This window comes from Stenotrophomonas sp. YJH_SMC_21, from assembly GCF_059369555.1.
Genome location: NZ_JCAFSU010000021.1, coordinates 1 through 54156, shown reverse-complemented (window position 1 = coordinate 54156; position 54156 = coordinate 1). Strand labels below are relative to the sequence as shown.

General features: G+C 66.1%; 52 protein-coding genes, 1 other RNA gene and 1 pseudogene. 34 read left to right on the top strand and 20 right to left on the bottom strand.

What is annotated here, in order from left to right; all coding sequences use genetic code 11:
* The first annotated feature begins 142 nt into the window (after positions 1-142).
* From AC5P67_RS19055 to AC5P67_RS19015, 9 genes are all read left to right on the top strand, one after another.
* Entirely contained in the window at positions 143-349 is a 207-nt protein-coding gene (locus AC5P67_RS19055) for a hypothetical protein (protein ID WP_241889291.1), read from the top strand.
* Positions 346-753, top strand: a complete 408-nt coding sequence (locus tag AC5P67_RS19050) for a phage tail terminator-like protein (protein ID WP_111193327.1) — start codon at positions 346-348, stop codon at positions 751-753. The genes AC5P67_RS19055 and AC5P67_RS19050 overlap by 4 nt, the downstream gene beginning before the upstream one ends.
* 38 nt (positions 754-791) lie before the next feature.
* Complete coding sequence (locus AC5P67_RS19045; protein WP_111193326.1) at positions 792-1214, top strand: hypothetical protein; 423 nt, start codon at positions 792-794, stop codon at positions 1212-1214.
* 16 nt (positions 1215-1230) lie between these two features.
* Positions 1231-1473, top strand: coding sequence for a hypothetical protein (locus tag AC5P67_RS19040; RefSeq protein ID WP_111193325.1), 243 nt, complete (start codon positions 1231-1233; stop codon positions 1471-1473).
* A gap of 482 nt (positions 1474-1955) precedes the next feature.
* Positions 1956-2426 carry an acyl-CoA synthetase family protein gene (locus AC5P67_RS19035; protein WP_111193324.1) on the top strand — a complete coding sequence of 157 codons (471 nt, stop codon included), beginning with the start codon at positions 1956-1958 and terminating at the stop codon, positions 2424-2426.
* A gap of 111 nt (positions 2427-2537) precedes the next feature.
* Positions 2538-3344, top strand: coding sequence for a hypothetical protein (locus AC5P67_RS19030; protein WP_146256485.1), 807 nt, complete (start codon positions 2538-2540; stop codon positions 3342-3344).
* A gap of 81 nt (positions 3345-3425) precedes the next feature.
* Positions 3426-3614, top strand: coding sequence for a hypothetical protein (locus tag AC5P67_RS19025; RefSeq protein ID WP_181453178.1), 189 nt, complete (start codon positions 3426-3428; stop codon positions 3612-3614).
* Positions 3541-3819 carry a phage tail tape measure C-terminal domain-containing protein gene (locus AC5P67_RS19020; RefSeq protein WP_111193322.1) on the top strand — a complete coding sequence of 93 codons (279 nt, stop codon included), beginning with the start codon at positions 3541-3543 and terminating at the stop codon, positions 3817-3819. The genes AC5P67_RS19025 and AC5P67_RS19020 overlap by 74 nt, the downstream gene beginning before the upstream one ends.
* A complete protein-coding gene (locus AC5P67_RS19015) occupies positions 3783-4415 on the top strand; it encodes an MPN domain-containing protein (protein WP_241889290.1) in 633 nt (210 codons plus the stop codon). The genes AC5P67_RS19020 and AC5P67_RS19015 overlap by 37 nt, the downstream gene beginning before the upstream one ends.
* Before the next feature lie 131 nt (positions 4416-4546).
* On the opposite strand, the gene AC5P67_RS19010 is transcribed toward AC5P67_RS19015, so the two are convergent.
* Positions 4547-5749 carry an ATP-binding protein gene (locus tag AC5P67_RS19010; RefSeq protein ID WP_111193321.1) on the bottom strand — a complete coding sequence of 401 codons (1203 nt, stop codon included), beginning with the start codon at positions 5747-5749 and terminating at the stop codon, positions 4547-4549.
* 152 nt (positions 5750-5901) lie between these two features.
* On the opposite strand from AC5P67_RS19010, the pseudogene AC5P67_RS19005 reads away from it, so the two are divergent.
* Positions 5902-6410 (top strand): annotated as a pseudogene (locus tag AC5P67_RS19005) (hypothetical protein).
* Positions 6411-6413: 3 nt separating this feature from the next.
* Here the strand turns inward: AC5P67_RS19005 and AC5P67_RS19000 are convergent.
* Both AC5P67_RS19000 and ssrA read right to left on the bottom strand, forming a co-directional pair.
* Positions 6414-7619: a tyrosine-type recombinase/integrase gene (locus AC5P67_RS19000; RefSeq protein WP_241889289.1), complete on the bottom strand. Its 1206-nt coding sequence runs from the start codon at positions 7617-7619 to the stop codon at positions 6414-6416.
* Positions 7620-7783: 164 nt separating this feature from the next.
* Positions 7784-8137: a transfer-messenger RNA gene (gene ssrA, locus AC5P67_RS18995) on the bottom strand.
* A gap of 219 nt (positions 8138-8356) precedes the next feature.
* Here ssrA and AC5P67_RS18990 point away from each other — a divergent pair.
* A complete protein-coding gene (locus AC5P67_RS18990) occupies positions 8357-8929 on the top strand; it encodes a hypothetical protein (protein WP_005409230.1) in 573 nt (190 codons plus the stop codon).
* Positions 8930-9052: 123 nt separating this feature from the next.
* Here AC5P67_RS18990 and smpB read toward each other — a convergent pair whose 3' ends face one another.
* Complete coding sequence (gene smpB / locus AC5P67_RS18985; protein WP_005409231.1) at positions 9053-9556, bottom strand: SsrA-binding protein SmpB; 504 nt, start codon at positions 9554-9556, stop codon at positions 9053-9055.
* Between the two features lie 57 nt (positions 9557-9613).
* Between smpB and AC5P67_RS18980 the strand changes: the two genes are divergently transcribed.
* Both AC5P67_RS18980 and AC5P67_RS18975 read left to right on the top strand, forming a co-directional pair.
* The gene (locus AC5P67_RS18980) at positions 9614-10039 is read left to right on the top strand and encodes a type II toxin-antitoxin system RatA family toxin (protein WP_005409232.1); all 426 of its coding nucleotides are present in this window, start codon (positions 9614-9616) and stop codon (positions 10037-10039) included.
* A gap of 3 nt (positions 10040-10042) precedes the next feature.
* Positions 10043-10300 carry an RnfH family protein gene (locus AC5P67_RS18975; protein WP_005409233.1) on the top strand — a complete coding sequence of 86 codons (258 nt, stop codon included), beginning with the start codon at positions 10043-10045 and terminating at the stop codon, positions 10298-10300.
* Positions 10301-10334: 34 nt separating this feature from the next.
* Here the strand turns inward: AC5P67_RS18975 and AC5P67_RS18970 are convergent, their stop codons facing one another.
* Positions 10335-10727: an outer membrane protein assembly factor BamE gene (locus AC5P67_RS18970; RefSeq protein ID WP_005409234.1), complete on the bottom strand. Its 393-nt coding sequence runs from the start codon at positions 10725-10727 to the stop codon at positions 10335-10337.
* A 103-nt stretch (positions 10728-10830) separates the two neighbouring features.
* On the opposite strand from AC5P67_RS18970, the gene fur reads away from it, so the two are divergent.
* Entirely contained in the window at positions 10831-11238 is a 408-nt protein-coding gene (gene fur / locus AC5P67_RS18965) for a ferric iron uptake transcriptional regulator (RefSeq protein ID WP_005409235.1), read from the top strand.
* Between the two features lie 63 nt (positions 11239-11301).
* Here fur and AC5P67_RS18960 read toward each other — a convergent pair whose 3' ends face one another.
* Positions 11302-12558 (bottom strand): SGNH/GDSL hydrolase family protein, encoded by a 1257-nt coding sequence (locus AC5P67_RS18960; RefSeq protein ID WP_495215098.1) that lies wholly within the window; start codon positions 12556-12558, stop codon positions 11302-11304.
* A gap of 97 nt (positions 12559-12655) precedes the next feature.
* Here AC5P67_RS18960 and AC5P67_RS18955 point away from each other — a divergent pair, with 97 nt between their 5' ends.
* Complete coding sequence (locus AC5P67_RS18955) at positions 12656-13573, top strand: LysR family transcriptional regulator (RefSeq protein WP_005409237.1); 918 nt, start codon at positions 12656-12658, stop codon at positions 13571-13573.
* A 109-nt stretch (positions 13574-13682) separates the two neighbouring features.
* On the opposite strand, the gene recN is transcribed toward AC5P67_RS18955, so the two are convergent.
* Positions 13683-15344 (bottom strand): DNA repair protein RecN, encoded by a 1662-nt coding sequence (gene recN / locus AC5P67_RS18950; protein ID WP_024958280.1) that lies wholly within the window; start codon positions 15342-15344, stop codon positions 13683-13685.
* Between the two features lie 115 nt (positions 15345-15459).
* Between recN and hrcA the strand changes: the two genes are divergently transcribed.
* From hrcA to dnaJ, 4 genes are all read left to right on the top strand, one after another.
* A complete protein-coding gene (gene hrcA, locus AC5P67_RS18945; RefSeq protein WP_308680466.1) occupies positions 15460-16524 on the top strand; it encodes a heat-inducible transcriptional repressor HrcA in 1065 nt (354 codons plus the stop codon).
* A 63-nt stretch (positions 16525-16587) separates the two neighbouring features.
* Positions 16588-17103, top strand: coding sequence for a nucleotide exchange factor GrpE (gene grpE / locus AC5P67_RS18940; protein ID WP_049460534.1), 516 nt, complete (start codon positions 16588-16590; stop codon positions 17101-17103).
* Positions 17104-17285: 182 nt separating this feature from the next.
* Positions 17286-19208, top strand: a complete 1923-nt coding sequence (gene dnaK, locus AC5P67_RS18935) for a molecular chaperone DnaK (protein ID WP_495215096.1) — start codon at positions 17286-17288, stop codon at positions 19206-19208.
* 154 nt (positions 19209-19362) lie between these two features.
* The gene (gene dnaJ / locus AC5P67_RS18930) at positions 19363-20487 is read left to right on the top strand and encodes a molecular chaperone DnaJ (protein WP_005409242.1); all 1125 of its coding nucleotides are present in this window, start codon (positions 19363-19365) and stop codon (positions 20485-20487) included.
* 60 nt (positions 20488-20547) lie between these two features.
* Here dnaJ and AC5P67_RS18925 read toward each other — a convergent pair whose 3' ends face one another.
* Positions 20548-21345 carry an AraC family transcriptional regulator gene (locus AC5P67_RS18925; protein WP_043035461.1) on the bottom strand — a complete coding sequence of 266 codons (798 nt, stop codon included), beginning with the start codon at positions 21343-21345 and terminating at the stop codon, positions 20548-20550.
* A 72-nt stretch (positions 21346-21417) separates the two neighbouring features.
* Here AC5P67_RS18925 and AC5P67_RS18920 point away from each other — a divergent pair, with 72 nt between their 5' ends.
* The 3 genes from AC5P67_RS18920 (at position 21418) to AC5P67_RS18910 (ending at position 25218) form a co-directional block, all read left to right on the top strand.
* Complete coding sequence (locus AC5P67_RS18920) at positions 21418-22617, top strand: MFS transporter (RefSeq protein WP_133050680.1); 1200 nt, start codon at positions 21418-21420, stop codon at positions 22615-22617.
* A gap of 571 nt (positions 22618-23188) precedes the next feature.
* Positions 23189-24097, top strand: coding sequence for a pyridoxal kinase (gene pdxY / locus AC5P67_RS18915; RefSeq protein ID WP_049430620.1), 909 nt, complete (start codon positions 23189-23191; stop codon positions 24095-24097).
* Positions 24094-25218, top strand: coding sequence for a prephenate dehydrogenase (locus AC5P67_RS18910; protein WP_099605408.1), 1125 nt, complete (start codon positions 24094-24096; stop codon positions 25216-25218). The genes pdxY and AC5P67_RS18910 overlap by 4 nt, the downstream gene beginning before the upstream one ends.
* A gap of 230 nt (positions 25219-25448) precedes the next feature.
* On the opposite strand, the gene AC5P67_RS18905 is transcribed toward AC5P67_RS18910, so the two are convergent.
* From AC5P67_RS18905 to AC5P67_RS18885, 5 genes are all read right to left on the bottom strand, one after another.
* Positions 25449-25643: a hypothetical protein gene (locus tag AC5P67_RS18905; protein ID WP_005409247.1), complete on the bottom strand. Its 195-nt coding sequence runs from the start codon at positions 25641-25643 to the stop codon at positions 25449-25451.
* A 70-nt stretch (positions 25644-25713) separates the two neighbouring features.
* Positions 25714-27486, bottom strand: a complete 1773-nt coding sequence (locus AC5P67_RS18900) for an ABC transporter transmembrane domain-containing protein (protein ID WP_005413014.1) — start codon at positions 27484-27486, stop codon at positions 25714-25716.
* On the bottom strand, positions 27479-28075 hold the full coding sequence (locus AC5P67_RS18895; protein ID WP_005409249.1) for an IMPACT family protein: 597 nt from the start codon (positions 28073-28075) through the stop codon (positions 27479-27481). The genes AC5P67_RS18900 and AC5P67_RS18895 overlap by 8 nt, the downstream gene beginning before the upstream one ends.
* A gap of 40 nt (positions 28076-28115) precedes the next feature.
* Positions 28116-29135: a hypothetical protein gene (locus AC5P67_RS18890; RefSeq protein ID WP_495215092.1), complete on the bottom strand. Its 1020-nt coding sequence runs from the start codon at positions 29133-29135 to the stop codon at positions 28116-28118.
* On the bottom strand, positions 29132-29650 hold the full coding sequence (locus AC5P67_RS18885) for an RNA polymerase sigma factor (protein ID WP_229295586.1): 519 nt from the start codon (positions 29648-29650) through the stop codon (positions 29132-29134). The genes AC5P67_RS18890 and AC5P67_RS18885 overlap by 4 nt, the downstream gene beginning before the upstream one ends.
* 292 nt (positions 29651-29942) lie before the next feature.
* Here AC5P67_RS18885 and AC5P67_RS18880 point away from each other — a divergent pair, with 292 nt between their 5' ends.
* The gene (locus AC5P67_RS18880; RefSeq protein ID WP_005413019.1) at positions 29943-32741 is read left to right on the top strand and encodes a bifunctional diguanylate cyclase/phosphodiesterase; all 2799 of its coding nucleotides are present in this window, start codon (positions 29943-29945) and stop codon (positions 32739-32741) included.
* A gap of 19 nt (positions 32742-32760) precedes the next feature.
* Here the strand turns inward: AC5P67_RS18880 and AC5P67_RS18875 are convergent, their stop codons facing one another.
* Both AC5P67_RS18875 and AC5P67_RS18870 read right to left on the bottom strand, forming a co-directional pair.
* Positions 32761-33354, bottom strand: coding sequence for an LOG family protein (locus tag AC5P67_RS18875; protein WP_005409253.1), 594 nt, complete (start codon positions 33352-33354; stop codon positions 32761-32763).
* 182 nt (positions 33355-33536) lie between these two features.
* Complete coding sequence (locus AC5P67_RS18870; RefSeq protein WP_495215090.1) at positions 33537-35033, bottom strand: aminotransferase class III-fold pyridoxal phosphate-dependent enzyme; 1497 nt, start codon at positions 35031-35033, stop codon at positions 33537-33539.
* 211 nt (positions 35034-35244) lie between these two features.
* On the opposite strand from AC5P67_RS18870, the gene queA reads away from it, so the two are divergent.
* The 6 genes from queA (at position 35245) to fabV (ending at position 42988) form a co-directional block, all read left to right on the top strand.
* Positions 35245-36312: a tRNA preQ1(34) S-adenosylmethionine ribosyltransferase-isomerase QueA gene (queA, locus tag AC5P67_RS18865; RefSeq protein WP_495215089.1), complete on the top strand. Its 1068-nt coding sequence runs from the start codon at positions 35245-35247 to the stop codon at positions 36310-36312.
* A 177-nt stretch (positions 36313-36489) separates the two neighbouring features.
* Positions 36490-37620: a tRNA guanosine(34) transglycosylase Tgt gene (tgt, locus tag AC5P67_RS18860; protein WP_005409256.1), complete on the top strand. Its 1131-nt coding sequence runs from the start codon at positions 36490-36492 to the stop codon at positions 37618-37620.
* A gap of 133 nt (positions 37621-37753) precedes the next feature.
* Positions 37754-38098 carry a preprotein translocase subunit YajC gene (yajC, locus tag AC5P67_RS18855; protein WP_005409257.1) on the top strand — a complete coding sequence of 115 codons (345 nt, stop codon included), beginning with the start codon at positions 37754-37756 and terminating at the stop codon, positions 38096-38098.
* Between the two features lie 61 nt (positions 38099-38159).
* Positions 38160-40016, top strand: a complete 1857-nt coding sequence (secD, locus tag AC5P67_RS18850) for a protein translocase subunit SecD (protein ID WP_043035689.1) — start codon at positions 38160-38162, stop codon at positions 40014-40016.
* A gap of 16 nt (positions 40017-40032) precedes the next feature.
* On the top strand, positions 40033-41013 hold the full coding sequence (gene secF / locus AC5P67_RS18845) for a protein translocase subunit SecF (protein WP_005409259.1): 981 nt from the start codon (positions 40033-40035) through the stop codon (positions 41011-41013).
* Between the two features lie 715 nt (positions 41014-41728).
* Positions 41729-42988 (top strand): enoyl-ACP reductase FabV, encoded by a 1260-nt coding sequence (gene fabV / locus AC5P67_RS18840; RefSeq protein ID WP_180872411.1) that lies wholly within the window; start codon positions 41729-41731, stop codon positions 42986-42988.
* A 107-nt stretch (positions 42989-43095) separates the two neighbouring features.
* On the opposite strand, the gene AC5P67_RS18835 is transcribed toward fabV, so the two are convergent.
* The 3 genes from AC5P67_RS18835 to AC5P67_RS18825 form a co-directional block, all read right to left on the bottom strand.
* Entirely contained in the window at positions 43096-45165 is a 2070-nt protein-coding gene (locus tag AC5P67_RS18835; RefSeq protein WP_005413024.1) for an EAL domain-containing response regulator, read from the bottom strand.
* A gap of 91 nt (positions 45166-45256) precedes the next feature.
* On the bottom strand, positions 45257-46441 hold the full coding sequence (locus AC5P67_RS18830; protein ID WP_100438413.1) for a BaiN/RdsA family NAD(P)/FAD-dependent oxidoreductase: 1185 nt from the start codon (positions 46439-46441) through the stop codon (positions 45257-45259).
* Positions 46438-46986 carry a YaeQ family protein gene (locus AC5P67_RS18825; RefSeq protein ID WP_005409263.1) on the bottom strand — a complete coding sequence of 183 codons (549 nt, stop codon included), beginning with the start codon at positions 46984-46986 and terminating at the stop codon, positions 46438-46440. Before AC5P67_RS18825 ends, AC5P67_RS18830 begins: the two co-directional genes overlap by 4 nt.
* A 125-nt stretch (positions 46987-47111) precedes the next feature.
* Between AC5P67_RS18825 and AC5P67_RS18820 the strand changes: the two genes are divergently transcribed.
* Complete coding sequence (locus AC5P67_RS18820; protein ID WP_495215085.1) at positions 47112-47990, top strand: pseudouridine synthase; 879 nt, start codon at positions 47112-47114, stop codon at positions 47988-47990.
* A 6-nt stretch (positions 47991-47996) separates the two neighbouring features.
* Here the strand turns inward: AC5P67_RS18820 and AC5P67_RS18815 are convergent, their stop codons facing one another.
* On the bottom strand, positions 47997-48485 hold the full coding sequence (locus AC5P67_RS18815) for a YaiI/YqxD family protein (RefSeq protein WP_024958678.1): 489 nt from the start codon (positions 48483-48485) through the stop codon (positions 47997-47999).
* Positions 48486-48786: 301 nt separating this feature from the next.
* Here AC5P67_RS18815 and AC5P67_RS18810 point away from each other — a divergent pair, with 301 nt between their 5' ends.
* The 4 genes from AC5P67_RS18810 to AC5P67_RS18795 all read left to right on the top strand — a co-directional run bounded on the left by AC5P67_RS18810 (position 48787) and on the right by AC5P67_RS18795 (position 52358).
* A complete protein-coding gene (locus AC5P67_RS18810) occupies positions 48787-48996 on the top strand; it encodes a cold-shock protein (RefSeq protein ID WP_004153307.1) in 210 nt (69 codons plus the stop codon).
* A gap of 183 nt (positions 48997-49179) precedes the next feature.
* Positions 49180-49869: a glutathione S-transferase family protein gene (locus AC5P67_RS18805; RefSeq protein ID WP_495215083.1), complete on the top strand. Its 690-nt coding sequence runs from the start codon at positions 49180-49182 to the stop codon at positions 49867-49869.
* 32 nt (positions 49870-49901) lie between these two features.
* Positions 49902-51467, top strand: coding sequence for a protein adenylyltransferase SelO (locus AC5P67_RS18800; RefSeq protein ID WP_227415805.1), 1566 nt, complete (start codon positions 49902-49904; stop codon positions 51465-51467).
* Positions 51468-51821: 354 nt separating this feature from the next.
* Positions 51822-52358 carry an adenine phosphoribosyltransferase gene (locus tag AC5P67_RS18795; protein ID WP_495215082.1) on the top strand — a complete coding sequence of 179 codons (537 nt, stop codon included), beginning with the start codon at positions 51822-51824 and terminating at the stop codon, positions 52356-52358.
* A gap of 175 nt (positions 52359-52533) precedes the next feature.
* On the opposite strand, the gene dbpA is transcribed toward AC5P67_RS18795, so the two are convergent.
* Positions 52534-53910 (bottom strand): ATP-dependent RNA helicase DbpA, encoded by a 1377-nt coding sequence (gene dbpA, locus AC5P67_RS18790; protein ID WP_005413029.1) that lies wholly within the window; start codon positions 53908-53910, stop codon positions 52534-52536.
* Positions 53911-54156: the final 246 nt, after the last annotated feature.

Genomic DNA, 54156 nt, shown 5'->3' with positions numbered 1-54156 from the left:
CCCCTCCGCTCGCCGTGAGGCGATTGGGGCTGGCTTCTACGCAACCGGGCGGTTTGCATCCCTGGCGCTACGGCGCGGGGAAACGCCTAGGCAGCGGTGGTGATCGGCCCTCTACGCCCGTAGTGCCCAGGCGCCGGAGGTGGTGTTCGCCACCCTGGAGCTGGGGCAGACCGTGTGGGCTGGCTGGACAGCGAAGTACGCCATGCGCATGGAGCACGGCTTCCAGGGCGAAGACAGCCTGGGTAGAACCTATGCCCAGGCCGGCAAGGGCTTTGCGCGGGCGGCGGCACAGCGCTGGGACTTCATCGTGGCGGAGGTCACCGCCGACGTGAAAGGACGGATGGGATGAGCGACACCGCGATCTATGACGCATTCGCCACGCTGGTGGGGCAGTTCGCTGCTGCCCAGAGGCTGGACTGTTCCTACCCGGGGCAGGGGTTCAAGCCGCCCACAGGCAATGGCGCTCGTTGGCTGGAGCTGCAGTGGTTCCCCAACCGGACCGAGAATTACGGCATCGAAGACGATGGACCGTCCCTGATGCAGGGGTTCGGCCAGCTGTCGGCCTGCTACCGGCCGGGGCAAGTGATCATGGTCGGTACCGCGATCACGGACCAGATCATCGCTGCCTTCGCCAAAGGCACGACCTTCGCCGGCATGCGAGTGGAGCGGAAGCCCTGGACGTCCAGCATCATCCAGGATCCGGAGCGGGTCATGCACCCGGTCACCATCCCATGGCGGGGATCCTTCAGTTAGGCTGATATGATCCGAGCGACCACAACGGGGGTGTCGACGTGAGCTTGATTGAGAGTATCTGTGACGAGCTGGATTTGATTAGCCTGGAGGGTTGTGCGCCGGCGGACTTGGGGGTGCTCCAGAGCGGGCTGAATCTCCTCGAGGCTCTAGTCAAGTATTACTCGGCTGGTGAGTACATTAGCCCGCGCGAAGCGTCGGGAGTATTCCACTTGATGAATCTTCTAAGGGCAGCTGTAAACGATTCACGTCGAAAGAACATGTTTGAGCTGGAGCGGCAGGCGTTTGCGGCTCTCGGTGAATTGGACGATGCGGCTGAGGAAGACAGTGTGGCCGTCGAGGAAATTCTGGGTCAGCTTGAGCAGGTCGTCCGCGATGCCGTATGGGCGTTCAAGGATGAGGGCAGGTTGTTCGCTGACCGCCATCAACCGTCGGACCCAACGGTCAAGGCGCTGACCGCCTAGTAGAGAAGGAACGAGCATGCGTACAAGGCAGCCCAACCTGCATCTGGTCAGCAGCAACGAGATCCCCAACGAGGGTGAGCTGCAGGCCATGCGCGATGCCATCACCCGCATGAAGCGGAACCGGCAGCTGCTGGACGAGTTCTGCGCCGAGCAGGCGCGATTCGTCCGCGCTGAGTACTTGGCCTACGTAGAGGCGGGATTCACGCGGCCGCAGGCCATGCAGCTGGTGGCGGCGAAGCTGAGCCCTGCGAAGAAGTAATCGAAATGACCCAGTACACATGGAGCGTGCTTAGTTTCTTCCTTGGTCTGATCCTTGGTCACTGGTTGGCATTGGGCCGAGACAAGCGCAAGGAGTTCAACGAGCTGAGTGCACCACTGCGCTCGTGGGTTGTTCGGCAAATCGCAAGACCAGAGGACTTTTTGCAGCGACCTCTCCCGACGACGTCAGAGATCGATGCCCTTGCACGCAGGCTGTCCAGACGCAGACGTAAGCGCCTGGTCGCGACGTGGATTGAAATGAGCGAGGCGTATCGGAGCAACTTGACGCGAGATCCGTTGGGGGGGGAGTCCTTCCGACGGTCAGATCCTGGACTTGATGCCCTTAGAAGGCTCGAAAAGATGTTGCGTCCTCGCTAACCGACATAAGTCCCTTCCAGGGCCCGCCCACCAGCGGGCCTTTCTGTTTTTCAACGACCCGCCCCGTGGCGGGTTTTTTTACGCCCATCGCGAGGAGATACGGCTATGGCCGCTGAGGCAAAAACCAATGCAGGTTCGAAGCTCTACATCTGCGCCACCCCCAAGAATGCCGACCTGACCGAAACCGAGTTCGCGGCCCTGACCTTCGTCCAGGTGGAGAAGGTCGGCAGCATCGGCGAGCGCGGCATCAACACCAACATCGTGCAGTACGACACGCTGGACACGTTGGTTGCCCTGAAGGGCAAGGGCATCACCAACGCCGGCGACCCGCAGGTGGAGGTGGCCGAGGACCTGACCGACCCCGGCCAGGTGGCCCTGCGCGCTGCGGGCGCCCCCAACGTGCCGGACGCCTATGCGTTCAAGGTGGAACGGGCCGACGGGTCGGTCGAGTACCTGCGCGGTCTGGTGACCGGTCCCAACGTGCCCGGTGGCCGCAATGAGGACTTCATCCTCAACACCTTCACGCTGGCGCTGAACCAGGCGCCGATCACGGTGTCAGGTCCTGTTGCTCCCTAGGGCAGGGTGCTTGGCAGTCTCACTAAGGAGCTTCAATGCTCCTTCTCCCACCTACTACCTGGGAGGTGTCTCAGGAACTAGAATCTCCCCCAGAGTCTATTGGGGGGATTCATGTCCAGCGAAGACAGTGGCGCAATTGCCGAACTGAAAGAACAAGTAAAGAGCGCAGTATCAACTAGGCTCAATAGTCCATTTGTAGGGGCGTTTGTATTTAGCTGGCTGGCTTGGAATCATAGAGTTCTTTTTGTTCTATTTTCAGATATGAAGGTGGGGAAGCGGTTCGAATTCATTGATTATGAGATGTACCCTACGGCGTCGCAGTTTCTTATATTCAATATTGCGCTGCCATTCTTGTCTTCCGTCATCTACATAGTTGGCGTTCCTTGGGTGACGGAATGGGCGCACAAGTATGGGTTGTGGATGAAAAGGCGGCTGCTTACTGCTGAGCTTAAATCGCAAGACCGTACTGTCATGACGGAAGACCAAGCCGCAGATCTACGCGCCTACGCTCGAAAGAAGCACTATGAAACAAAGGAGGCGAAGAAGAGTCTTGCGGTTGCAAAGGCTGAGAATCGTAGGTTGGCCGCCATGCATGCGTTCTCTGCTGGGCTAGGAGAAGGGACGAAGATTGACGCTTTAAAGGCGTTCTTGACAAGTTATCGATTTTCAACCAAGCAGCGGGTGACAAGCGCCGCTGAACTCTCGAGCCATACTTTCGATTCGGAGGGTCAGGTGCAAAGTGACAGCAATGGCTTAAGACTGGCAGCGGAAGATTGGGAACTCACTAGTGACGGGCTGAAACTGCGTGACGGGGCGGGAGAGCTATTGGTAACTTTTAGCTTCGAGCCGAAGAGGGGCGTCTTCCAGGGGAGTATCCACGATGGATCGTACGTACTGATACCAGCCGAGCCGTTGTAGAGCGTTCGTTACGCTGATGATCCTTTGCGCAACCGTTGTCAATGAACCCGCCGATAGGCGGGTTTTTTTATGGAGTGATTTATGACCGAGCTGACCAACATCGTGGCGGCAGAGCGCCGCCTGGACATCCTCCACCCTGCCAACCAGGAGCCTGTCGGCCTGGTGCTGATCCTGCTGCCCGACAGCCAACGGCCTGATGAACAGCGCACTCGGCGGCTGGGAAGATGCCTGGGTGCGGTTCGCTCAGACCGGAAAGCTGTCGTTCCGTGACATGGCTAACGCCATCATCGCGGACCTGGCACGCATCGCTGCAAAGCAGGCGGCCGTGGGCGTCATCAATGCGGTGGCCGGCGCTTGGGGCGGCGGCGTGACCGCAGCGGGTAATGCAGCAGCGACCACCCGAACGCGTCTGCCGCCGCCTCTGACGCCGACCGTGTCATGTGCGAGGCCAGCGGCCTCCCGTGGCACATCGTGAGCGTGGGGCAGTGCGTCGGGGCTGATCCTGAGTGCGGCGACCTCCAGACCATCGAGCCCTGTGGTTACGAGGCGCCGCTGGTGATGCTCCTGATTCCGCAGCACAACGTACTGCTGGCTACCAGAGGCGGAGCCCAGTTTTTCCTGAAGATCTACGAGCTGGTCCTGCAAGCCAGCTTCCGTGCGGATTTCTCCATTGAAAAGCTGTCCGCCGAGATGGGATCAGTAATGGACCAGCTGTGGCCGAAGTACGAGAGGGCGGCGGCGGAGGCTGACCTACCAATCGAACAACTGGGGACCGAGATCATCCTGGGCGGTTGGTCGTCGGGAAGTGGCCGGATGATGGCCACTGCCTATGCCAAGAGCGACAGTCGGCGCGCAACCACGGCCCAGCCGATTGGTGGCCAGTTCGCGTCACCAGGTGATCCACTCAAGGGCGTCGCGCCCAGCATGCTGCAGGTCGATCTGATGACGGCTGGGCGGCTCCAGGCCAACTACCTCAATGAGCAGATGGGCCGGCAAGTGGCCGGTGGCCGTCTGCTGATCGGGTTCTTGCAGCAGGGCCAGGCGGTCGTGAAGGACCTAGGGCCGATCTGACGATTAGGGCCAGGGAGCTGGACGAATCGGCCGCACATGGCCGGAGGGTAGGGCGTCGACCGTGCCGGGGGCGTGTAGGTAAACCTATCCCGAAATGGAGGCGCCTGAGCGCCTCCGTGCCTGCTCAGGCCCTACTTTATCAGGCCTTCCGAATAGCCACGCATGATGATGTACGGCTTCATGAGTGGGCTTACGAACCTGTATCTCAATCGTCTCGCAACACCGACTCGTTCCAGAATGCCACCTCGAATGTCTTCGCTGAACTGCTTTAGGTGGCTTGAGAAATTCGGGATGTCGAGTGATCGACCGGTGATATCGCGAAGAGGGCCGCGCACCGAGGCCGCAGCGAAATACCCCATGTCATCGATTTCTGCGAGTGCACACGCGAGTAGGACTTCCTTATAAATGTTGCCTGGCTGGGCACTCTTTACGGCATCGTAGTAAGCAGTACGAATCGACTGATTCCACTGTTCCAGCGACTTTTTGATACCTTCATCAACATGAAAGCGCTGCACATGCATTGATCTGGCCGTTAGTGCAGATCGCGCACTGTAGAGCGCAAGCAGGTGTGCAATGTAGGGCACGCCTTGTGCGAGATGGACAAGGTGACTCTTCCCGCCTGGATCGATGGTCATCCCTAGGCGGGTCATCCCGTTGTCCACAATCAATGCAATCTCTTCGCTCGACATGCGCGGCATTGGAATCTGGACGAGCGCGCGTTCGATAGAGAGATGACCGGCAACGAGATCACCGACTGAGTCGGCGACGCCGATTAGCAGCATTGAGGCGTTAACACCGAAATCCGATAGGCCCTTGATCGTGTCCGAAATAAGGGTGCTTGTGGCAGAGTCTGGGTTTAGACGATCAAATTCATCAAGAACGATGAGAACGTTTGCCTGAGCGCCCAAGTGCGCCAGAGTTCTCCGCACATCGTCAGGAGTGATGCTGGCGGGCAAAGATGCTTCCAGTGGGGTCACCGTGGTCTTCAGCTCGGGTCTGAAGCCTGGTCCTGGTGCCTTCTGCGTGTAGGTTATTTCGCGGAATGCCTTACGCCAGATCGAGTCGAACGTGTCTTGGGCGTCGCAGTTGACCTTCGACACGATGTAGCCATTACCCTGCATCACTTGGATCAAGATGTTCGAAAGTGATGTCTTGCCTACGCCGCGCTCGCCGAATAGCACCGCGTGATATCCGCGTTGGGAGACAGCGTCCATGATCTTTGAGAGCTGGTCGAGTCGTCCGGCGAAGAGATCCAGTGCGTTCACCGGTGAGCCAGGCGTGAATACTTGGCCGGCACGCACCTTGATCGTGTCGAAATTGAGTTCGTCCTGCATCTGCCGTCTCTTGTCCTTATCCGATTGACAAAAGGTATTGCCTAAAGATCAATTGAGTCAAGAATTTTATTGAATGTTCCAAGTATCGGCCTGATTGCTGCAAGTTTGCTGCAATCTCAGGATGTGCGACCGCCGGGCGTATCCTTCCCGCCATGCTTCCATCCCGCGGCTACCAAGGCTTCCGCACCGCCCCGATCCCCGCTGGCTGGGTCCAGTTGGGGGAGAGCTGGGTGCTGTGGTGGAGCGGGCGACAGATCGCCAACGTAAGCCGCGGCGAGGATGGCGCTGTGCGGGTGCACCTGGATGCCCGCAAGATGTGGCAGATCAAGGACGTCCCGGCGGCCAGTACCAGTCAGGGCAAACGCTATGCCGAGCGGTGGTGCGCGGCCAGGCTCTACCCGGAGATGCGCCTGCGCGCCGCTGTGGCCCGGCTGCTGGACACGACACCATCAGCACCACTCGACCCACTGCCCGGCCTGCCGCCCCCCTGGAGCAGCAGCAACAGGCCAGGCGCCTGGCCGAGGCTGGGGCGAAGGAGGTCGAGCGGATCAAGGCAGCACTCGAACCGCGCAAGCCGCCGGCAGAGACAAAGCCCTGCCCGAAGGACGCCCGCAAGGTGTGGCTTAGGGCAGGGCTGCAGCAGATGCGCCGCGGCGTGTAGACGTCAAGCAACCCGCAGCTGCACCACGTTGCCGTCGCGCAGCCGGTCCAGGTAGTCCGCCCATTCCTGCATCATCCGGATCCGCTCATCGAGATGAGTCGTGCGGTTGTAGGCGCGTCCATTTGGGTCGCGCACGGCGTGCGCCAGCTGGTGCTCGATGATGTCCGGACGGAACCCGAGTACTTCGTCCAGCAGCGTGCGCGCGGTTGCACGGAAGCCGTGGCCGGTCACGGTGTCCTTGTCGAACCCCATGGCGCGCAGGGCGGCCAGCACCGCCACCTCCGACATTGGCCGATCCTTCTTGCCCCGGGCGGGGAACACGTACTTTCCTGACTCGGTGTATGGCTTCAGCTCGCGCAGGATCTCAACCGCCTGGCGCGCCAGCGGCACGATGTGAGGCTGCCGCATCTTCATGCGTGCTGCCGGAATCGCCCACAAGCCGGCATCAAGATCCATCTCTGTCCATTCGGCCTGCCGCAGCTCCCCTGAACGCACGAAGACCAAAGGCGCCAGCTTGAGCGCCGTGCTGACGATACCGGCGCCACGGTAGGCGTGCAGGGCGCGCAGCAGGCCGCCGAGCTGGACCGGATCCACCACCGCAGCGTGGTTCCGTTCTGGGGGTGGTACCAGAGCGCCGCGCAGGTCCGCAACCGGGTTCCGCTCGGCTCGGTCGGTCGCAACCGCGTATCGCATGACCTGGCCGCAGTTCTGCATAACACGGTGCGCGGACTCGAACGCCTGGCGCTCCTCCATCTTCCGGGCGATCTTCAGGAAGTCGGAGGCCTTCAGGTCTGCAGCGCGCAGCTTCCCGATGTGGGGGAAGACATCATTCTCGAACCAAGCCTGGACCTTCTTGCTGTACGTCGGCACCCAAGGGCGGGCTGTCAGCCACTCCCGGGCAATCGCCTCGAAGCTGGAAGCAGCATCCACGACGGCAGCAGTAGCGGCAGCCTTCTTCTGCTCGCCGGGGTCCACTCCGCCGCGCAGCAGGCGCCGGGCATCGTCGCGTGCATCCCTGGCGTTGGCCAAGCTCACGTCTGGATACAGGCCCAGTGCGAGCACCTTCTCCTTGCCGCCGAAGCGGTACTTCCAACGCCAGCTCTTGGCGCCGGCCACAGTGACGTAGAGGTAGAGGCCACCAGCATCGGACAACTTCTGCGGCTTGTCGGCTGGCTTCGCGCGGCGGATCGCGACGTCGGTCAGGGCCATGGGGGTATCGGCTTTTCGTGGGCGGTGCGATACCCCTAGATATACCCCCCAACGTCTCATAGCCTGCAACGGAACGGCATGGACAAGGGTGGAAAACGAAAAAGCCGGAGCCCCTTATTTGACGAGGGATTCCGGCTTTTCGTGGACCCTTGCGGACCCGGTATTGGTGGAGGTGGGCGGAATTGAACCGCCGTCCGAAGGCACTCCATCCCCAGCACTACATGCTTAGCTCACCGTTGGATCTCGTCCCCGAACAGCACGGCGTGCAAAGCGCATCCGGGAACCAGCCTGTTGTGTTCTAGTGCCGGACTGACAGGCAGCCACCCAGCGCGATTCCATGATAGTGACTCTACACCGCGAGCATGGACACAAGCGGTTTCGAGGCTTAGGCCTTAAGCGGCCAGAGCGTAGTTGTCGTCGTTGGCAACTAGAGTTTTGCAGCTGGATTTACGAGGAAAGCTACCCCCTCGGCATGCGCCAGGCGACTTCACAACCCCCGTCGAAACCAATGCACCCCCGGTTTCTACAGTGCTGCAAGGTACAGGGCCGATCCCGCGTTGCCACGGTCAGGGCCTGCCCAACGGTTGCAATGCTACGGCAAAACAGCTGAACAGTCACCTTTGCAATCCACAACACGTTGTAGAGCCGCCGTCATAGCGGATTGGTAACGTCATTGGCACGAATTTGCGACACACTGGCGACGACCATCCGAGCCAGGACAGACACGGAGACTGTGGGTGACCGATGCAAGCCAACAACGCAGCCTGCGACAGCTGATCGGGCCGGTCGGTGCCGACTATCAGCGGCGCGCGTTGCCGCCCGGCTGGGTCTGGGCCGTGCTGGCGGTGCTGCTGGCGGCCACCTGGGTGACGGAGTTGCCGGCCACAGCCGCGGCGGCCCTGGTCGCCAGCGCGGTGGTGGTGCACTGGTCGCAGCGCGGTCGCATCCATTGGCTCGGCTGGCGCCTACCGGGCCTGGCCGTACTGGCGGCCCTGCTGTGGGGGCCGGAAGTGCTGTCGCAGTGGTTCGAGCACGGGCTGGCCGTGGTCCTGATGTCGCTGGCCAGTCTCAGTATTGGCGTGCACGTGTGGCAGTCGCGGCAGTTGGCGCGCCAGCTGCAGGGCGCCGCCGATGCGCTGGATGATGCCCAGTTGCTGTCGTTGCTGCCCGATGATGCCGCGCAGCTGGCCCAGCAGTGGCGGGAAGGCGATGACCGCTACGCGCCGGAACTGGCGGTGGTGATGCACCTGGCGGTGATGCACGCGGCGCTGGCGCCGCGCATGCGCGGGCAGGGCATGCTGGCGGGGTGACCGCCTTTTGTAGCGTCGAGCCATGCTCGACTGCTTTTCTTACCGAAGCCGAGCATGGCTCGGCTCTACAGAAGACCAAGACAGCCGAGCATGGCCCGGCTTTACAGGTGATGCGCTGCGGCCTTACGCGTCGCGGTTGCCGCGACGCATCACGCGCTGCTTCTCGATCGCCCAGTCGCGGTCCTTGGCGGCATCGCGCTTGTCGTGGGTCTGCTTGCCCTTGGCCAGCGCGACTTCGAGCTTGATCTTGTTCTTGCTCCAGTACATCGCGGTGGGCACGATCGTGTAGCCATCGCGCTCGACCTTGCCGACCAGCTTGTCGATCTCGCTCCGGTGCAGCAGCAGCTTGCGCTCGCGCCGGTCGTTGGCCACCACGTGGGTGGAGGCCTGGATCAACGGGGTGATCTGGGCGCCGATCAGGAAGATCTCGCCGTGCTTCACGTAGGCGTAGGCATCGATGATGTTGCCGCGGCCAGCGCGGATCGACTTCACCTCCCAGCCCTGCAGTGCCAGGCCGGCCTCGAAGCGTTCTTCGATGTGGTACTCGTGGCGGGCACGCTTGTTCAACGCGATGGTCTTGTTGGCCGTCGCGCTCTTTGCTTTATCCTTGCCGCTGTTCTTGCTCATTTCCGTATTGTCTCCGATTCGGGCCCGCCCGGTCGATTGCCGAAACGCCCTGTATTCATGCCTACTATCCGCCGCAGCGCCCTGGTCGAACATTCGTCCGCGCGCATGTTCGACCTGGTCAACGATGTCCAGGCCTATCCGCGCCGCTTCCGCTGGTGCTCGGCTGCCCAGATCCTGGAGCAGGGCGAGGACCGGCTGGTGGCGCGCCTGGACCTTGGCCTGGGTTCGTTCAGCACCTGGTTCCAGACCGAAAACACCCTGCAGCGCCCGCACAGCATCGACATGCAGCTGCGCGATGGCCCGTTCAAGCAGTTGCACGGCCGCTGGGAATTCCATGCGCTGGCCGAGGACGCCTGCAAGGTCACCCTGACCCTGGAATTCGAGCCCAGCTCGCGCCTGCTGGGGCCGGCCCTGGCGATCGGCTTCCAGGGTCTGGCCGATCGGATGGTCAATGATTTCGTCCGCGTCGCCGACGAGGCCTGAGCGATGATCGAGGTCGAGGTGGTGCTGGCCTGGCCGCAGCAGGTGCTGTCGCGGCGGCTGCAGCTGGACGAGGGCGCGACCGTGGCCGATGCCATTGCCGCCGCCGCGCTGGAAGGCAGTGACCGATGCCCGGCCGTGGCCGTGCATGGCGTACTGGCGCGCCCGCAGCAGGTGTTGCTGGAGGGTGACCGCATTGAGCTGCTACGCCCGTTGCTGGCCGACCCCAAGGACAACCGCCGGCGACGCGCGCTCGGCGGTTGATGCCCGCAACCCGTCCGTGGGGACGGGCAGGGCCTCAGCGGCCCTTCTTCTTCTTGTCCTTCGGCAGGTTGCGGCCGAACTGGCGCACGGTCTGCTGGGCCAGGGCCTTGTCGTTGCCCGGGAAGTAATCGCCTTCCCAACGGGTCACGGTGTCATTCTCGAAGAACACCACGAAGTTCTTCACTTCAGTACGTCCCAGGCGGTTCACCCGCTGGCTGGAGGTGTAGTCCCAGCGCTGGGCGTGGAACGGATCGGGAATGGACGGGGTGCCCAGCAGCGCGGTGACCTGCTGCTTGCTCTGCCCGACCTGCAGCTTGGCCACGGCATCTTCCCGGATCAGGTTGCCCTGATAGATGGGTTGCTTGTAGATGATGCCGCACCCGGTGGTGGACAGGGCGACGGCGGCGACCAACAGGAGATTGCGCATCGGGACTGGCGGTTGGGGAAATCAAACCGATGATACACTCCCGGCGTGCCACCGCGACCCAATCCGAGGCAGCTGGCGCTAAATCGCCAATGAACGGAGACCTATGGAAACCCACGACCTGCGTAAAGTCGGCCTGAAGGTGACCCATCCGCGGATGCGGATCCTGGCGCTGCTCGAGCAGCGCAATGCCCAGCACCACATGACCGCCGAAGACATCTACCGCCAGCTGCTGGAGCATGGCGACGAGATCGGCCTGGCGACGGTGTACCGGGTGCTGACCCAGTTCGAGGCCGCCGGCCTCGTGCTCAAGCACAATTTCGAGGGCGGCCAGGCGGTCTACGAGCTTGACCGTGGCGGCCACCACGACCACATGGTCGACGTGGACAGCGGCAAGATCATCGAGTTCGAGAGCCATGAGATCGAGGAGCTGCAGCGCAAGATCGCAGCCGACCACGGCTACGAACTGGAAGAGCACTCGCTGGTGCTGTACGTGCGCAAGAAGCGCAAGTAAGCCGATCCAGCCAGCCAGATGCGACGAAACCCCGGGCCTGCCCGGGGTTTTTCGTTGCTGGGGTCAGGGCCCTTTCCTGAAGGGAACAGGCCCTGACCCCTTGCGACCCAGCAGGACCTCCAGATCCACCGCCTCGGCCATCGCCCGGTTCCCCGCATCACCCGGATGCAGGTGGTCGCCGGAATCGTAGGCGGCGGCCATCCGTGACGGATCGGCCGGATCGCGCAGGGCCGCGTCCAGGTCGATCACCGCGTCGAACGGCCCGTCGGTGCGCAGCCAGGCATTGAGCTGGCTGCGCAGGGCGTCCTTGTCCGGGTGGTGGTAGTCGTCCAGCGGCGTGCCGGGCAGGGCGCCGGCGAACGGCATCAGGGTGGCGCCGAGGATGCGTAGACCCCGCCGATGGGCCTGTTCGGCCAGGGCGCGGTAGCCCGCCTGCAGCTCGGCAAGCGTGGGCCGCGCCTGCTTGCGCGCGAAGGCGGTGCCGGGCCAGCTGATGTCATTGATGCCAACCAGCACGATCACGCTGGACACGCCAGGCTGATCCAGTGCATCGCGTTGGAAGCGGGCGAGCGCGGATTCCCCCATGCCGTCGTGCAAGAGGCGGCCACCGGAGATGCCGGCATTGACCACGGCGATGCCCCGCGGTGCCAAACGCGCGGCCAGATGGTCGGTCCAGCGCTGGTCCTGGTCGAGGCTGGCGGTGGCGCCGTCGGTGATCGAATCGCCGATCACCACCACGCTGCGTGCGCTGGTCGGCGCCTCGACCTCGATGCCGGCCAGGAACAGGCGGGCCGTGGTGCTGCTGGCCCCGCTCAGTGTCTGGGCCTGGCTCTGGTCGCCAGGCGCAATCCAACTGGTCTGCCTGCCCTCCCAATGGAACGTCTGTACCGGCATCGGTCCCGGCACGAAGACGCTGACCTGCAGCGCCTGCCGGTCAGCCGTGGCCAGTGGCAGCGGATCGCTCAGCCGTTCCTGCCCGGGGCCGATCAGCACTCCGGGCTGGCCTTCGAAACTGAGCGGCTGCGGGGTGTCCCCCGCCCGGGCGGCCACGCTCGCCGCCCCGATCCGCAGTGGTTGAGTGCCGTAGGCATTGCTCAGCCGCACCCGCAGCCGAGACCCGCCCAGGCTGATACGTGCCGTCTGGCGGAAGGTCTGGTCCTGCAGTGCGGCTGGGACCAGGGTCGGAAACAGGAATTCCGGGCCCCAGACCGGTTGCGGGCTGGCCTGCCAGCTGGCGACCCAGTGCGGCGCAGGGGCGGCGCTGGCGGCACTGGACAGGCCGATCAATGCGGTTGTGACGAGCTGGCTGAAACGATTCATCGGGCAATCCCGGGTGGAGGGAAGGCCATGGTGATTCCGTACTCATCTGTGAACTAGACTGCGCATGGACAATCATCTGTGAACTGGATTCATTGCCATGGCGCGCTCCGACATCAACCGATCCGGCGAACTGGAAGTGTTCGTGCGGGTGATCGAGACCGGGGGCTTTTCCGCAGCCGCCCGAACGTTGGAGATGACCCCGTCGGCGGTCAGCAAGCTGGTGGCGAGGCTGGAACAACGGCTGGGGACGCGCCTGCTGCAGCGTTCCACCCGCCAGCTGCAGCTGACTCCCGAGGGCTGCGCGTTCTACGAGCGCGGCCTGCGCGTGCTGGCCGACCTGGACGAGGCCGAGCGCTGTGCCAGTGCTCACGCCGAGCCGCGTGGACGCCTGCGGGTCAATTCCAACGTGCCGTTCGGCCAGCATTTCCTGTTGCCGTTGCTGCCGGCGTTCCTGCAGCGCAATCCGCAGGTAGGCGTGGACCTGACCCTCAACGACGAGGTGATCGACCTGCTGGAGCAGCGCACCGACGTGGCGGTGCGGGCCGGTCCGCTGAAGAGCTCGAGCCTGGTGGCGCGGCGGCTGGGCGCGACGCGGATGATGATCGTGGCTGCACCGGCCTACGCGCAGCGGCACGGGCTGCCACGCACTGCCGAGGAGCTGCAGTCGCACAACCGGCTGGATATCGGCCATGCGCGCGCGATGCAGGGCTGGCCGTTGCTGCAGGACGGGCGCGAACGCATGCTGCTGCCCAGTGGCAACGCCCGCGCCAGCAACGGCGATGCGCTGCGCCAGCTGGTGCTGGGTGGGTTGGGCATGGCGCGGCTGGCAGCATTCCAGGTGCAGCAGGATATTGCCGCCGGGCGCCTGCTGCCGGTGCTGGAAGAGGCCAACCCCGGTGACCTGGAAGAGGTGCACGCGGTGTTCCTGGGGCAGGGCGGCTACCTGCCGCTGCGGGTGCGCGCGTTTCTTGATTTCCTGGTGGAGAACGTCGACCTGACGCAGCCACGGGGGTAGTGCCGGCCGCTGGCCGGCAACCTCACGATCTTCGACCCCTCGCATCGGTTGCCGGCCAGCGGCCGGCACTACCGTGCGGAAGCCGGGCCTATGCCCGGCTCGGGCGGCGTTACACCTGCAGCAGCTTGCGCGCGGCGGCGCGCGCTTCCTTGCTCACTTCCACGCCGCCGAGCATGCGCGCCAGCTCTTCCTCGCGCGCCTTGCTGTCCAGCTTTTCCACGGCGCTCTGGGTCATGCCTTCCACCGGGGCCTTGCTGACCCGGTAATGGGCATGGCCCTTGGAGGCAACCTGCGGCAGGTGGGTCACGCACAGCACCTGGCGCTTCTCGCCGAGCGCGCGCAGCTTCTGGCCGACGATGTCGGCTACCGCGCCGCCGATGCCGGAGTCGACTTCGTCGAACACCATGGTCGGCACTGCGTCCAGGTCCAGCGCGGCCACTTCGATGGCCAGCGAGATGCGTGACAGTTCGCCGCCGGAGGCCACCTTGCGCAGGGCGCGCGGCGGCTGGCCGGCATTGGCTGCGACCAGGAATTCCACGCGCTCGGCACCCTGCGGGTCGGGCTTGCCGGCGTCCTGCGGTTCCAGCTCGATCAGGAACTGGCCGCCGCCCATGCCCAGCTCGGCGATGATGCCGGTGGTGGTGGCCGACAGTTCGGCAGCAGCGCTGCGACGGCTGGCGGTCAGCACTTCGGCCTGTGCGCGCCAGGCGGCGGCGGCCTTCTCGATCTCGCCGGCCAGGCGCTGCAGGCGTTCGTCGGCGCCGCGCAGCTGTTCCACTTCGGCGTGCATGCGCTCGCGCTGTGCACCCAGCTCGTCCATCGGCACGCGGTGCTTGCGGGCCAGGTCGTGCAGACGGCCGAGGCGGCGCTCGTTCTCCTCGAACTGTTCCGGGTCGGCGTCGAGGTCGTCATGCACCCGATCCAGCAGCGACAGGGCTTCGTGCAGCTGGATCGAAGCGTTCTCGATCAGGCCATCCACCTCGCCCAGGCGCGGGTCGTGCTCGATCAGGCGCGACAGCTCATGGCGCACCTGCTGCAGCAGGTCCAGCGCGGAGCTGCCGTCGTCGCCGTTGAGCTGGTTGCTGGCGGCCTGGCAGGCGCTCAGCAGGGCGCTGGCATGGGCCTGGCGGCGGTGGCTGGCGCCGAGTGCGGCAATCGACTCCGGCTCCAGGTCTTCACGGTCCAGCTCGCGCAGCTGGTGCTCCAGGAAGCCGATCCGGTCACTGACGTCGCCCTGTTGCGACAGCGCCAGCGATTCATCGACCAATGCCTGCCAGGCCGCGGCGGCGCGTCGCACCTGGCGGCGTTCGTTCTCGTTGCGCGCATAGGCGTCGAGCAGGGCCAGCTGCGACGGGCGCGTCAGCAGGGCCTGCTGTTCGTGCTGTCCGTGGATCTCCACCAGCAGCGAGGCCAGGTCGCCCAGTTGCGCCAGGGTCACCGGGCGGCCGTTGATCCAGGCCCGCGAACCGCCATCGGCGCGGATGACCCGGCGCAGCTGGCACTGCTCCTCGTCGTCCAGCTCGTTGTCGGCCAGCCACTGGCGTGCAGCCTGCAGCTGCTCCAGCGCAAACTCGGCCGAAAGCTCGGCGCGCGCGGCGCCGTGGCGGACCACGCCGCTGTCGGCGCGCAGGCCGGACAGGAAGCCCAGCGCGTCGACCATCAGCGACTTGCCGGCGCCGGTCTCGCCTGAAACCACGGTCATGCCTGGCCCGAACTCCAGTTCGGTGGCGCGGACGACGGCGAAATCCTTGATCGAAAGATGTCTGAGCATGGGTAAGGGGGTATCAGCAGCCGCGCAACGCTAGCACGCGGGCGAGGGAGGTCCAATGACTTGCCAAGGTGATGCGCCGCCATTATCTAGTGTCCGTGTCTCACAGGTTGATTCCATGCACGGTTCTCCCGACCAGCTTGCCCCGCGTGCGCGCCATCTGCTGCGCACGCTGATCGCGCGTTACATCCAGGACGGTGAGCCGGTCGGCTCGCAGACGCTGGCGCGCGTGGCCGGGCTGGAGGTCAGTCCGGCGACCATACGCAACATCCTGGGTGACCTGGAAGACCTGGGGCTGCTGGCCTCGCCGCACACCTCCGCCGGGCGCGTCCCGACGGCACATGGCTACCGGGTCTTCGTCGACAGCCTGCTGCAGATGCAGCCGCCGGGCGAAGGCGAGCTGGCCCGGTTGCGCCAGGAACTGGCTGGCGGCGGCAGCACCCAGGCCCTGCTCGGCAGCGCCTCGGAGCTGTTGTCGGCGATGAGCCACTTCGTCGGCGTGGTCAGCGCGCCGCGACGCGAGCAGTTCGCCTTCCGCCAGATCGACTTCGTGGCGCTGGACGGGCGCCGGGTGCTGGCGATCCTGGTGTTTGCCGACAACGAGGTGCAGAACCGCGTCATCGAGACCCGGCAGGAGTTTGCGCCGGGTCAGCTGGAGCAGGTCGCGAACTATCTCAATGCCCATTTCGCCGGCCTGCCGATGGCCGAGATCCGCACCCGACTGCTGCTGGAACTGCGCGATGCCCGCTCCGAGCTGGAACAGCTGCTGGCGCACAGCATCGAGCTGGCCGAACAGGCCCTGCAGCCGGCTGCCGACGACATGCTGGTGGCCGGCCAGACCCGCCTGATGGGGGTGCAGGACCTGTCCGACCTGGAGCGCCTGCGCGAGCTGTTCGAGCTGTTCTCCAGCAAGCGGGAGATCCTGCAGCTGCTGGAGCGGACCATCCAGGCGCCCGGCGTGCGCATCTTCATCGGCGAGGAGACCGGGATGATGCCGCTGCAGGGCGTCTCGCTGGTCACTGCCCCTTACTCGGCCAATGGCCAGGTGCTGGGCGTGCTGGGGGTGATCGGCCCCAAGCGGATGGCCTACGACCGCGTGATCCCGCTGGTCCAGGCTACCGCCGATGTACTGGGCGCGGCGTTTTCGCCAGCCGGCCGCCCGCCGGGAACATCCGACGCTTGAAACGCAGCATCCCGCCCACACTAGGGTGGGTGGAGGCGGAGATTGACCGCCAGGGACCCAGACATGAACCACGAACAGCCAGATATCGAATCCCAGCAGAGTGCCGCCGATGCGGCCGCCACCGCCGGCGTCAACGACGAAGTCGAGCGCCTGCGCGCCGAAATCGAACAGGTCAAGGCCGATGCCCTGCGTGAGCGCGCCGACCTGGAGAACCAGCGCAAGCGCGTTGCCCGTGACATCGAACAGGCCCGCAAGTTCGCCAACGAGAAGCTGCTGGGCGATCTGCTCCCCGTGTTCGACAGCCTGGATGCCGGCCTGAAGGCCGCCGGCGACGAACCGCACCCGCTGCGCGAAGGCCTGGAGCTGACCTACAAGCAGCTGCTGAAGGTGGCCGCCGACAACGGACTGGTCCTGCTGGACCCGATCGGCCAGCCGTTCAACCCGGAACACCACCAGGCCATCAGCCAGGTGCCGACGCCGGGCGCCGCCCCGGGCAGCGTGGTGACCGTGTTCCAGAAGGGCTACCTGCTCAACGAGCGCCTGCTGCGGCCGGCGCTGGTGGTGGTGGCCGCCGATTGATGGACCAGGCCGGGCTTTGCCCGGTCCCGGTTGTGCCAGGCCATGCCTGGCAAGGTTTTCCAGGCGCTGAACACAGCGTTCGGGAGATGGCTTGAATGTTCCACGAGCCTCCCCCACATCGTATTCATCCACCGGCCGAACGGCCGGACTGACACCAACAAGCATCCTCAGGAGTCTCCCCCATGGGCAAGATCATTGGTATCGACCTCGGCACCACCAACTCGTGCGTGGCGATCATGGACGGCGGCAAGGCCCGCGTCATCGAGAATTCGGAAGGCGATCGCACCACCCCGTCGATCGTCGCCTACACCAAGGACGGCGAAGTCCTGGTCGGTGCCTCGGCCAAGCGCCAGGCCGTGACCAACCCGAAGAACACCTTCTACGCGGTGAAGCGCCTGATCGGCCGCAAGTTCACCGACGCCGAAGTGCAGAAGGACATCGCGCACGTCCCGTACAGCATCCTGGCCCATGACAATGGCGACGCCTGGGTGGCCACCAGCGACGGCAAGAAGATGGCCCCGCAGGAAATCTCGGCCAAGGTGCTGGAAAAGATGAAGAAGACCGCCGAGGACTTCCTCGGTGAGAAGGTCACCGAAGCGGTCATCACCGTGCCGGCCTACTTCAACGACAGCCAGCGCCAGGCAACCAAGGACGCCGGCCGCATCGCCGGCCTGGACGTCAAGCGCATCATCAACGAGCCGACCGCGGCCGCGCTGGCCTATGGCCTGGACAAGGGCGACAACAAGGATCGCAAGATCGTGGTGTACGACCTGGGCGGCGGCACCTTCGACGTCTCGGTGATCGAGATCGCCAACGTCGACGGTGAAAAGCAGTTCGAAGTGCTGGCCACCAACGGCGACACGTTCCTGGGTGGCGAAGACTTCGACAACCGCGTCATCGAGTACCTGATTGAAGAGTTCAACAAGGACCAGGGCATCGACCTGCGCAAGGATCCGCTGGCCCTGCAGCGCCTGAAGGATGCTGCCGAGCGCGCCAAGATCGAGCTGTCCAGCGCCCAGCAGACCGAAGTGAACCTGCCGTACGTCACCGCTGACGCGTCGGGTCCGAAGCACCTGAACATCAAGCTGACCCGCGCCAAGCTGGAAGCCCTGGTGGACGACCTGATCAAGAAGTCGATCGAGCCGTGCCGCGTCGCCCTGAACGATGCCGGCCTGCGTTCGAGCGACATCAGCGAAGTGATCCTGGTCGGCGGCCAGACCCGCATGCCGAAGGTGCAGCAGGCGGTGACCGAGTTCTTCGGCAAGGAACCGCGCAAGGACGTCAACCCGGACGAAGCCGTGGCACTGGGTGCGGCGATCCAGGGCGGCGTGCTGGGCGGCGACGTCAAGGACGTGCTGCTGCTGGACGTGACCCCGCTGTCGCTGGGCATCGAGACCATGGGCGGCGTGTTCACCAAGATCATCGAGAAGAACACCACCATCCCGACCAAGGCCTCGCAGGTGTTCTCCACCGCCGAGGACAACCAGTCGGCCGTGACCGTGCACGTGCTGCAGGGTGAGCGCGAACAGGCCCGCTTCAACAAGTCGCTGGCCAAGTTCGACCTGTCCGGCATCGAGCCGGCCCCGCGTGGCCTGCCGCAGGTGGAAGTGTCCTTCGACATCGACGCCAACGGCATCCTGCACGTGTCGGCCAAGGACAAGAAGACCAACAAGGAACAGAAGGTCGAGATCAAGGCCGGTTCGGGCCTGTCCGAGGAAGAGATCGCGCGCATGGTCGCCGACGCGGAAGCCAACCGCGAAGAAGACAAGAAGTTCCAGGAGCTGGTGCAGGCCCGCAACCAGGCCGACGCCCTGATCCACGGCACCCGCAGCGCCATCACCGAGCACGGCAGCAAGGTCGGCGGCGATGTCATCGGCAAGGTCGAGGCGGCCCTGGCCGACCTGGAAACCGCGATGAAGGGTGACGACAAGGCACAGATCGAGGCCAAGTCGAAGGTGCTGGAAGAAGCCGGCCAGTCGCTGTTCGCCGCTGCTTCGGCCGACCAGGGCGGTGCCCCGGGTGCCGACGCCGGCAATGCCGGCAAGGCGCAGGACGACGTGGTCGACGCCGAGTTCACCGAAGTCAAGGACGACAAGAAGTCCTGATCCGGACCGACACGGGACGCTGGCCACCAGCGTCCCGTTGTCGCATCAGGGTCCTGACCGCCCACCGGCGTGTCGGGGCGCCCGACGCAAGAGCGGACCTGGTTCCGCTCTTCCGCTTTGACGAATCCCGACTTTCCGGAACCAGATCCACGATATGAGCAAGCGCGATTATTACGAAGTGCTGGGCGTTGCCCGCACCGCCACCGACGACGAGCTGAAGAAGGCGTACCGTCGCTGCGCGATGAAGTTCCACCCGGACCGCAACCCGGGTGATGCGGCGGCCGAAGCCTCCTTCAAGGAGTGCAAGGAAGCCTACGAAGTGCTGTCCGACGGCAACAAGCGCCGCATGTACGACAGCCATGGCCACGCGGCGTTCGAGCACGGCATGGGCGGCGGCGGGCCGGGCGGCCCGGACATGAACGATATCTTCGGCGATATCTTCGGCAACATCTTTGGCGGCGGTGGCGGTGGTCCGCGCCAGGCGCGTCGCGGCGCCGATATCGGCTACGTGATGGAGCTGGACCTGGAAGAAGCCGTGCGCGGCGTCGAGCGCCGCATCGAGATTCCGACCCTGGCCGAGTGCGGCGACTGCGATGGCAGTGGCTCCGAGGACGGCAAGGTCGAAACCTGCAATGTGTGCCATGGCCGCGGCCAGGTGCGCATCCAGCGCGGCATCTTCGCAATGCAGCAGGCCTGCCACAACTGCGGCGGCCGTGGCCAGATCATCGCCAAGCCCTGCAAGACCTGCCACGGCAACGGCCGTGTCGAGGAAGACAAGGTGCTGTCGGTGAAGGTGCCGGCCGGCGTCGATACCGGCGACCGCATCCGCCTGCAGGGCGAGGGCGAAGCCGGTCCGGCCGGTACGCCACCGGGCGACCTGTACGTGGAAGTGCGCGTGCGCGAGCATGCGATCTTCCAGCGCGATGGCGACGACCTGCACTGCGAAGTGCCGATCCGCATCTCGCAGGCGGCACTGGGTGACACCGTGCGCGTGGCGACCCTCGGCGGCGAAGCGGAGATCCGCATTCCGGCCGAGACCCAGACCGGCAAGCTGTTCCGCCTGCGCGGCAAGGGCGTGCGTTCGGTGCGCAGCCGCAGCGAGGGCGACCTGTACTGCCGGGTGGTGGTGGAGACTCCGGTCAACCTCACCCCTGAGCAGCGCAAGCTGCTGGAACAGTTCGAAGCCACCTTCGTCGGCGAGGAAGCACGCAAGCATTCGCCGAAGTCGGCCACCTTCATGGATGGCGTGAAGGGCTTCTGGGACCGGATGACGTCCTGAGTCTTTCAACCGAAGCGTTGAGCGGTAGCGCCGGGCCATGCCCGGCGTTTTCGTTTGCGATCAGCGGAAAAACGCCGCCGGCGTCTGCCCCAGCTGGCGCTTGAACATGCTGGTGAACGCGCTGGGGCTGTCGTAGCCCATCGCCAGCGCGACATCGATGACCTTGTCGCCGACCGCCAGCCGCTCCAATGCGGCCAGCAGTCGCGCCTGCTGTCGCCACTGGCCGAAGGTCATGCCCAGCTCGTGGGCGAAGTGGCGCTGGATGGTTTTCACGTCCACTTCCAGCGCCTGTGCCCAGTCCTGCAGCGTGGCGTCGTCGCCGGGGTGCTTCTGGATGTGCTGGCAGATCCGCTGCAGGCGCGGGTCGGTGGGCGAGGGCAGGTGCAGCGGGAGCACGTCCATGCGATGCAGTTCGTCCAGCAGCAGGCGCACCACGCGGCCATCGCGGCTGTCTTCGATGTGCTCGCCCTTGATCAGGGTGGCTGCCTGCAGCAGTTCGCGCAGCAGCGGTGCCACCTGTACCGCGAACGGTTCGGCCGGCAACTGCGGGGCGAACGACGGATCGATGTACAGGCTGCGCATGTGCACGGCGGCAATGCAGTCCACCGCGTGCACCATGCCCGCCGGCATCCAGATCGCACGGGTGGAGGGCACGACCCAGCGACCGACTTCCGAGCGCACCACCATCAGCCCCGAGATGGCATAGACCAGCTGGTGGCGCTGGTGCTTGTGGCCTGCGATATGGGTGCCTGCCGGGTACTGGGTAACCCGGTAGGTGACCGGACGATGCAGTGGCACATCACGCCACGGCGCAGCCGGGTCGACATCGCCGGCAATGTCCTTTTTGCGATAGGCCATGACCCGAACGCGGCAGAAGGGAGGGGAGGGCAACCGTAGCATGCGTGGCTCGCCCCCAACCTGACTGCGTCCATGTCCGCCTTGGCTTCTCCCGCAACGACCTCACGTCCGGTGGCTCCCGGTGTGCTGGCAGCTATTTCCACCTCGCATGTCGTCAACGACATGATGCAGTCGCTGATCCTGGCCATCTATCCAGTGATCAAGGGCGGCTTCAACCTGAGCTTCACCCAGATCGGCCTGATCACGCTGACCTACCAGCTGACCGCTTCGATCTTCCAGCCACTGGTTGGAGCCGCCACCGACCGTCGCCCGGCGCCGTACTCGCTGCCGATCGGCATGGCCTCGACCCTGTGCGGCATGCTGCTGCTCGGCTTCGCGCCGAACTATGCGGTGGTGCTGATGGCTGCGGCGATGGTCGGCATTGGTTCGGCCATTTTCCATCCGGAAGCATCGCGCATTGCGCGGCTGGCCTCGGGTGGCCGCCATGGCTTCGCGCAGTCGGTGTTCCAGGTGGGCGGCAATTTCGGTACCGCGCTCGGTCCATTGATTGCTGCAGCGGTGATCGTGCCGCATGGCCAGCATGCCGCGTCGTGGTTTGCCGGCGCCGCGCTGATCGGCATTGCACTGCTGACCTATGTCGGCCGCTGGTACGCGCTGCACCTGGGCACCCCGCGCCCGGCCAGCACCGCCTCGATGGCTCCGCGCCATCCCCCGCGCACCGTGGCCAAGGTGCTGGCGATCCTGCTGGTGCTGATCTTCAGCAAGTACTTCTACATGGCCAGCATCGGCAGCTACTTCACCTTCTACCTGATCCACCACTTCGGCATTCCGGTGGCACAGGCGCAGCTGCATCTGTTCGCATTCCTGGTGGCGTCCGCCGCCGGCGGCTTCCTCGGTGGCCCGCTGGGCGATCGCATCGGCCGCAAGCCGATCATCTGGACCTCGATCCTGGGCGTTGCGCCGTTCGCCCTGATGCTGCCGCATGCCGATCTGTTCTGGACCACGGTGCTGGCGGTGCTGATCGGCTTCGTGTTGTCCTCGGCGTTCTCGGCGATCGTGGTCTACGCGCAGGAAATGATGCCGCACCGTATCGGCATGGTGTCCGGCCTGTTCTTCGGCTTTGCGTTCGGCATGGGTGGACTGGGTGCTGCCGTGCTCGGCCTGCTGGCGGACAAGACCAGCATCGAGTACGTCTACCAGTTGACCGCGTTCCTGCCGCTGCTCGGCATCGTGGCGGCGTGTCTGCCGCCGTCGCGGCCTGCTGTTCACTGAGGGGTGCTTCTTTTTGCAGGGCTGCGCCCTGCACCCGCAGAGGCAACGGCAAAAGCCAAAGCGCGCTATCGGTGGATTGGCGGGGTGGGTCCGGTTGAGGGGGACACTGCAAGTACGTCCATGTAGCTCGGTCGCGCCGTTTTCCGCGATCTGTCGGAACAGCGTTCTGCTTTGGTGGGTGCCGACCGTTGGTCGGCACGGGGTCGGATATCGATATTTGACAGACGTGTCGATCAACGGACGACACCTACCAACAGCCGCAGTTGCCAGTAGAGCCACGCCATGCGTGGACGAATTCATTCGGTATCCGACAGATGTGCCGACCAACGGTCGGCACCCACCAGCAGCTGTCGGCCAACTGTCGAAGGTGGGGCGGTGTGGGTGCGCAGGACCGTTGGCGCCATGGATGGCGCCATCGAGCCCCCATGGATGGGTTTACGGCGTGTCCTGACCACCCACACCGCCCCGCCATCCCACGGATAGCCCGCTCTGGCTTTTGATGTTGACGTTGATTCTGCAGGCGCAGGGCTGCAAGCCCTGCCGAACCCCCCACCGGGCGTAGAATGCGGTCATGAGCGAATCCCTTGATAACCACCTGGTCCACGGCCGCCGCCAGCGGCCCGACGGCCCGTCGCCGATCGATGTCATCTCGGTCCAGTCGCAACTTGTCTACGGCCACGCCGGCAACAGCGCCGCCGTGCCGCCGATGCGCGCTCTCGGCGTGCGCGTAGCAGAAATTCCGACCGTGTTGCTCAGCAACGCGCCGTTCTACGACACCACGCGCGGTCGCGTGCTGCCCGCCGACTGGTTCGCCGACCTGCTGCTGGGCACCCACGAGCGCGGCCTGCCGCAGCGGGCGAAGATGCTGGTGTCCGGCTACTTCGGCAGCACCGCCAACGGTGCGGCCTTCGCCGACTGGCTGGATGACATCCTGCCGGCCTGCCCGCAGCTGCGTTACTGCCTGGATCCGGTGATTGGTGATACCCACACCGGCCCCTACGTGGAACCGGGCCTGGAAGCGATCTTCGCCGAGCGCCTGCTGCCGCATGCCTGGCTGGTGACCCCGAACGCCTTTGAACTCAATCGCCTCACCGGTATGCCGGCGCTCGCCGAGGCCGATGCCATCGCCGCCGCACGCACGCTGCTGGATCGTGGCCCGCACTGGGTGATCGCGCACAGCGTGGGCGGCACCCCGGGTGAACTGGTGACCCTGGCTGTCGGCCGCGAGGAGACCTGGCGCTGGACCTCGCCCCTGCTGCCGGTGGACGTGGCTGGTACGGGTGATGTGCTGATGTCGCTGGTGGTGTCGTTCCTGCTGCGCGGCGAATCGATGCAGCAGGCGATCTCGCGTGCGATTGCCGGCACCCACGCGGCCCTGGAGGCGACCCTGGACAACGGCTTCGAAGAATTCGACGTGATCGCTGCAGCGCCTGCCGCGCTGGCCGAGGGGACGCGCTTCCGCGCCGAACGCGTGGCATGAGCGGCCTGCTCGAACGCACGCCGCGCACGGTCGGCATCGTCGGAAGTGCAGGCGCCTACGGGCGCTGGCTGACCCGCTTCTTCCAGCAGCACATGCAGCTGCGGGTCATCGGCCATGATCCGGCTGATCCGGGCTCGCATACGCCGGAACAGCTGCTCGCGCAGGCCGATGTGCTGGTGTTCTCAGCGCCGATCCGGCATACGCCCGCGTTGATCGCCGAGTACGTGCGGCAGTCGGCCGGCCGCGAGCAGGACCGGCTGTGGCTGGACGTGACCTCGGTGAAGGAGGCACCGGTGCAGGCGATGCTGGCCTCGCAGGCCGAGGTGGTCGGGCTGCACCCGATGACCGCGCCACCGAAAGCGCCGACACTGAAGGGTCGGGTGATGGTGGTCTGCGAAGCGCGGCTGCGGCACTGGCAGCCATGGGTCGATTCGCTGTGCACGGCGTTGCAGGCTGAGTGCGTGCGGGCCACGCCACAGCATCACGACCAGATGATGGCGCTGGTACAGGCGATGGTGCATGCCACCCACCTGGCCCAGGCCGGCGTGCTGCGCCAGTATCAGCCGCAGCTGGGCGACCTGGCCGCGATGATGCCGTACCGGTCGGCATCGTTCGAACTGGATACGGCGATCATCTCGCGCATCCTGTCGCTGAACCCCGCGATCTACGAGGACATCCAGTTCGGCAACCCGTACGTGGCGCCGATGCTGGAGCGCTTGGTCGGCCAGCTGCAGGCCCTGCAGGCCCAGGTCGGACAGGGCGACGACACTGCACGCGATGCATTCCGTGAGCAGCTGCTGTCGGCCAGCCGCAGTGCCTTCGGCGAGCAGGCACTGGCCGAGGGCAACTACACCTTCGAACGCGTGGGCTATCTGCTGGCTGACCTGACCGAGCGCAATGCGTTGTCGGTGCACCTGCCGGAAGACCGGCCGGGCTCACTGCGTGAGCTGCTGAACGTGTTCGAGCAGCACCGCATCAGCCTGGCCTCGATCCATTCCTCGCGCACGCCTGGCGGCGAAGTGCATTTCCGGATCGGGTTCGTGGCCGGCAGCGATCCGGGCGCGATCAGTCGCGCGGCCGCTGAAGTGGACGCTAGCGGCATCGGGCGGGTGCTGGGCTGAGCACATTCATCCACAGGCGGTGTGGATGATTTCTGAGCAAAGGTGTGGATAACCTCGCTCAGCCCTTGGTAGTAAAGGCTGTCAAGATGCTTGGTCAAAAATTGATCACGCTTTTTGTAGGGTCGAGCCATGCTCGACCGCCTTTGGCAAAAAGCGTGTCGACCAAGGTCGACACCCACCAGAGCGGAGCGGTACGAAATCCGGTGGCGCCGGGCCATGCCCGGCGAACCTCAGATCGTCAGCCTCAGCTCACCGCCACTGGTGGTGAACTCGCGGCCGTCGCGAACCAGCGGCCGTCCATCATCCAGCTCGTAGCGTGGCGTGGCTTCGGAATGGTGCCCGCTGCCATTCGCCTCGGGCTTGAACTCGATGATGATGTGGCTTTCGCCGTTGCTGTCGACGGCGGGGAACTGACGGAACGACATCGTGCACCTCCTTCAGCGGATGCTGCTGTTGCGCGGCCAGCTTGGCCGCGCCGATGTTAGGCGGACGTCATCAATCGATGAACTGCAGGCGTGCAAGTTCAGCGTACAATCCGCCTTCGGCCAGCAGCTGCGCGTGCGTGCCCTCGGCGACGATGCGGCCCTGGTCCATCACCACGATGCGGTCGGCCTTGAGCACAGTGGCCAGGCGGTGGGCAATGACCAGCGTGGTGCGGCCGGCCATCAGCCGCTCCAGCGCCTGCTGCACGCTGTGCTCGCTCTGCGCGTCCAACGCGCTGGTGGCTTCGTCCAGCAGCAGGATCGGCGCGTCCTTCAGCAGTGCGCGGGCAATCGCCACACGCTGCTGCTGGCCACCGGACAGGCGGGCGCCGCGCTCGCCCAGCTCACTGTCATAGCCCTGCGGCAACGCGCGCAGGAATCCGTCCGCCTCGGCGGCGCGTGCGGCATCTTCCACCTCGCTGTCGCTGGCCTGCAGGCGGCCATAGCGGATGTTGTCGCGCGCGCTGGCGGCAAACAGCGTCGGCTGCTGCGGAACCAGCGCCAGCTGTCCGCGCAGTTCGGCCGGGTCGACCTGGCGCACGTCGATGCCATCCACGCAGATGCGGCCACTGGCCGGATCGTGGAAGCGCAGCAGCATCGACAGCACCGTGCTCTTGCCTGCGCCGGATGGGCCAACCAGGGCCACCGTCTCGCCCGGGCGCACGTGCAGGTTGAAATGGTCCAGCGCCGCCTGGTCAGGCCGCTGCGGGTAATGGAACACCACGTCGTCGAACCGGATCTCGCCACGCAGCGGCTGCGGCAGCACGTGCGGCTGCGCCGGCGCGCGGATCTCGATGTCTTCCTGCAGCAGTTCGCCGATGCGGCCCATGCCGCCGGCCGCGCGCTGCAGTTCGTTCCAGACTTCGGCCAGCGCACCGACCGAACCACCACCGATCAGCGCGTACAGCACGAACTGGCCAAGGGTGCCTGCGCTGAGGCGGCCGTCGATGACATCGTGCGCGCCCAGCCACAGCACGCCGACGATGGCGCCGAACACCAGCAGGATGGCGCTGGCGGTGACCAGCGACTGCGCACCGATGCGGCGGCGGGCGGCCTTGATGGCATCGCCCAGTGCATGGTCGAAGCGGCCGCGCTCGTAGGGTTCGCGTGCATGCGCCTGCACCGTCCTTACGGCGCCCAGGGTCTCGCTGGCCAGGCTGTTGGCATCGGCGATGCGGTCCTGGCTGCTGCGCGCGACGGTGCGCAGCTTGCGCGCACCGATGATGATCGGCAATACCGCAAGCGGAATGCCCAGCAGCGACCACGCCGCCAGCCGCGGGCTGGTGACGAACAGCATCGCCAGACTGCCGACCACCGTGACGCTGCTGCGCAATGCCACCGACATGGTCGAGCCGACCACGCTGCGCAGCAGCTCACTGTCGGCGGTCAGGCGCGAGACCAGCTCACCGCTGCGGCTGCGGTCATGGAAGCCGGCACCGAGCTGGATGAGGTGTGCGTAGAGGCGGCTGCGCAGGTCAGCCACGACCTTTTCGCCCAGCAGCGACACGAAGTAGAAGCGCGCGGCGGTGGCCAGGGCCAGCACCACGGCCACCAGCATCAGCAGGGCGAAGGCACGGTTGATCTGGCCGCCGCTGCTGAAGCCATGGTCGATCATCTGCTTGACCGCCGGCGGCAGGCTCAGCGTGGCCGCCGAAGACACCGCCAGGGCCATCAGCCAAGCGGTGAACAGGCCACTGTGGCGGCGCACGAACGGCCATAGCGTGCGCAGGCTGCCAAGGCGGCGCAGCGGCGGGGGCGAGGCGGGGGCGCCGTCCTTGTCAGTCATCCTGGTGGTCGTCTTCTATGCGGATACGGTCACGAGTGGCGTCGCGCAGGCGGATTTTCAATGCGTCGACCTGATCGGCCGGCAATTCGACCCGCAGGCACACCCCGTTCGCGTCGAACTGTTCATCGCGCTTCTCCGCGCCGAACCCCGGCAGGGCCGCATGCAGGGTGCCCAGGTCTTCGAAGCCGGCCTGCAGCTGCAGCCGTGCCATGGCGACCAGCGCCAGCCGCGGCGCGGTGCGCAGGCATTCTGCGGCGGCGCCACCGTACGCCCGGACCAGGCCGCCGGCGCCGAGCTTGATGCCACCGAACCAGCGCGTCACCACCACCATCACCCGATCGAAGCCCTGCCCGTCGATCGCGGCCAGGATCGGCCGCCCGGCGGTGCCTGCCGGCTCGCCATCATCGCTGGAGCGGTAGTCCTGGCCATGCCGGTAGGCCCAGCAGTTGTGCGTGGCGTCGGCCACGGCAACCTGTTGCAGGAACGCCAGCGCTGCGGGGGCGCCGTCGATCGGCGCGGCATGGGCGATGAAACGGCTGTGTTTGACTTCCAGCGTGTGGCTGACGGGCTGGGCGAGGGTATCGAGCATTCCCGCCATTCTACGGTGTTGCCGGGTACCCCCGCCCGTTTCAGTCGTCCAGCAGCGGGCGCAGGTCGCGCGGCAGGCGCGCTTCCGGATATTGCTGGATGTAGCGCTCCAGGCTGGCGCGGGCGAGGTCGCGCTGGTCCTGATCACGGCGCTCGCGGATTTTCTGCAGCCACTGCCGGCGTGGCAGGCGCGCGTCGGCGTCCACCTCGGCCTGCACGGTATCCGCGCTCAGGCCCGCATCGCTGCCGCGGCGCATGATGCCCGGAGCCGAACGGCTGGGAGCCTCACGCTTCATCGAGGTGATCTCCACCCGATTCAGCGCCTCCGCCCGCTCGACCTCGGCGGCATTGGCTGCTGGTGCCGGTGCAGGTGCCGCGGCCGTGCGTGCTTTCAGTGCCCCGGACGCTGCCGGCGCGAATGCCGGTGCAGGTGCCGGTGCCGAGTAGGCGGCGGATGCCGGTGGCGCAGGCGGCGCTGCGGCCGGTGCTGCCGTCGGCGCTGGCGGGAGGGCCGCAAAGGCGGTATCGGCGGCCGCATCCGCAGCCATCGATCGTGCAGCCTGGGCCGGCGCTTCAGCGGTCTCGGCCGGCGCCGGCTCGGGCGCGCGTGCGATGGCCGGTGCCGGGGCAGCGGCAACAGGGGCGGCCTCGGGTGCTGCGGGCGCAGCGCTTGGTTCGGCGGCCGCCACAGCGCTGTCGGCTGCACTGCGGTCAGCGGCCTGATCGGCAGCCGCAACGTCTTCTGCCGCTGCCGGTGCCGCAGCAACAGCGGCCTCACCGGCCGGAACCGGCGGAGGTTCCGGACGCAGCTGCCAGGCGATGCCGATGGCAAACACCATCGAGGCGGCGATGCCGAACACCGCCGGCCAACGCGAGCGTGTGCACTGCGTGCGCGGCGCCTCGGGAGAGGCGACCGCATCGGCGGCCGGCGCGTCCACGGCAGCGCGGGCCGCGGCCAGGATGGCGGCGTCCAGTGCGGCGGGCGGAGCCTGCTCGGCGCGACGGCCGAGCAGCCGGGCCAGCTCGCGTTCTTCCGGCGTCAGCGGTTCGTCTCGGTTCATGCGTTCAATCCCGCACGCAGCTTGTCCATCGCATAGCGCAGCCGCGATTTCACGGTTTCCCGGCCTACGCCGGTGATCTGGCCGATCTCCTCCAGGCTCAGTTCCTGATCCAGCCGCAGTTGCAGCACTTCGCGCTGCTCAGGCGGCAGTTGTTCCATCGCCAGCTGGATGCGGCGACGTTGTTCGAATTCGGAAAGCTCGCCTTCCGGGGTCTGCCCATCCTCGATCGCGGCCAGGCGCAGATCGGCATCGGCCGGGGCAGCCGGGCGGTGGCGGGCGGCGCGCCAATGGTCGTTCAGGCGGTTGTGGGCAATGCGGAACAGCCAGGTGCTGAAGGCCGCGTCTGGTTGCCACCCGGCACGGGCGCTGATCACCCGCTGCCAGACGTCCTGGAAGATCTCCTCGGCCAGCGCGGTGTCGCGCAGTTGCCGCAGCAGGAAGCCGAACAGGCGCTTGCGGTGGCGCCCATACAGGCTTTCGAACGCGCGCAGGTCGCCACCGGCCCAGGCCAGCATCAAGGCTTCATCGGTTGGCAGTGCGCTGGCTTCCACGGCGTACAGGGTAAGGCCTGCAGGCGGTGGCGCATAGCCGGTGGCAGGGGCGGGCAGGGAGAGGTTCATGGCATGGAAGCAGCTACGGACAGCACGAAAAACGTACGGGCGCACGATTCGGGGTTTACGGGCTTCCATTGCCCCCCGGGTGGCGCGCTATGCTCGGCGGCTCAGGGGAGGCGACGCACAGACGGCGCCAAGAGATTGTCATTTGTCCACGCATGCTGAATCGGCGGAAGAGCCACTACACGAGGCCGTGTTGAGCACGGCGCTGGTGCGCGCGTTGCATGCGCTTTTGCCGGAAACGGCCGTGGTCCGCGTTGGCTGGGACGACCCGCAGCTGGGGAGTGGCCGAGGGGGCTGGCCCTTGCCTGCGATTGACAGCGCTGCGTCCGTGGAGCCCGCCACCGGCGATGGCCAGCACGGCTGGGAGTATGACGGTGCGCGGCTGCTGCTGTCGGTTGCGGGCGCGGTGCCTTCACCCGCGTGGTGGGGGCTGGCCCGGCAGGCGATGGAGCTGGCGCTGCAGCGCGGCCGCCAGGCCGGCCAGATCAAGGCACTGGAAGAGGCCGAACGGCTGCAGCAGGCCCTGTTCCAGATTGCAGATCTGGCCGGTGCCGACCTGGAAATGCCCGAGATGCTGCGCCACGTGCATGGTGTGCTGGGCACGCTGATGTATGCCGAGAACTGCTACATCGTGGAATACGACGATGTGCGCGACCAGATACGCTTCCTGTACTTCGCCGATCAGGTCGATGACTTCGTCGCCGATCCCACGCAGAGCCATGACGCCAGCGAGATGCCGCGCAGCCTGACCGTGGCGCTGTTGCGCCATGGCAAGCCGCTCAGTGGTCCCTCGCGCAGGCTGCTGGCGCAGGTGATGGAACAGGAGCACGACCCGCAGCGTGGGCCCGAAAGCCTGGACTGGCTGGGCGTGCCGATGCTGCGGGACGGCCGCGTCTGCGGCGCCATCGTGGTCCAGAGCTATGAACAGGCAGCCCGCTATGGCGAGGCCGAGCGCGCATTGCTGGGCTTCGTTGCGCAGCACGTACAGACCGCGATGGACCGGCGCCAGGCGCAGGTGCGGCTGGAGCAGCAGGTGGCGCGGCGCACCCAGGAACTGCAGCGCGCCAACCGCAGCCTGCAGGATGAGGTGGCAGAGCGTCGCCGTGCCGAACAGTTGCAGATCGCGCTGTACAACATCGCCGAGATGGCGATGTCGGCCGACAGCCTGGACCAGTTCTATGGTCAGGTGCATGGGGTGGTCGGGCGCCTGCTCGACGCACGCAATTTCTACATCGCCCTGGTCAACCCGGCCGGCAACGGCCTGGACTTCGTGTATTCGGTGGACGAGCACAATGCCAGCCGCGCGCCACGGCCGTTCAGCCGGGGCCTGACCGAATACGTGGTGCGCAACCGGCGCCCGCTGCTGGCGTCACGCGCGCAGATCGATGCGCTGCTGGCCAGTGGTGAAGTGCGCGAGTCCGGCGCGCGCTCGCATTGCTGGCTGGGCGTGCCGCTGCTGCGCGACGATGAGGTGGTGGGTGCGATCGTGGTGCAGAGCTACAGCGAGAACAGCACGTTCAGCGTGCACGATCAGCGGCTGCTGACCTTTGTTGCGCAGAACATCGGAACCGGGCTTGCGCGCCAGCGCGACCAGCAGCGGCTGCGTTCGGCACATGCCGAGCTGGAAAAGCGCGTTGAGGAACGCACCCGCGAACTGGCCGAGGTCAACGAAAAGCTGCTTGGGCAGATCGGTGAGCGCCTGCGTGCCGAGCAGCGCCTGACCCACCAGGCCATGCACGATGCGCTGACCGGCCTGCCCAACCGCCTGCACCTGCTGGATCGCCTGCAGGATTCACTGGCGCTGGCCAAGCGTGAGGGCGGACCGGTGTTCGCCGTGCTGTTCCTCGATCTGGACCGCTTCAAGCTGGTCAACGACAGCATCGGCCATGCCGCCGGCGACCGCATGCTGGTGGAAGTGGCCAAGCGCATCGTGTCGATGGCAGGTACCGAAGATGTGGTGGCACGGCTCGGCGGTGATGAGTTCGCTGTGCTGCTGCAGTGCCCGCAGGGCCTGGCGCAGGCACTGGATTTCGGCCAGCGGCTGCTGCTGGCGTTGCAGGAATCGATGTGGATTGCCGGGCGCGAACTGTTTCCGTCCGGCAGCCTGGGCATTGCCCTGTGGAATCCGCGCTACCGCACCGGAGAAGAGCTGCTGCGCGATGCGGATGCGGCCATGTACCGGGCCAAGGCGCAGGGCCATGACCGCTGTGCGATCTTCGACGAGGACATGCGCGAAGAAGCCATGCGCAGCCTGGACCTGGAAGCCGATCTGCGCCGTGCGATCAACAACCGCGATTTCGTACCGTTCTACCAGCCGATCGTGCGCTTGTCCGACGGCGAAGTGGTCGGTCACGAGGCGCTGCTGCGCTGGCAGCATGAGCGCCGTGGCCTGCTGCTGCCCGGCGCGTTCCTGGAGCTGGGTGAAGAGAGCGGCCTGATCGAACAGGTGGACTGGCTGATCTACGAGCAGGTCATCGCGGGGCTGGCACGGGGAGGCGAAGGCTACGTCTCGGTGAACGTATCGCCCCGGCATTTCCGCTCGGCAGAGTTCAGTGATCGCCTGTTCGGCCTGCTCGACAGCTGTGGTGCCGATCCGCGCCGGCTGCGCCTGGAAATCACCGAGGTGGCGTTGCTGGACGACGGCCCGCACACGCTGCGTATCCTGCAGGGCCTGCGCGAGCGCGGCATCCAGGTGCAGCTGGACGATTTCGGTACCGGGTTCTCCGCGCTGTCCTACCTGCACCGTTTCCCGATCAGCACGCTGAAGATCGACCAGAGCTTCATCGCCGGCCTGCACGGCCCGGAAGTGCAGAGCACGCGGGCGCTGGTTGAGGGCGTGCTGTCGCTGGCGCGCACGCTGGGCATTGAGACGATCGGCGAAGGCATCGAGACCGACGCGCAGCGGCAGACCCTGCGTGAACTGGGCTGCGACTACGGCCAGGGCTACCTGCTGGGGCGGCCCGCCCCATGGGCGCACGCGGCGGCCTGAGCCGCCGCGTACTGTTGCATCATCGCAGGGCGGCGCGGCGCTTCTCGTCGATCCATTTCGAGGCCTGCGCCGGCTGGTAGTTCTTCATCCACTCCAGCATCTCTTCGATGTCCGAGCCGTACCACAGGTCCTGGCGCTGGTCCGGATGCAGGAAGCGTTCTTCCACCATGCGATCGATCATGCCGATCAGCGGGGCGTAGAAGCCGTCCACATCGAGGAATGCGCATGGCTTGTTGCCGATGCCCAGCTGGCGCCAGGTCAGCATCTCGAAGATCTCTTCCATGGTGCCGAAGCCGCCGGGCAGGGCGACGAAACCGTCGGCAAGATCGAACATGCGCGACTTGCGCTCATGCATCGAACCGACGATCTCCAGTTCGGTCAGGCCACGGTGGGCCACTTCCCAGTCGGCCAGCTGGCGCGGGATCACGCCGGTCACCTCGCCGCCAGCGGCGAGCACGGCATTGGCCACGGTTCCCATCAGGCCGACGTTGCCGCCGCCATACACCAGGCGCAGGCCGTCGCGGGCGATGCGGTCACCCAGGGCAATGGCGCGTTCGGTGTAGGCCGGCTTGCTGCCAGCGTTGGAACCACAGTACACACAGATCGATTTCATGGATCTTCCTGTCTCTTGGCCGGAAACGAAAACGCCCCGTCGCCAACCGCAGGGCGGTCGGGGACGGGGTGTCCTTGGATTATGAGCCCTTCTGTAGAGCCGAGCCATGCTCGGCTGCTCTTCGTTCAGATCGCGGCAAAGGCCGAGTCGAGCATGGCTCGACTCACAAACGCCAAGCAGGCTTACGCCGCAGCGGCCTGCTCGCGGCGCGGGCCTTCACACAGGGCGCGGCCGACCATGCCCACCAGCAGGTCCAGCTCCTCGCTGTCCATGCCGAAGTGCGGGGTGAAGCGCAGCGAGTTCTCGCCGCCATGGATCACGTTGATGCCGTGCTGGCGCAGCCATTCCTCGGTCGAGTTGGCGCCGTAGCACTTGAACTGCGGGGCCAGCTCGCAGGAGAACAGCAGACCGGTGCCCTGCACCTTGGTGATCAGCCCGCCCAGCTCGTTCTTCAGCTGTTCAAGCCTGCGCACGGCCTCGGCACCGCGTTCGGCGATGTTGGCGCGAACCTGCGGGGTCAGCTGGGCCAGGGTGGCGCAGGCCACGTCCAGCGCACGCGGGTTGCTGGTCATGGTGTTGCCATAGATGCCCTTGCGGTACAACTGCGCGGCATGCTCGGTCACCGCCAGCACCGACAGCGGGTACTGCGCGGCGTTGAGGGCCTTGGAATAGGTTTCCATGTCCGGCGGGTCGAGGCCTTCGAAGCCCGGGTAATCGACCACCGACAGCACGCCATGCGCGCGCAGGCCGGCCTGGATCGAGTCGAGCAGCAGCAGGCTGCCGTGGGCACGGGTCAGTTCGCGGGCCACGGCATAGAACGACGGCGGCACCGAACGGCCCGGATCGCCTTCGCCCATCACCGGCTCCAGGAACACCGCCTCGATGAACCACTGGTTGCGTGCGGCGTCCTCGAACACCAAGCGCAGGCCGGCTTCGTCGTACGGCGCCACGGTGATCACCGAGTCCTCACCGCGGTAGCTGGCCAGGTGCTGCATGTAGCTCTTGCGGCTGGAATCGGAATACAGGGCAGGGCGATCGGTACGGCCATGGAAGCTGCCCTTGACCACCACGCGCTTGATCGCAGCGCCAGCGTGGCGCGCACCCGGGTCGGTCTGCAGCTTGGCGTTGACGTCGGCGATGCGCGCGGCCAGGCCAACCGCTTCGGAACCGGAATTCAGGCACATGAAACGGGCGAACGGGCAGCCGCCACGGCGGTGGCCGATCTCGGCGCGCAGGGCGGTGATGAAACGCTGCTGCGACAGGCTGGGGGTCATGATGTTGGCCATCACCTGCGGGCGGGCCATCGCCTCCAACACGGCGTCAGGGGCGTGCCCGAAGCCGAGCATGCCGTAGCCGCCGGCGTCGTACAGCACGGCGCCCTTCAGGGTGACCACCCATGGGCCGCGCGCAGCCAGTGCCACGTACGGGGTCACCGCGTCATCGGCGTAGAAATTGACGAAACCGTCCTGCATCGCGTCGATCTGCGCCTGTTCGTCCTGCGCCAGCAGCGGCCCCAGGTCGGCCTGCACGCGCGCGAACTCCTCGGCAGCGGCGTCCACCGCAGCGATCAGCTGCGGGTGGTTGGCGGACAGGGCGGTCAGGGTGGCATCGTCCAGCCCGGTGGTGAGACGGGTGCCGGGCTGGCTGCGCAGGGGGGCGAGGCGTTCGATGAAGCTCATTGCAGATCTCCTGAAACAATGGGTCGCACGGGTCTTCAAAAGCAAAACGCGCGTCATCACGCGCGCTTGGGGGCAGGCTCGTGCAGCGGACTTCCGGCTCGATGCTAGCACTTGTTTTTTTGCGCGATAACCCCGCAGAAACCTGCTGCATAGCAGCATTTTCCGCGACGTTCGCCGCGAAGCACGCCGGCTCGCAGACGCTGGACGTACAATGCGCGCCATTGTCGACCTGTTGCCGCCCACTGCCTTGAAGAAGTCCGATTTCCATTACGACCTGCCGGCTGAACTGATCGCGCAGGCCCCGCTGGCCGAACGTTCCGCAAGCCGCCTGCTGCTGGTACCGCCGGCGCCCGATGCCTTCACCGACCTGCAGGTGCGCGACCTGCCGTCGCTGCTGCAGCCGGGCGACCTGCTGGTGTTCAACGACACCCGGGTGATCCCGGCGCGCCTGTTCGGGCAGAAGGCCAGCGGTGGCCGCGTGGAGATACTGATCGAGCGCCTGCTGGGCGGCCAGCAGGCACGTGCCCAGGTGGGCGCCAGCAAGTCACCGAAGGCCGGCAGCCGCATCGCGCTGGATGCCGGCGGTGAAGCAGAAGTGCTGGGCCGCGATGGCGAGTTCTACGTACTGCAGTTCCATGTGCCGGAATCGCTGGAACAGTGGCTGCTGCACGCCGGCCGCCTGCCGCTGCCGCCGTACATCCAGCGCGAGCCGGGCGTGGACGACCGCGAGCGCTATCAGACTGTGTTCGCGCGCGAAGTGGGGGCGGTGGCGGCGCCGACCGCCGGCCTGCATTTCGACGAACCGCTGCTGGCCGCACTGAAGGACAAGGGCGTGGAGTTCGGGCACGTCACCCTGCACGTGGGTGCAGGCACCTTCCAGCCGGTGCGTGCCGATGACCTGAAGGACCACGTGATGCACCGCGAGTGGCTGAACGTGGGTGCCGAGCTGGTGCAGCAGGTGCGGCGCACGCGCGCCGGCGGCGGCCGTGTGATCGGCGTCGGCACCACCGTGGTGCGCGCGCTGGAAAGCGCGATGCGCGACGGCGAGCTGCTGCCGTTTGCCGGTGAAACGCAGATCTTCATCACCCCGGGTTACCGCATCCGCAGCGTCGACGCGATGGTGACCAACTTCCACCTGCCGGAAAGCACGCTGCTGATGATGATCTCCGCGTTCGCCGGCAAGGAGCGCGTGTTCGAGGCCTACCGGCACGCGATCGAGCAGCGCTACCGCTTCTTCAGCTACGGCGACGCGATGCTGCTGTTCCCGCAGGCAGGGTAGGGCGCTGACCTCTGCCTGCTTGTGGTGGGTGCGCACCGTTGGTGCGCACTTGCAGGTGCCTGGAGACCAGGAAAGCCACGCATGGCGTGGCTCTACTGCCGTGCCGTTCAGGCCTGAATGGGCGGTCGAGCCGGTTTTGGGAGACAATGAGCAACTATTTGCCCGAATGACCGCTCCATGTCCCGACTGCAGTTCCAGCTCCAGACCCGCGACGGCCGTGCCCGCCGTGGCCGCCTGACCTTCCCGCGTGGCACGGTGGAAACGCCGGCCTTCATGCCGGTGGGGACCTATGGCTCGGTCAAGGGCATCCTGCCGGACCAGGTGCGTGCGCTGGGCGCCGAGATCATCCTCGGCAATACCTTCCACCTGTACCTGCGCCCGGGCCTGGACATCATCGCCGACCACGGCGGCCTGCACGGCTTCTGCCGCTGGGACGGCCCGATCCTGACCGACTCCGGTGGCTTCCAGGTGTTCTCGCTGGCCCACCGCCGCAAGATCACTGAGCAGGGCGTGACCTTTGCCTCGCCCACCGACGGCGCCCGTGTGTTCCTGGGCCCGGAAGAGAGCATGAAGATCCAGAAGGTGCTCGATTCGGACGTGGTGATGATCTTCGACGAGTGCACCCCGTACCCGGCCACCGAGGATGTGGCGCGCCGGTCGATGGAGCTGAGCCTGCGCTGGGCCCAGCGCAGCCGCAACGCGCATGACGAGCTGGGCAATGACGCGGCCCTGTTCGGCATCGTCCAGGGCGGCGTGCACACCGACCTGCGCAGCCGCTCGGCCGAGGCCCTGCAGGCGATCGGCTTTGACGGCTATGCCATCGGCGGCCTGGCCGTGGGCGAGCCGGAGCACGAGCGCAACGCCATGCTCGACCACCTGGACCCGGAGCTGCCAAGCGACCGTCCGCGCTACCTGATGGGTGTGGGCCGGCCGGAGGACCTCGTCGAGGGTGTCGCACGTGGCGTGGACATGTTCGACTGCGTGATGCCCACCCGTAACGCCCGCAACGGCCACTATTTCACCTCGTTCGGCACCGTTCGCATCCGAAATTCCCAGTACGCGCGGGACATGGACCCGATCGAGCCGGGCTGCGGCTGCGTGGCCTGCACCGGCGGTTACACGCGTTCCTACCTGCGACACCTGGACCGCTGCAACGAGATGCTGGCGCCGATGCTCGGTACCCTGCACAACCTGTTCTATTACGAAAAGCTGATGGCCGACATCCGCGCGGCCATCGAGGCGGGAACCTTCCTGGCCTTCCGCGAGTCCTTCTACGCGGCACGCGGGGCGGTGGCCCCGCCCCTGTAACCCGAACGCCCCTGCCAAACGGCCCAAGGACGAACGCCCGGGGCCGTGGCATACTTCAAGGCTGACCCAGATCCGCGGTCGACACCTCGTGCCCGTGAAAGGGCCGAAGCGCCGCCCAACCAAAGGACCAACGATGAACCTGCTTGCTTTCCTGATTCCCGCCGCCCACGCCCAGGCCGCCGGCGGCCAACCGCAGGGCATGGGCCTGACCACGCTGCTGTTCCCGGTCATCCTGATCGCCATCATGTACTTCCTGATGATCCGCCCGCAGATGAAGCGGCAGAAGGAGCACAAGGCCATGCTGGAGAAGATCAAGCGTGGCGATGAAGTGCTGACCAACGGCGGCATCGCCGGCATCGTCACCGACATCGGCGACAACTTCATCACCATTGAAGTGGCTGACAACGTGCGCATCCGCGTGCAGAAGGGCGCTGTAGGCAACGTGCTGCCGGCCGGTACCCTGAAGTCGGCCCAGTAAGCCACTCCCTTTCCGATGCACAACCGCGGCGCCGGGGATGGCGCCGCGCGGGACCCAAGCAATGCTCGAATTTCCACGCTGGAAGTACGTCGTCATCCTGATCGTACTGGCGCTCAGCGCGCTGTACGCGCTGCCCAACATCTACCAGAAGGACCCGGCCCTCCAGATCACCGCCAACCGTGGCGGGCAGATCGACGATGCGCTGCGCGACCGTGTGCTGGCCGACCTGAAGACGGCCGGAGTCACCCCCGTCGGTGTCGAGAAGGAAGGGGAAAGCCTGATTGTCCGCCTGCCGGACCTGAAGGCGCAGTCCGCTGCCAGCGACGCCCTGCGCGACACCGTCGGCGAAAAGTACACCGTGGCCCTGAACCTGGCCTCGACCGTGCCGGACTGGCTGGCCAACCTCGGCGGTCGCCCGATGGTGCTGGGCCTGGACCTGCAGGGTGGTGTGCACTTCGTGCTGCAGGTCGACCAGAAGGCCGCCCTCGACAAGCGTCTGGACGCCTACACCGAAGACGTGCGCAGCACCCTGCGTGACGCGCGCATCGCGTACCAGTCGGTGGAGCGTCGCGCGGACAACAGCATCGTGGCCAACCTGAGCCCGTCCGCCGGTGATGACGCCGCACAGCGTGCCCGTGCGGCGCTGGTGAAGGCGCAGCCGACGCTCGGCTACGACGTCAGCGGCAACCGAATCACGGTGACCGTGCCGGAGACCGAGATCGCGCAGATCGCCAATGGCGCCATCGAGCAGAACATCAACACCCTGCGCAACCGCGTGAACCAGCTCGGCGTCGCCGAGCCGATCATCCAGCGCCAGGGTGCCGACCGCGTGGTCGTGCAGCTGCCCGGCGTGCAGGACACTGCCGAAGCCAAGCGCATGATCGGCGCCACCGCCACCCTGGAATACCGCGCGGTGGTCGAGGGCAATGCCCAGGACGCCATCGACTCCGGCCGCATTCCGCCGGAAGCGAAGGTCTATCAGCGCCGTGACGGCGGCGGTCCGATCCTGCTGAACAAGCGCGTGATCGTCACCGGCGACCAGATGGTCGGCGCGCAGGCGGTGACCGACTCCACCAGCGGTGCCCCGGCGGTCAGCGTGACGCTGAACAACGTCGGCGGCCAGCGCATGTTCGACTTCACCAGCGCCAACGTGAACAAGCCGATGGCGGTGGTGTATACCGAACGCGTGCCGACCGTGACCCTGGTTGACGGCCAGGAAGTGCGTGGCTTCAAGGTCAACGAGGAAGTGATCTCGGTGGCCAACATCAACGGCGTGTTCGGCAAGAACTTCCAGACCACCGGCCTGCAGAAGAAGGAAGCCGACGACCTGGCCAAGCTGCTGAAGTCCGGCTCGCTGGCCGCGCCGATGGACTTCGTCGAAGAGCGTGTGGTCGGCCCGAGCCTCGGCGCCGAGAACGTCAAGAACGGCATGCGCGCAGTGGTGTTCGCGTTCCTGTTCACCCTGGTGTTCTTCAGCGTGTACTACCGCATGTTCGGTGTGATCACCTCGATCGCGATGCTGTTCAACCTGCTGATCGTGGTGGCGGTGATGTCGCTGTTTGGCGCGACCATGACCCTGCCGGGCTTCGCCGGCCTGGCGTTGTCGGTCGGCCTGTCGGTGGACGCCAACGTGCTGATCAACGAGCGTATCCGTGAAGAGCTGCGTGCCGGCGTGCCGGGCAAGACCGCGATCGTGACCGGTTACGAGCGTGCCTCGGGCACCATCCTCGACGCCAACCTGACCGGCCTGATCGTCGGTGTGGCGCTGTTCGCATTCGGTACCGGTCCGCTGAAGGGCTTCGCACTGACCATGATCATCGGTATTTTCGCCTCCATGTTCACCGCGATCACCGTGTCGCGTGCGCTGGCGACGCTGATCTACGGCCGTCGCAAGAAGCTCCAGAACGTGGCCATCTGACGGGACGACACGCACAATGAAACTGTTTCCGCTGCACATCCTCCCGAACGACACCAAGATCGACTTCATGCGCTGGCGCCATGTCGCCATGGCAGTCACCATCGTGGTGTTCCTGGCCTCGGTCGCCATCATCGGCATCAAGGGCTTCAACTACGCGCTGGACTTCACCGGTGGCACCCTGATCGAAGCCCGCTTCGACAAGCCGGTGGACGTCGAGCAGGTCCGCAACAAGCTCGAGCAGAGTGGCTTCGAAGGCGCCCAGGTCCAGAGCGTCGGTGGCAACACCGACCTGCTGATCCGCCTGGCCCCGCACGGTGAGCATGCGCCGGGTACCGGTGACGCCGCCGCCGAGGACAAGGCCACCGCTGCCGCCGTGGTGAAGGCGCTGTCTTCTGCCGACAACCAGGCCACCGTGCTGCGCAACGAGTTCGTCGGCCCGCAGATCGGCAAGGATCTGGCGATGAATGGCCTGTACGCCACCATCTTCATGCTGGCCGGCTTCCTGATCTACATCGCAGTGCGCTTCGAGTGGAAGTTCGCGGTCACCGCCAGCATCGTGGCGATGTTCGACCTGATCGTGACGGTCGCTTACGTGTCCCTGCTGGGTCGTGAGTTCGACCTGACCGTGCTGGCCGGCCTGCTGTCGGTGATGGGCTTTGCGATCAACGACATCATCGTGGTCTTCGACCGCGTCCGCGAGAACTTCCGCAGCCTGCGCGTGGACTCGATGGAAGTGCTGAACCGTTCGATCAACCAGACGCTGTCGCGTACGGTGATCACCGCGGTGATGTTCTTCCTGTCGGCGCTGGCGCTGTACATGTACGGCGGCAGCTCGATGGAAGGCCTGGCCGAGACGCACATGATCGGTGCGGTGATCGTGGTGCTGTCCTCGATCCTGGTGGCGGTGCCGATGCTGACGATCGGCTTCCTGCGCGTCAGCAAGCAGGACCTGCTGCCGAAGGCGAAGGACGTCGAGGCCCTGGCCCGTCGCCCGTAAACGCCTGCTGCACGCAGCACACAGAGAACCCCGCGCAAGCGGGGTTTTTTGTTGGCAGGGCTTGCAGCCCTGCACCTGCAGAGGCAACAGCAACAGCAACAGCAACAGCAACAGCAACAGCAACAGCGGGCATTCCGTGGATTGGTGGGGCGGTGTCGGAGTGCGGGGGCGCCGCAAGTACGTCCCTGTAGGCTTGGCAGCCGCATCCATGCGGCTGACACCCCGCACTCCGACACCGCCCCACCTTTGACAGATTCCTGCGGCTGTCGGTAGGTGTCGACCTTGGTCGACACATCTGTCAGATATCGAATGAATTCAACCGTGTCGACCAAGGTCGACACCTACCAAGGCCGCACGCCGTTCCAACAGATCGCGGAAGTCTGTCGAAGGCGGGGTGGGTCCGGTTGAGGGGGCGTGAGCCGCATGGATGCGGCGACCGAGCTTACATGGACGTACTTGCAGCGTCCCCCTCAACCGGACCCACCCCGCCCACCCCCAGGAACCCAGCTTTTGACGTTGCTGTTGAGGTTGCCGGCCAGCGGCCGGCACTACCGCAGGTGCAGGGTGCAACCCTGCAAAAGAAACACCACCCTACGCCAGCGTCGGTTGTGCAATCGTCCCCCGCGCACTACGATCCTGCGGTTCGCGCGCGCAGGCGCGCGCCCGTATTCCTGCTGAGCGCCCCGTGCGCCGCATCTGCCAACCCGAGGTATCCATGGTCATCAAACCGCGCGTCCGCGGCTTCATCTGCGTCACCACCCACCCGACCGGCTGCGAGGCCGCGGTCAAGCAGCAGATCGACTACATCCGCGCGCGTCCGCCGATCCAGAACGGCCCCAAGCGCGTGCTGGTGATCGGCGCCTCCACCGGCTACGGCCTGGCTGCGCGCATCACCGCTGCCTTCGGCAGCGGCGCCGCGACCTTGGGCATTTTCTTCGAGCGCCCGGGTACCGAATCCAAGCCGGGCACCGCGGGCTGGTACAACTCGGCTGCGTTCCACAAGTACGCCGACGAAGCCGGCCTGTACGCCAAGAGCATCAACGGCGATGCCTTCTCCGATGAAGTGAAGGCGAAGACCATCGAAATGATCAAGGCCGATCTCGGCCAGGTCGACCAGGTCGTCTACAGCCTGGCGGCGCCGCGTCGCAAGCACCCCAAGACCGGTGAAGTCATCAGCTCCACGCTTAAGCCGATCGGCGAGCCGATCACCCTGCGCGGCCTGGATACCGACAAGGAAGTAATCACGGAAACCACCCTGCAGCCGGCTACCCCGGAAGAGATCGCTGGCACCGTCGCGGTGATGGGTGGCGAAGACTGGCAGATGTGGATCGACGCGCTGGCCGACGCCGGCGTGCTGGCCAACGGCTGCACCACCACGGCCTTCACCTACGTGGGCGAAGAGATCACCCAGGCGATCTACTGGAACGGCTCGATCGGCGCCGCCAAGAAGGACCTGGACACCAAGGTGCTGGGCCTGCGCGAGAAGCTGGCGAAAATCGGCGGCGACGCGCGCGTGTCGGTGCTGAAGGCCGTGGTCACCCAGGCCAGCTCGGCCATTCCGACCATGCCGCTCTACCTGTCGCTGCTGTTCAAGGTGATGAAGGAAAAGGGCACCCACGAAGGCTGCATCGAGCAGCTGGGCGTGCTGTACGACATCCTCTACGGCGGCAAGGCCGACGGCGTGGCGATCGATCGCCTGCGCCACGATCTGGTCGATGGCGATGGCCATACCGTCGCGCTGGTCGACGAGGAAGGCCGCCTGCGTGCCGACTACAAGGAAATGGCGGCAGACGTGCAGGGCAAGGTGGTCGCGCTGTGGCCGCAGGTCACCAATGAGAACCTGTACGAGATCAGCGACCTGGCCGGCTACAAGGCCGACTTCCTGCGCCTGTTCGGTTTTGGCGTGGAGGGTGTCGACTACGAGGCCGACGTCAGTCCGGACGTGAAGATCGATAATCTGGTCGACATGACCTGATCAATGAAAAGGCCGGCGAAAGCCGGCCTTCTCTTTTGGTGGGGCCGGCCGCTGGCCGGCAACCCTGGGTACCAAAGGCTGCCGGCCAGCGGCCGGCACTACCGCGGTCACCCGAACTCGAACCCCATCTCCGGCAGCGCCGGGCCGACGAAATCGCCCTGCACGTAATCCACGCCGGCACTGAACAGCAGGGTCATCGAATTGGCGTCGCTGACGAACTCGGCGATGGTGCGGATGCCGGCCTCCTGCGCGCGTGCGGTGATCTGGCTGATGCGGTCGATGTTCTCGCGGGTGGCCGCCAGATCGCTGGTGAAACCGCGGTCCAGCTTGAGGAACTGCGGCTGGAAGTGGGCGAGCAGCTGGAACGAGTCCAATCCCGAACCGAACTGCTCCAGCCCGATGCGGCAGCCCAGTGGCGCCACTTCGGCAAGGAACTGCTGCGCACTGCGCAGGTGGGTGAACACCTTCGCTTCCGGCGCATGCAGCCACAGCCGTTCGCCGGGCACGCCCTGCGCCTGCAGCTCGCGCCGCAGGGTGGCGATCATCTCGGGGTCGTCGAACGATTCCGGCGTCACCTTCACCAGTACCTGGGTGGCGTGGCCCTGGCGTGCGCGCTGACCCAGTACGGCGATGGCCTGCGAAACCACCCAGCGGTTGATCTCCGCCAGCAGGCCGTACTCCTCGGCGATGCCCAGGAAGGCGGTCGGGCTCAGCAGTTCGCCGTTGTGCTCCAGGCGCAGGTAGGCCTCGTACAGCTCCAGCGGCTCGCCCTGCAGGTTCAGCACCGGCTGGTAGTGCAGCTGGAAGCCGTCGCCGGCCAGTGCTTCACGGATACGGGTGACCCAGCGCAGCACGCGTTCTTCCTCGACGCGGTCGGCCGCAGCCGGGTCGAAGATGCGGCAGGTATTGCCCAGTTCGGCGGCGGCATGCGTGCACTCGCTGGCGCGTGCGAGCACCTGGCCGATGCTGGCGATCTTCTCGCCCACCTGCACGCCACCGATGCTGACTGTCACCGTGGCCGAGCGCGCGCCGATGCTGAACACATGCGCCGCATACGCTTCGCGGATGCGCTCGGCCAGTGCCACGGTCTGCGCGTAGGGCCCGGCCTGCAGCACGGCGAAATTGTGTTCGCCGAAACGGGCCAGCTGCGCGTCCTCGCCAACGACCTCGGCCAGCAGGCCGGCAAGGGCGCCGATCAGCGCGTCGGCCGAGGCCAGGCCGATGTCCGGCAGCAGGCGCGCGTAGTGGTCCGGCTCGATCAGCAGCAGGCCGAACTGGCCTTCGCTGCGGCCGGCCTGTGCCACTGCGCTTTCCAGCTGCAGCATGAAGGTCGGGCGGTTGAGCAGGCCCGTGACCTGATCGCGCTGGCGCAGGTCCTCGACCTCGCGGGCCAGCTCCGGATCGAACTCCATGCGGCGGCGAAGCACCACCTGCAGGCAGGATTCGCCTTCGTAGGTGGCGGCGGTGAATTCCATGGTTGCCGCGAACGTACTGCCATCCTCGTGGCGGGCATCGAGCTGGTACTGCGGCGGCGGCGCCTCGCCACGGCTCAGGCCCTTCAGCAGCTGCTTGAAGCCTTCCACATGCTGCGCGGCGACCATGTCCAGCAGCGAGATGCCTTCAATGTCATCGAACTGCTCGTAGCCGAACATTTCCAGGTAGGCATCGTTGGCGCGGATGTGCATGCCTTCGTGCACGTAGGCGATGGGATCGCGCGAAGAGGCGATCAGCGCATCGCAGCGGCGCTCGGTCTCGCGCATCTGCGCTTCGATGCGGCGCAGGCCGCGACGGGCCTGCAGGTCCACCCATTGGTCGCGGACCACGGCCAACAGATGCTCGGAGCGCTGGCGCAGGGCGAGGGCACGGATGCCGTGGCTGCTGGCCTGCACCAGCTCGTCCTCGTCGATGCGATCGGCCAGCAGCACCAGCGGAATGTCCTTGCCGCTGGCGGCGATGTGCTGGGCCACCAGCGGCAGCGGGATGCCCTGCGAGGGGGACGCCAGCACCAGGTCGATGGCCTGGCTGGACAGCACCTGGGACAGCTCGGCCGCATCCTGCGGACGCCAAGGGCGCACCGCGATGCCGCTGTTGCGCAGCGTGCTGACGATGGCTTCGGCATTCTCGCCGCTGTCATCGACGATCAGCAGGCGGATGGTGATGTCGTTCGCGTTCTGCATGCACTGCTCCCCAATCTGCGAATCTAGATACACGATGCGCGGCGAACCGTCCATGCGCGCGCCCCTTGCACGCATCGAACGGCGATCTGGTTCACACCACGCCACCGGCCGCGTGGCCGCTGGCCCAGGCCCACTGGAAGTTGTAGCCGCCCAGCCAGCCGGTCACATCCAGCACCTCGCCGACGAAATGCAGGCCGGGTACGCGCTTGGATTCCATTGTCGAGGACGACACCTCAGCGGTATCCACGCCGCCCAGGGTGACTTCGGCGGTGCGATAGCCCTCGGTGCCGCTGGCCACCAGCGGGAACGCGCCCAGCAGCTGCGCGGCCTGGCGCAGCACCGGCTCGTCCAGCTGGCGCACGGGCCGGTCGGGCAGCCAGTGCTCGCACAGGCGCTGCGCCAGCCGCTTCGGCAGTACTTCGGCCAGCACCGTGCGCAGCTCGGCTGCCGGGCGCTCGCGCTTCATCTGGCGCAGCCACTCGCCGGCATCCTGGCCGGGCAGCAGGTCCAGCTCCAGCGCATCGCCGGGTTGCCAGAACGAGGAGATCTGCAGGATCGCCGGGCCGCTCACGCCGCGGTGGGTCAGCAGCATGAAGTTCTGGAAGCTCTTGCCGTTGCAGCGCGCCTCGATCGGCAGGGCGACACCACTCAGATCAGCCAGCCGTTCCTGGTGCTTGCCGCTGAGTGTCAGCGGCACCAGCCCGGCGCGGGTCGGCAGCACCTGATGGCCGAACTGGCGGGCAATCTCGTAGCCAAAGCCGGTGGCGCCCATGCTCGGAATCGACAGGCCGCCGGTGGCAACCACCAGCGAGGCGCAGTGGAACAGGCCCTGCGTGGTGTGCACGCGGAACCCGTCGCTGCTGTGCTCGATGCGCTGCACGCTGCATTCGGTGCGGATCTGGGCACCGGCCGCCTGGCATTCGTCCACCAGCATCTTCACGATCTGCTTGGACGAGATGTCGCAGAACAGCTGGCCAAGCTCCTTTTCGTGATAGGCGATGCCGTGCTTGCTGACCAGCTCGATGAAGTGCCAGGGCGTGTAGCGCGCCAGCGCCGATTTGCAGAAGTGCGGGTTGGCCGACAGGAAGTTGGCCGGGGTGGTGCCGGTGTTGGTGAAGTTGCAGCGGCCACCGCCGGACATCAGGATCTTCTTGCCGACCTTGTTGGCATGGTCGATCACCTGCACCTGGCGGCCGCGCTGGCCAGCCGTGATCGCGGTCATCAGCCCGGCCGCGCCGGCGCCGATGACCACCACGTCGCAACGGATCGTGCTCATGCCTTGGCGCGCTTGCGCCAGTTCGGGACCACGTCGAGCTGCATCTGATCGTTGAGCAGCTGCACTTCACCGTCCTGGATCAGCACGCTCCAGCGCATCGCGCGCTGGATCTGCTGGCCCCACAGTTCGACGAAGGCACCATCGAGGTCAACCACCGACAGGTTGTCGAAGCGCGCCAGGCCCTTGCCCTGCTTGCCCCACCAGATTTCCGAGGCGTTGCCGCCGTAATTGACCACCTGCACCTGTCGGCTGCGGTTGCTGGCCTTGCGGATGCGGGATTCGTCGGGATGGCCCAGGTCGATCCATTGCAGGATGTCGCCGGTGTAGTCGTGTTCCCACAGGTCCGGCTCATCGTCGGTACTGAGGCCGCGGCCGAATTCCAGGCGGTCGCCGGCGTTCAGCGCGAAGGCGAGCAGGCGCACCATCAATCGTTCGTCGGTCTCGGACGGGTGCTGGGCCAGGGTCAGGTTGTGGGTCGCGTAGTAGCCGCGATCCATGTCGCTGATCTGCAGTTCGGCCTTGCGGATGGTGGCGGTAAGAGCCATGGGGGATCCGTGGACTAAAGACGTCAATGATAGAGGTTTGCTCCAAGGGTGTCCGTTCCCGGGCTGTCTGCGCAGTGTCAACGGTGGCACTCTTGGCGCTCTTTCCCGTGGCCGGAATGGACGCCATGACCCTGCCCAGCCACCTGCAGCTGCCCCCCGACCACTGGCCCAGCCTGCTCGATGGCCTGTGCGCGCGTTTCCCGCGCATCGGTCGCGCGCAATGGCAGGACCGCTTCGCCCGAGGCCGTGTGCAGGATGCGCAGGGCAGGGCACTGGCGCCGGACATGCCCTGGCAGGTGGGGCTGGAAATCCAGTACTTCCGCGAGGTTGCCGACGAGCCGGTGATTCCCTTCGCCGAGACCATCCTGCATCTGGATGCGCACCTGCTGGTGGCCGACAAGCCGCACTTCCTGCCGGTAACGCCGGCCGGTGGGTATGTGCGCGAAACCCTGCTGTCGCGCCTGGTCGCACGCACCGGCAACACCGAACTGGCGCCGTTGCACCGCCTGGACCGGCTGACCGCCGGCCTGGTGCTGTTCTCGACCCAGGCAGCCACGCGCGATGCCTATCAGCGGCTGTTCCGCGAGCGGCGCATCGAGAAGACCTATGAGGCGTTGGCACCGGCGCTGCCCGGGCTGGCGTTTCCGTTGCTGCGGGACAGTCGTCTGGTGCCGGGGGAGCCGTTCTTCCGCATGGCCGAAGTGCCGGGCGAGCCCAATGCGCGCAGCCTGATCGAGCCGATCGAGGCCGAAGGGCCGGTCTGGCGCTACCGGCTGAAGCCGGAAACCGGTCGCAAGCATCAGCTGCGCGTGCACATGGCCGCGCTGGGCGCACCGATCGAGGGCGACGACCTTTACCCGCAGCTGCAGTCGCGGCCGGAGGGCAGCGCCGAGCCAGCACTGCAGCTGCTGGCACAGGTGCTGGCCTTCGATGATCCGCTGACCGGGGAACCGCGGCGGTTCAGCAGCCAGCGCCGCCTGTGCCGAAGGGGGCAGGGCGGCTAGCGCGGGTCAGCGGGCCGGGCGCCGCGCCAGCCAGCGGTCCAGCTCGGCGGCGAACAGCTGCCGGTCGCGCTGGCCCAGCGGCGGCGGGCCGCCGGTCTGGACCCCGGCGCCGCGCAGTTCTTCCATGAAATTGCGCATCGACAGCCGCTCGGCCATGTTGTTCGGCGTGTACAGCTGGCCGCGCGGGTTCAGCGCCACAGCCTTCTTCTCCAGCACCAGCGCGGCCAGCGGGATGTCCTGGGTGACGACCAGGTCTCCGGCAGCGACCCGTTCGACGATGGCGCTGTCGGCCACGTCCAGGCCCTGGGGCACCTGGATCGAACGCAGCCAGCGTGAGGGCGGGGTGCGGATCCACTGGTTGGCAACCAGGGTCAGTTCGATGCCAACGCGTTCAGCGGCACGGAACAGGATGTCGCGGATGACGGTGGGGCAGGCGTCCGCGTCCACCCAGATGCGGGGGAGCGCGGGTTCAGCTTGGGTTTCAGCTTCAGTCATTTACCCAGTGTAGGGTAGGAAAATCCTGAATGGGGACTCGGGGTTAGCCTCGATCGGCTGCCAGCCCTTGTCACGTCTAGCGGGCGGGGCCAGCCGATGAACGTCCGGGCTATCGCTTTTTGCAGAAAACACGCGTATCGTTCGTCCCACTGTGTTTGCTAGGGTCACCGTGAATCGTGGCCTGGTGCAGTTGATCTCACGATCCGCTCATCGATCCGCTTTACCAACGCCTGCAACTCAGTCTCGGCCCCGATACCCGGTGGCTGCGATTTTTTCAACATGTGTTTCAGGAGTTAGTCAAATGTCTGATCGTCAGACCGGCACCGTCAAGTGGTTCAACGACGCCAAGGGCTTCGGCTTCATCACCCCGGAAAGCGGCCCGGACCTGTTTGTGCACTTCCGTGCCATCCAGGGCACCGGCTTCAAGACCCTGCAGGAAGGCCAGAAGGTTACCTTCATCGCCGTCCAGGGCCAGAAGGGTATGCAGGCTGACCAGGTGCAGGCGGTCTAATCCGTCTGCTACCGTTTGGTAGCCAGAACGCCGGAAGCGAAAGCTTCCGGCGTTTTTTATTGCCTGCTGCTTTGTAGAGTCGAGCGTGCTCGACTGTCTCTGGAAAGCAGTCGAGCACGCTCGACTCTACAAAGGGCATGCAGCTGGCGCGGTACGATGCAGGCCTCCCCAAGGATCATCCCCATGCGCATCGTCCACCACCTGGAAAACTCCCGTTCCCTGCGTGTGCTGTGGATGCTGGAGGAGCTGGGGCTGGACTACGAACTGCGCCGTTATCCCCGCGATCCGAAGACGCTGCTGGCACCGCCCGAACTGCGTAACGTGCATCCGCTGGGCAAGTCGCCGGTGCTGCAGGATGGCGAGCTGATACTGGCCGAGTCCGGTGCCATCCTCGACTACCTCGCGGATCGCTATGACACCCAACGCCAGCTGTCGCCGTCACCGATGCCGGCCGATGGCGCCGAGCGCATCGCCTACCGCTACTGGCTGCACTACGCCGAAGGCTCGGCGATGCCGCCGCTGCTGCTGACCCTGGTGATGGGCCGCATCCGCAACGCGCCGATGCCGTTCTTCGCCCGCCCGATTGCGCGCAGCATCGCCGACAAGGCCGAGCGTGGCTTCATCGGCCCACAGCGGCGCCTGCACCTGGACTGGATGGAGCGCCGCCTGTCTGAAAGCCCATGGTTCGCCGGCGAACGCTTCAGTGCGGCCGACATCCAGATGAGCTTCCCGATCCAGGCGGCCGCCGCGCGCGGCGGTGGCCTCGACGACAAGCCGGCGCTGCGTGGCTTCCTCAAGCGTATCGGCGAGCGCCCGGCCTACCAGCGTGCCGAGGCCCACGGCGGTCATCTGCAGGCGCTCAGCGGCAATTGAGGCGGGCGGCGGTCGTCCCCATCTTCAGCACCATGGATACCGACAGCCCCCGTTTCGACAACCGCCTGCTGCACACCCTGCCGGGCGACCCCGAATCCGGCCCGCGCCGCCGCGAAGTGCTGGGCGCGGCCTGGTCGCCGGTGATGCCGACTCCAGTGGCGGCGCCTACGCTGCTGGCTTGGGCGCCGGACGTCGCCGCGATGCTCGGCTTCGATACCGCTGAAGTCGAAAGCGAAGGCTTCGCGCGGGTGTTCGGCGGCAATGCGCTGTACGCCGGCATGCAGCCGTGGGCGGCCAATTACGGTGGCCATCAGTTCGGCCACTGGGCGGGCCAGCTCGGCGACGGCCGCGCGATCTCGCTGGGTGAACTGGTCGCACCGGATGGCCGTCATTGGGAACTGCAGCTGAAGGGTGCCGGTCCCACGCCGTATTCGCGGGGTGCTGATGGCCGCGCAGTGCTGCGCTCATCCATCCGTGAATTCCTGTGCAGCGAAGCGATGCATCACCTGGGCGTACCGACCACGCGCGCGCTGTCGCTGGTCGGCACCGGCGAAGACGTGGTACGCGACATGTTCTACGACGGCCACCCGCGTGCCGAGCCCGGCGCCATCGTGTGCCGGGTATCGCCCTCGTTCCTGCGCTTTGGTTCATTCGAACTGCCAGCGTCACGCGGCGAAACTGCCTTGTTGCGGCAGCTGGTCGACGCGTGCATCGCCCGCGACTTTCCGGAGCTTGAAGGGCAGGGTGAGGCGCTGTACGGCGACTGGTTCGCGCAGATCGCGGTGCGCACTGCCGAGATGATCGCGCACTGGATGCGCGTCGGTTTCGTGCATGGCGTGATGAACACCGACAACCTGTCCGTGCTCGGCCTCACGCTCGACTACGGTCCTTATGGCTGGGTCGAGGACTTCGACCCGGACTGGACGCCGAACACCACCGACGCACAGGGCCGCCGTTATCGTTTCGGTACCCAGCCGCAGGTGGCGTACTGGAACCTGAGCCGGTTGGCGCAGGCGCTGTCGCCGTTGTTTGCCGATGTGGCGCCGCTGCAGGCCGGTCTGGCGGCCTACCAGTCCACCTTCGTGGCCTGCACGCGTCGCGATGCCGCAGCCAAGCTGGGCCTGGCCGCTGCCGACGATGACGACCTGGGGCTCTACCAGCGCTGGCAGCAGCTGATGCAGGACGGCGGCATGGACATGACCCTGGCTTGGCGTGCGCTGATGCGGGTTGATCCAGCGGCGCCAGACGTGGGCGTGCTGGATGCGGTGTACTACGACGAGTCGCGCCAGCAGGTGGTGCAGGCGCCGTTGCAGCAGTGGCTGCAGGACTACGCGGCGCGGTTGCAGGCCGATCCACTTTCGGCCAGTGAGCGCGCGGCGAAGATGGCCAAAGCCAATCCGTTGTATGTGCTGCGCAACTGGCTGGCCCAGGAGGCGATCGACCGCGCAGAGCAGGGTGACCTCGGTGGCGTTCACGCACTGCAGGACGTGCTGCGCGATCCATACACCGAGCGTGCGGGGCTGGAACACTTCGCCGGCAAGCGCCCGGCGTGGGCAGACAACCGCGCCGGCTGCTCGATGCTGTCCTGCAGTTCCTGAGGGTGGGTTTCGGCAGGGCTGCGCCCTGCACCTGCAGAGGCCACCGCGCAAGCAACGGCCAAAGCCAAAGCGGCTCTGGATTGCTGATGGTCTGGCGGGACGGTGTGGGGCTGCAGGACACGCCGTAAACCCGTCCATGGGGGCTCGATGGCGCCATCCATGGCGCCAACGGTCCTGCAGCCCCACACCGCCATCCCACAGGAAACCCGCTGTTGCCTTTGCTGTTGCCGTTGAGGTTGCCGGCCAGCGGCCGGCACTACCGCAGGCGCCGGGCGCAGCCCGGCCGAACACCCCCAACAGGCAGGCGGCGCTCGGAACAGGTACCCTATGCCGCCATCAGATAGCCAACGTGACATGACCGACGCCATCGTCGCTCCGCAGTGGGCCTCCCGCCTGCGCGACATCGCCGACTTCCCCAAGCCCGGCATCCTGTTCAAGGACATCATGCCGCTGCTCGCCCATGGCGAGGACTTCCGCGGTGCCATCACCGCGATGGCCGACCGTTGGCGCGACCAGAAGCTGGACGCGGTGATCGGTATCGAATCGCGTGGCTTCATCCTCGGCGCCGCGATGGCGCTGGAACTGGGCGTGGGCTTCGTGCCGGTGCGCAAGCCGGGCAAGCTGCCGGGCCAGGTGCTGCGCGAGGAATACACGCTGGAATACCGCAGTGACTGCATCGAAGTGCACGCCGATGCGCTGCCGGCCGGGGCCCGCGTGGCGATCATCGACGACGTGCTGGCCACCGGCGGCACGCTGGTCGCTGCGCTGTCGCTGGTGCGCCGCCTGGGCGTGAACGTGGTCGGTGCCGGTGTACTGGTCGAACTGGACGGCCTGGGTGGTCGCGCCCGCTGGGAATCGGATCTGCCGCTGCACACCGAACTGGTGTTCTGATCGAAGGGCAGGTGCCAACCAAGGTTGGCATCTACCAGAGCGAATGGCCGGGAACCGGTAGTTGCCAACCGTGGTTGGCAGCACTTTTCGCGACTGACGCCGCGGAATGGGCCAACCAAGGTTGGCCACTACCAGGTCAGATCGTTGCCAACCGTGGTTGGCAACGCTGCTTCAATCACATCATCCGCACGCGGAAACGACGGCCCTTGATCTTGCCGGCTTCCAGCTTGGCCACGGCCTTGTTGGCCTGCTCACGGGCGATCGCCACGTAGGAGCGGGTCGGGAAGATCGCGATCTTGCCGATGAACTTGCTCGACAGGCCGGCATCACCGGTCAGCGCACCGAGGATGTCGCCTGGGCGCAGCTTGTCGGTCTTGCCACCGTCGATCCGCAGCGTGCGCATCGCGGCCTGCGGCAGTTCGGCCGGGCGCGAGGTTGCCAGCGGCGTCTTCTGCCAGTCCAGCGGCTGCCCCATCTGCGCTTCGATGGCTTCGGCGCGGGTCTTCTCGCGGCCGGCCACCAGGCTGATCGCCAGGCCACTGGCACCGGCACGGCCGGTACGGCCCACACGGTGCTGGTAGCTTTCCACGTCGGTCGGCAGCTCGTAATTGATCACTGCCGCCAGCTCTTCCACGTCCAGGCCACGTGCGGCCACGTCGCTGGCCACCAGCACGTTGCAGCTGCGGTTGGCCAGCAGCAACAGCACTTCCTCGCGGTCGCGCTGTTCCATGTCGCCATGCAGGGCCAGTGCGGAGAAGCCGAACTGCTGCAGCGAGTTGGCAACTTCGTCCACGTCCTTGCGGGTGTTGCAGAACACCACCGCCGATTCCGGGGTGTACTTCAGCAGCAGGCCGGCCAGCGCTTTCTGGCGGTGCGCCGGTTCCACCTCGCAGAACAGGTGGCGAATCGCCGGTGCCTGGTCGGCGCCTTCCACCGTTACCTCCACCGCGTCGCGCAGCAGGTCACGCGCCATGGCGCGGATGCTGTCGGGGAAGGTGGCCGAGAACAGCAGGCTCTGGCGGTCCTTGTGGGTGCGGCCGGCGATCTCGCGGATCGGCTCCTCGAAGCCCATGTCGAGCATGCGGTCGGCCTCGTCCAGCACCAGCGTGCGCACCGCGCCAAGATTCAGCGCGCGCTTGCGTGCCAGCTCCTGCACGCGGCCGGGCGTGCCGACCACCACGTGCGGGTCATGGCCTTCCAGCGAGGCCAGCTGCGGGCCCAGCGGCACGCCGCCGACCAGCAGCAACAGCTTCAGGTTGGGGATGCCGGTGGCCAGCTTGCGGATCTGCTTGCCGACCTGGTCGGCCAGTTCGCGGGTCGGGCACAGCACCAGCGCCTGCACGCGGATCAGGCTGGGGTCGATGGACTGCAGCAGGCCCAGGCCGAAGGCGGCGGTCTTGCCGCTGCCGGTGGGTGCCTGTGCGATTACATCGCGGCCATCCAGGATGGCCGGCAGGCTCTGCGCCTGCACGGGGGTGAGGGTGGTATAGCCGAGGGCATCCAGGCCGGGCTGCAGGGCCGGGCTCAGCGGCAGGGTCGAGAAGTCAGTCATGGCGCATTGTACCTGCCCGCAAGGCCGGTCCCGCCCAATGGGGTGGGGACGGATCCCTTTCCGCAGGAAAGGGCTCTGACCCCGTCGGAGTCGTCATCCACGCACGGCGTGGATCTTATCTCTTGCCAATCTGGCACCTTGGGTGCCGAGAGCCCGGCGTGGGCGACCGTGTGGATCCAGGTCTTGCGACCGAGAAGTAGCTTGGGTCCCCACGCCGGATTCTCCCTGAACCGCCCGAACAGTTGG

What these genes read in the sequence shown, in the direction of transcription:
- AC5P67_RS18900 (WP_005413014.1), bottom strand. Translation starts at nt 27,486, where the DNA reads ATGACTGACAAGGACGGCGCCCCCGCCTCGCCCCCGCCGCTGCGCCGC.
- dnaJ (WP_005409242.1), top strand. Translation starts at nt 19,363, where the DNA reads ATGAGCAAGCGCGATTATTACGAAGTGCTGGGCGTTGCCCGCACCGCC.
- AC5P67_RS18870 (WP_495215090.1), bottom strand. Translation starts at nt 35,033, where the DNA reads ATGAGCTTCATCGAACGCCTCGCCCCCCTGCGCAGCCAGCCCGGCACC.
- AC5P67_RS18810 (WP_004153307.1), top strand. Translation starts at nt 48,787, where the DNA reads ATGTCTGATCGTCAGACCGGCACCGTCAAGTGGTTCAACGACGCCAAG.
- fabV (WP_180872411.1), top strand. Translation starts at nt 41,729, where the DNA reads ATGGTCATCAAACCGCGCGTCCGCGGCTTCATCTGCGTCACCACCCAC.
- AC5P67_RS19030 (WP_146256485.1), top strand. Translation starts at nt 2,538, where the DNA reads ATGTCCAGCGAAGACAGTGGCGCAATTGCCGAACTGAAAGAACAAGTA.
- AC5P67_RS18835 (WP_005413024.1), bottom strand. Translation starts at nt 45,165, where the DNA reads ATGCAGAACGCGAACGACATCACCATCCGCCTGCTGATCGTCGATGAC.
- fur (WP_005409235.1), top strand. Translation starts at nt 10,831, where the DNA reads ATGGAAACCCACGACCTGCGTAAAGTCGGCCTGAAGGTGACCCATCCG.
- AC5P67_RS18805 (WP_495215083.1), top strand. Translation starts at nt 49,180, where the DNA reads ATGCGCATCGTCCACCACCTGGAAAACTCCCGTTCCCTGCGTGTGCTG.
- AC5P67_RS18955 (WP_005409237.1), top strand. Translation starts at nt 12,656, where the DNA reads ATGGCGCGCTCCGACATCAACCGATCCGGCGAACTGGAAGTGTTCGTG.
- AC5P67_RS19040 (WP_111193325.1), top strand. Translation starts at nt 1,231, where the DNA reads ATGCGTACAAGGCAGCCCAACCTGCATCTGGTCAGCAGCAACGAGATC.
- secD (WP_043035689.1), top strand. Translation starts at nt 38,160, where the DNA reads ATGCTCGAATTTCCACGCTGGAAGTACGTCGTCATCCTGATCGTACTG.
- AC5P67_RS18925 (WP_043035461.1), bottom strand. Translation starts at nt 21,345, where the DNA reads ATGGCCTATCGCAAAAAGGACATTGCCGGCGATGTCGACCCGGCTGCG.
- AC5P67_RS18800 (WP_227415805.1), top strand. Translation starts at nt 49,902, where the DNA reads ATGGATACCGACAGCCCCCGTTTCGACAACCGCCTGCTGCACACCCTG.
- grpE (WP_049460534.1), top strand. Translation starts at nt 16,588, where the DNA reads ATGAACCACGAACAGCCAGATATCGAATCCCAGCAGAGTGCCGCCGAT.
- AC5P67_RS18890 (WP_495215092.1), bottom strand. Translation starts at nt 29,135, where the DNA reads ATGAACCGAGACGAACCGCTGACGCCGGAAGAACGCGAGCTGGCCCGG.
- AC5P67_RS18960 (WP_495215098.1), bottom strand. Translation starts at nt 12,558, where the DNA reads ATGAATCGTTTCAGCCAGCTCGTCACAACCGCATTGATCGGCCTGTCC.
- dbpA (WP_005413029.1), bottom strand. Translation starts at nt 53,910, where the DNA reads ATGACTGACTTCTCGACCCTGCCGCTGAGCCCGGCCCTGCAGCCCGGC.
- secF (WP_005409259.1), top strand. Translation starts at nt 40,033, where the DNA reads ATGAAACTGTTTCCGCTGCACATCCTCCCGAACGACACCAAGATCGAC.
- dnaK (WP_495215096.1), top strand. Translation starts at nt 17,286, where the DNA reads ATGGGCAAGATCATTGGTATCGACCTCGGCACCACCAACTCGTGCGTG.
- AC5P67_RS18815 (WP_024958678.1), bottom strand. Translation starts at nt 48,485, where the DNA reads ATGACTGAAGCTGAAACCCAAGCTGAACCCGCGCTCCCCCGCATCTGG.
- AC5P67_RS19020 (WP_111193322.1), top strand. Translation starts at nt 3,541, where the DNA reads ATGAACAGCGCACTCGGCGGCTGGGAAGATGCCTGGGTGCGGTTCGCT.
- AC5P67_RS18795 (WP_495215082.1), top strand. Translation starts at nt 51,822, where the DNA reads ATGACCGACGCCATCGTCGCTCCGCAGTGGGCCTCCCGCCTGCGCGAC.
- AC5P67_RS18820 (WP_495215085.1), top strand. Translation starts at nt 47,112, where the DNA reads ATGACCCTGCCCAGCCACCTGCAGCTGCCCCCCGACCACTGGCCCAGC.
- tgt (WP_005409256.1), top strand. Translation starts at nt 36,490, where the DNA reads ATGTCCCGACTGCAGTTCCAGCTCCAGACCCGCGACGGCCGTGCCCGC.
- hrcA (WP_308680466.1), top strand. Translation starts at nt 15,460, where the DNA reads ATGCACGGTTCTCCCGACCAGCTTGCCCCGCGTGCGCGCCATCTGCTG.
- AC5P67_RS18905 (WP_005409247.1), bottom strand. Translation starts at nt 25,643, where the DNA reads ATGTCGTTCCGTCAGTTCCCCGCCGTCGACAGCAACGGCGAAAGCCAC.
- AC5P67_RS18970 (WP_005409234.1), bottom strand. Translation starts at nt 10,727, where the DNA reads ATGCGCAATCTCCTGTTGGTCGCCGCCGTCGCCCTGTCCACCACCGGG.
- AC5P67_RS18920 (WP_133050680.1), top strand. Translation starts at nt 21,418, where the DNA reads ATGTCCGCCTTGGCTTCTCCCGCAACGACCTCACGTCCGGTGGCTCCC.
- AC5P67_RS18875 (WP_005409253.1), bottom strand. Translation starts at nt 33,354, where the DNA reads ATGAAATCGATCTGTGTGTACTGTGGTTCCAACGCTGGCAGCAAGCCG.
- AC5P67_RS19050 (WP_111193327.1), top strand. Translation starts at nt 346, where the DNA reads ATGAGCGACACCGCGATCTATGACGCATTCGCCACGCTGGTGGGGCAG.
- AC5P67_RS18975 (WP_005409233.1), top strand. Translation starts at nt 10,043, where the DNA reads ATGATCGAGGTCGAGGTGGTGCTGGCCTGGCCGCAGCAGGTGCTGTCG.
- AC5P67_RS18895 (WP_005409249.1), bottom strand. Translation starts at nt 28,075, where the DNA reads ATGCTCGATACCCTCGCCCAGCCCGTCAGCCACACGCTGGAAGTCAAA.
- AC5P67_RS18825 (WP_005409263.1), bottom strand. Translation starts at nt 46,986, where the DNA reads ATGGCTCTTACCGCCACCATCCGCAAGGCCGAACTGCAGATCAGCGAC.
- AC5P67_RS18830 (WP_100438413.1), bottom strand. Translation starts at nt 46,441, where the DNA reads ATGAGCACGATCCGTTGCGACGTGGTGGTCATCGGCGCCGGCGCGGCC.
- AC5P67_RS19015 (WP_241889290.1), top strand. Translation starts at nt 3,783, where the DNA reads ATGTGCGAGGCCAGCGGCCTCCCGTGGCACATCGTGAGCGTGGGGCAG.
- AC5P67_RS18910 (WP_099605408.1), top strand. Translation starts at nt 24,094, where the DNA reads ATGAGCGGCCTGCTCGAACGCACGCCGCGCACGGTCGGCATCGTCGGA.
- pdxY (WP_049430620.1), top strand. Translation starts at nt 23,189, where the DNA reads ATGAGCGAATCCCTTGATAACCACCTGGTCCACGGCCGCCGCCAGCGG.
- AC5P67_RS19010 (WP_111193321.1), bottom strand. Translation starts at nt 5,749, where the DNA reads ATGCAGGACGAACTCAATTTCGACACGATCAAGGTGCGTGCCGGCCAA.
- AC5P67_RS19000 (WP_241889289.1), bottom strand. Translation starts at nt 7,619, where the DNA reads ATGGCCCTGACCGACGTCGCGATCCGCCGCGCGAAGCCAGCCGACAAG.
- AC5P67_RS19035 (WP_111193324.1), top strand. Translation starts at nt 1,956, where the DNA reads ATGGCCGCTGAGGCAAAAACCAATGCAGGTTCGAAGCTCTACATCTGC.
- AC5P67_RS19025 (WP_181453178.1), top strand. Translation starts at nt 3,426, where the DNA reads ATGACCGAGCTGACCAACATCGTGGCGGCAGAGCGCCGCCTGGACATC.
- smpB (WP_005409231.1), bottom strand. Translation starts at nt 9,556, where the DNA reads ATGAGCAAGAACAGCGGCAAGGATAAAGCAAAGAGCGCGACGGCCAAC.
- queA (WP_495215089.1), top strand. Translation starts at nt 35,245, where the DNA reads ATGCGCGCCATTGTCGACCTGTTGCCGCCCACTGCCTTGAAGAAGTCC.
- recN (WP_024958280.1), bottom strand. Translation starts at nt 15,344, where the DNA reads ATGCTCAGACATCTTTCGATCAAGGATTTCGCCGTCGTCCGCGCCACC.
- yajC (WP_005409257.1), top strand. Translation starts at nt 37,754, where the DNA reads ATGAACCTGCTTGCTTTCCTGATTCCCGCCGCCCACGCCCAGGCCGCC.
- AC5P67_RS18980 (WP_005409232.1), top strand. Translation starts at nt 9,614, where the DNA reads ATGCCTACTATCCGCCGCAGCGCCCTGGTCGAACATTCGTCCGCGCGC.
- AC5P67_RS18885 (WP_229295586.1), bottom strand. Translation starts at nt 29,650, where the DNA reads ATGCTGGCCTGGGCCGGTGGCGACCTGCGCGCGTTCGAAAGCCTGTAT.